Origin of the sequence: Clostridium sp. HBUAS56017 (assembly GCF_007115085.1) — a bacterium.
GTDB lineage: Bacteria > Bacillota > Clostridia > Clostridiales > Clostridiaceae > Clostridium > Clostridium cibarium.
Map to the genome: position 1 here is coordinate 51,350 of NZ_SULK01000015.1, position 57,671 is coordinate 109,020.

The 57,671-nt window shown below is 30.2% G+C and carries 57 protein-coding genes; 6 read left to right on the forward strand and 51 right to left on the reverse strand.

Annotated elements, in window-relative coordinates; genetic code table 11:
- Positions 1 to 182 precede the first annotated feature (182 nt).
- Positions 183 to 620 carry a hypothetical protein gene (locus FAY47_RS13420; protein WP_143317423.1) on the reverse strand — a complete coding sequence of 146 codons (438 nt, stop codon included), beginning with the start codon at positions 618 to 620 and terminating at the stop codon, positions 183 to 185.
- Positions 621 to 728: 108 nt separating this feature from the next.
- On the opposite strand from FAY47_RS13420, the gene yyaC reads away from it, so the two are divergent.
- Positions 729 to 1,268, forward strand: a complete 540-nt coding sequence (gene yyaC, locus FAY47_RS13425) for a spore protease YyaC (RefSeq protein ID WP_143317424.1) — start codon at positions 729 to 731, stop codon at positions 1,266 to 1,268.
- 41 nt (positions 1,269 to 1,309) lie between these two features.
- Here yyaC and mreB read toward each other — a convergent pair whose 3' ends face one another.
- The 25 genes from mreB to FAY47_RS13550 form a co-directional block, all read right to left on the reverse strand.
- The gene (mreB, locus tag FAY47_RS13430) at positions 1,310 to 2,347 is read right to left on the reverse strand and encodes a rod shape-determining protein MreB (RefSeq protein ID WP_143317425.1); all 1,038 of its coding nucleotides are present in this window, start codon (positions 2,345 to 2,347) and stop codon (positions 1,310 to 1,312) included.
- Between the two features lie 87 nt (positions 2,348 to 2,434).
- Positions 2,435 to 2,686: a sporulation transcriptional regulator SpoIIID gene (gene spoIIID / locus FAY47_RS13435; protein WP_143317426.1), complete on the reverse strand. Its 252-nt coding sequence runs from the start codon at positions 2,684 to 2,686 to the stop codon at positions 2,435 to 2,437.
- Positions 2,687 to 2,800: 114 nt separating this feature from the next.
- Positions 2,801 to 3,523 (reverse strand): M23 family metallopeptidase, encoded by a 723-nt coding sequence (locus FAY47_RS13440; RefSeq protein ID WP_143317427.1) that lies wholly within the window; start codon positions 3,521 to 3,523, stop codon positions 2,801 to 2,803.
- A gap of 173 nt (positions 3,524 to 3,696) precedes the next feature.
- Positions 3,697 to 4,719 (reverse strand): stage II sporulation protein D, encoded by a 1,023-nt coding sequence (spoIID, locus tag FAY47_RS13445; RefSeq protein ID WP_243129623.1) that lies wholly within the window; start codon positions 4,717 to 4,719, stop codon positions 3,697 to 3,699.
- Between the two features lie 147 nt (positions 4,720 to 4,866).
- Complete coding sequence (gene murA, locus FAY47_RS13450; RefSeq protein ID WP_143317429.1) at positions 4,867 to 6,126, reverse strand: UDP-N-acetylglucosamine 1-carboxyvinyltransferase; 1,260 nt, start codon at positions 6,124 to 6,126, stop codon at positions 4,867 to 4,869.
- Between the two features lie 21 nt (positions 6,127 to 6,147).
- Positions 6,148 to 6,786, reverse strand: a complete 639-nt coding sequence (locus tag FAY47_RS13455) for a hypothetical protein (RefSeq protein ID WP_143317430.1) — start codon at positions 6,784 to 6,786, stop codon at positions 6,148 to 6,150.
- Positions 6,787 to 6,917: 131 nt separating this feature from the next.
- On the reverse strand, positions 6,918 to 7,328 hold the full coding sequence (locus FAY47_RS13460) for an ATP synthase delta/epsilon chain alpha-helix domain-containing protein (RefSeq protein WP_143317431.1): 411 nt from the start codon (positions 7,326 to 7,328) through the stop codon (positions 6,918 to 6,920).
- 13 nt (positions 7,329 to 7,341) lie between these two features.
- On the reverse strand, positions 7,342 to 8,733 hold the full coding sequence (atpD, locus tag FAY47_RS13465) for a F0F1 ATP synthase subunit beta (protein WP_143317432.1): 1,392 nt from the start codon (positions 8,731 to 8,733) through the stop codon (positions 7,342 to 7,344).
- 16 nt (positions 8,734 to 8,749) lie between these two features.
- The gene (gene atpG / locus FAY47_RS13470; RefSeq protein WP_143317433.1) at positions 8,750 to 9,598 is read right to left on the reverse strand and encodes an ATP synthase F1 subunit gamma; all 849 of its coding nucleotides are present in this window, start codon (positions 9,596 to 9,598) and stop codon (positions 8,750 to 8,752) included.
- Positions 9,599 to 9,637: 39 nt separating this feature from the next.
- The gene (gene atpA / locus FAY47_RS13475; RefSeq protein ID WP_143317434.1) at positions 9,638 to 11,152 is read right to left on the reverse strand and encodes a F0F1 ATP synthase subunit alpha; all 1,515 of its coding nucleotides are present in this window, start codon (positions 11,150 to 11,152) and stop codon (positions 9,638 to 9,640) included.
- 10 nt (positions 11,153 to 11,162) lie between these two features.
- On the reverse strand, positions 11,163 to 11,702 hold the full coding sequence (locus FAY47_RS13480) for a F0F1 ATP synthase subunit delta (protein ID WP_143317435.1): 540 nt from the start codon (positions 11,700 to 11,702) through the stop codon (positions 11,163 to 11,165).
- 2 nt (positions 11,703 to 11,704) lie between these two features.
- A complete protein-coding gene (locus tag FAY47_RS13485; RefSeq protein ID WP_143317436.1) occupies positions 11,705 to 12,196 on the reverse strand; it encodes a F0F1 ATP synthase subunit B in 492 nt (163 codons plus the stop codon).
- 47 nt (positions 12,197 to 12,243) lie between these two features.
- A complete protein-coding gene (gene atpE / locus FAY47_RS13490) occupies positions 12,244 to 12,465 on the reverse strand; it encodes an ATP synthase F0 subunit C (RefSeq protein WP_143317437.1) in 222 nt (73 codons plus the stop codon).
- Between the two features lie 28 nt (positions 12,466 to 12,493).
- Positions 12,494 to 13,177, reverse strand: coding sequence for a F0F1 ATP synthase subunit A (locus FAY47_RS13495; RefSeq protein WP_143317438.1), 684 nt, complete (start codon positions 13,175 to 13,177; stop codon positions 12,494 to 12,496).
- On the reverse strand, positions 13,165 to 13,536 hold the full coding sequence (locus FAY47_RS13500; protein ID WP_143317439.1) for a hypothetical protein: 372 nt from the start codon (positions 13,534 to 13,536) through the stop codon (positions 13,165 to 13,167). Before FAY47_RS13500 ends, FAY47_RS13495 begins: the two co-directional genes overlap by 13 nt.
- Before the next feature lie 547 nt (positions 13,537 to 14,083).
- Positions 14,084 to 15,265 carry an acetyl-CoA C-acetyltransferase gene (locus tag FAY47_RS13505; protein WP_143317440.1) on the reverse strand — a complete coding sequence of 394 codons (1,182 nt, stop codon included), beginning with the start codon at positions 15,263 to 15,265 and terminating at the stop codon, positions 14,084 to 14,086.
- A gap of 119 nt (positions 15,266 to 15,384) precedes the next feature.
- Complete coding sequence (gene wecB, locus FAY47_RS13510; protein ID WP_143317489.1) at positions 15,385 to 16,482, reverse strand: UDP-N-acetylglucosamine 2-epimerase (non-hydrolyzing); 1,098 nt, start codon at positions 16,480 to 16,482, stop codon at positions 15,385 to 15,387.
- A 127-nt stretch (positions 16,483 to 16,609) separates the two neighbouring features.
- The gene (locus tag FAY47_RS13515; RefSeq protein WP_143317441.1) at positions 16,610 to 17,098 is read right to left on the reverse strand and encodes a deaminase; all 489 of its coding nucleotides are present in this window, start codon (positions 17,096 to 17,098) and stop codon (positions 16,610 to 16,612) included.
- Positions 17,099 to 17,235: 137 nt separating this feature from the next.
- A complete protein-coding gene (gene upp, locus FAY47_RS13520; protein WP_143317442.1) occupies positions 17,236 to 17,865 on the reverse strand; it encodes a uracil phosphoribosyltransferase in 630 nt (209 codons plus the stop codon).
- A 14-nt stretch (positions 17,866 to 17,879) separates the two neighbouring features.
- A complete protein-coding gene (gene rpiB, locus FAY47_RS13525) occupies positions 17,880 to 18,329 on the reverse strand; it encodes a ribose 5-phosphate isomerase B (protein ID WP_143317443.1) in 450 nt (149 codons plus the stop codon).
- Between the two features lie 313 nt (positions 18,330 to 18,642).
- On the reverse strand, positions 18,643 to 19,695 hold the full coding sequence (locus tag FAY47_RS13530; protein ID WP_143317444.1) for an L-threonylcarbamoyladenylate synthase: 1,053 nt from the start codon (positions 19,693 to 19,695) through the stop codon (positions 18,643 to 18,645).
- An 18-nt stretch (positions 19,696 to 19,713) separates the two neighbouring features.
- A complete protein-coding gene (locus FAY47_RS13535) occupies positions 19,714 to 20,298 on the reverse strand; it encodes a 60S ribosomal protein L22 (RefSeq protein WP_143317445.1) in 585 nt (194 codons plus the stop codon).
- A gap of 87 nt (positions 20,299 to 20,385) precedes the next feature.
- Positions 20,386 to 21,468, reverse strand: coding sequence for a peptide chain release factor 1 (prfA, locus tag FAY47_RS13540; RefSeq protein ID WP_143317446.1), 1,083 nt, complete (start codon positions 21,466 to 21,468; stop codon positions 20,386 to 20,388).
- A gap of 62 nt (positions 21,469 to 21,530) precedes the next feature.
- Positions 21,531 to 23,288, reverse strand: a complete 1,758-nt coding sequence (gene prmC, locus FAY47_RS13545) for a peptide chain release factor N(5)-glutamine methyltransferase (RefSeq protein ID WP_143317447.1) — start codon at positions 23,286 to 23,288, stop codon at positions 21,531 to 21,533.
- A gap of 18 nt (positions 23,289 to 23,306) precedes the next feature.
- Positions 23,307 to 23,894, reverse strand: a complete 588-nt coding sequence (locus FAY47_RS13550) for a thymidine kinase (RefSeq protein WP_143317448.1) — start codon at positions 23,892 to 23,894, stop codon at positions 23,307 to 23,309.
- A gap of 168 nt (positions 23,895 to 24,062) precedes the next feature.
- Here FAY47_RS13550 and rpmE point away from each other — a divergent pair, with 168 nt between their 5' ends.
- Together rpmE and FAY47_RS13560 are read left to right on the forward strand one after the other, a co-directional pair.
- On the forward strand, positions 24,063 to 24,275 hold the full coding sequence (gene rpmE, locus FAY47_RS13555; protein WP_090012081.1) for a 50S ribosomal protein L31: 213 nt from the start codon (positions 24,063 to 24,065) through the stop codon (positions 24,273 to 24,275).
- 123 nt (positions 24,276 to 24,398) lie between these two features.
- Complete coding sequence (locus tag FAY47_RS13560; RefSeq protein ID WP_143317449.1) at positions 24,399 to 25,508, forward strand: glycosyltransferase; 1,110 nt, start codon at positions 24,399 to 24,401, stop codon at positions 25,506 to 25,508.
- A gap of 109 nt (positions 25,509 to 25,617) precedes the next feature.
- On the opposite strand, the gene rho is transcribed toward FAY47_RS13560, so the two are convergent.
- The 14 genes from rho to motA all read right to left on the reverse strand — a co-directional run bounded on the left by rho (position 25,618) and on the right by motA (position 41,986).
- The gene (gene rho / locus FAY47_RS13565; RefSeq protein WP_143317450.1) at positions 25,618 to 27,012 is read right to left on the reverse strand and encodes a transcription termination factor Rho; all 1,395 of its coding nucleotides are present in this window, start codon (positions 27,010 to 27,012) and stop codon (positions 25,618 to 25,620) included.
- Positions 27,013 to 27,129: 117 nt separating this feature from the next.
- Positions 27,130 to 27,429 (reverse strand): hypothetical protein, encoded by a 300-nt coding sequence (locus FAY47_RS13570; RefSeq protein WP_243129624.1) that lies wholly within the window; start codon positions 27,427 to 27,429, stop codon positions 27,130 to 27,132.
- A gap of 118 nt (positions 27,430 to 27,547) precedes the next feature.
- Positions 27,548 to 27,964: a DUF1934 domain-containing protein gene (locus FAY47_RS13575; protein WP_143317451.1), complete on the reverse strand. Its 417-nt coding sequence runs from the start codon at positions 27,962 to 27,964 to the stop codon at positions 27,548 to 27,550.
- Between the two features lie 15 nt (positions 27,965 to 27,979).
- Positions 27,980 to 28,969, reverse strand: a complete 990-nt coding sequence (locus FAY47_RS13580; protein WP_143317452.1) for a tRNA 4-thiouridine(8) synthase ThiI — start codon at positions 28,967 to 28,969, stop codon at positions 27,980 to 27,982.
- Positions 28,970 to 29,060: 91 nt separating this feature from the next.
- Positions 29,061 to 29,693 (reverse strand): stage II sporulation protein R, encoded by a 633-nt coding sequence (gene spoIIR / locus FAY47_RS13585; RefSeq protein ID WP_143317453.1) that lies wholly within the window; start codon positions 29,691 to 29,693, stop codon positions 29,061 to 29,063.
- Between the two features lie 58 nt (positions 29,694 to 29,751).
- Positions 29,752 to 30,594: a 4-(cytidine 5'-diphospho)-2-C-methyl-D-erythritol kinase gene (gene ispE, locus FAY47_RS13590; protein WP_143317454.1), complete on the reverse strand. Its 843-nt coding sequence runs from the start codon at positions 30,592 to 30,594 to the stop codon at positions 29,752 to 29,754.
- Positions 30,595 to 30,768: 174 nt separating this feature from the next.
- Positions 30,769 to 33,381, reverse strand: coding sequence for a cyanophycin synthetase (gene cphA / locus FAY47_RS13595; protein WP_143317455.1), 2,613 nt, complete (start codon positions 33,379 to 33,381; stop codon positions 30,769 to 30,771).
- Positions 33,371 to 34,201 (reverse strand): cyanophycinase, encoded by an 831-nt coding sequence (locus FAY47_RS13600; RefSeq protein ID WP_143317456.1) that lies wholly within the window; start codon positions 34,199 to 34,201, stop codon positions 33,371 to 33,373. The genes cphA and FAY47_RS13600 overlap by 11 nt, the downstream gene beginning before the upstream one ends.
- A 178-nt stretch (positions 34,202 to 34,379) precedes the next feature.
- The gene (locus tag FAY47_RS13605) at positions 34,380 to 35,945 is read right to left on the reverse strand and encodes an SPOCS domain-containing protein (RefSeq protein ID WP_143317457.1); all 1,566 of its coding nucleotides are present in this window, start codon (positions 35,943 to 35,945) and stop codon (positions 34,380 to 34,382) included.
- A gap of 333 nt (positions 35,946 to 36,278) precedes the next feature.
- Positions 36,279 to 36,515: a Veg family protein gene (locus FAY47_RS13610; protein ID WP_143317458.1), complete on the reverse strand. Its 237-nt coding sequence runs from the start codon at positions 36,513 to 36,515 to the stop codon at positions 36,279 to 36,281.
- Positions 36,516 to 36,790: 275 nt separating this feature from the next.
- On the reverse strand, positions 36,791 to 38,509 hold the full coding sequence (locus FAY47_RS13615; protein ID WP_143317459.1) for a S8 family peptidase: 1,719 nt from the start codon (positions 38,507 to 38,509) through the stop codon (positions 36,791 to 36,793).
- A 16-nt stretch (positions 38,510 to 38,525) separates the two neighbouring features.
- The gene (locus FAY47_RS13620) at positions 38,526 to 40,316 is read right to left on the reverse strand and encodes a S8 family peptidase (protein WP_143317460.1); all 1,791 of its coding nucleotides are present in this window, start codon (positions 40,314 to 40,316) and stop codon (positions 38,526 to 38,528) included.
- A gap of 126 nt (positions 40,317 to 40,442) precedes the next feature.
- Positions 40,443 to 41,183: a flagellar motor protein MotB gene (locus tag FAY47_RS13625; protein ID WP_143317461.1), complete on the reverse strand. Its 741-nt coding sequence runs from the start codon at positions 41,181 to 41,183 to the stop codon at positions 40,443 to 40,445.
- Between the two features lie 17 nt (positions 41,184 to 41,200).
- Positions 41,201 to 41,986, reverse strand: coding sequence for a flagellar motor stator protein MotA (motA, locus tag FAY47_RS13630; protein ID WP_143317462.1), 786 nt, complete (start codon positions 41,984 to 41,986; stop codon positions 41,201 to 41,203).
- Positions 41,987 to 42,784: 798 nt separating this feature from the next.
- On the opposite strand from motA, the gene FAY47_RS13635 reads away from it, so the two are divergent.
- Positions 42,785 to 45,766, forward strand: coding sequence for a DEAD/DEAH box helicase (locus FAY47_RS13635; protein WP_143317463.1), 2,982 nt, complete (start codon positions 42,785 to 42,787; stop codon positions 45,764 to 45,766).
- A 91-nt stretch (positions 45,767 to 45,857) separates the two neighbouring features.
- Here FAY47_RS13635 and mutT read toward each other — a convergent pair whose 3' ends face one another.
- The 3 genes from mutT to FAY47_RS13650 all read right to left on the reverse strand — a co-directional run bounded on the left by mutT (position 45,858) and on the right by FAY47_RS13650 (position 48,388).
- Positions 45,858 to 46,250, reverse strand: coding sequence for an 8-oxo-dGTP diphosphatase MutT (gene mutT, locus FAY47_RS13640; protein ID WP_143317464.1), 393 nt, complete (start codon positions 46,248 to 46,250; stop codon positions 45,858 to 45,860).
- A 186-nt stretch (positions 46,251 to 46,436) separates the two neighbouring features.
- The gene (gene yabG / locus FAY47_RS13645) at positions 46,437 to 47,300 is read right to left on the reverse strand and encodes a sporulation peptidase YabG (protein ID WP_143317465.1); all 864 of its coding nucleotides are present in this window, start codon (positions 47,298 to 47,300) and stop codon (positions 46,437 to 46,439) included.
- Positions 47,301 to 47,392: 92 nt separating this feature from the next.
- Positions 47,393 to 48,388: a CotS family spore coat protein gene (locus FAY47_RS13650; RefSeq protein WP_143317466.1), complete on the reverse strand. Its 996-nt coding sequence runs from the start codon at positions 48,386 to 48,388 to the stop codon at positions 47,393 to 47,395.
- 104 nt (positions 48,389 to 48,492) lie between these two features.
- On the opposite strand from FAY47_RS13650, the gene FAY47_RS13655 reads away from it, so the two are divergent.
- On the forward strand, positions 48,493 to 49,611 hold the full coding sequence (locus FAY47_RS13655; protein WP_143317467.1) for a glycosyltransferase family 1 protein: 1,119 nt from the start codon (positions 48,493 to 48,495) through the stop codon (positions 49,609 to 49,611).
- A gap of 58 nt (positions 49,612 to 49,669) precedes the next feature.
- Here the strand turns inward: FAY47_RS13655 and FAY47_RS13660 are convergent, their stop codons facing one another.
- From FAY47_RS13660 to FAY47_RS13670, 3 genes are all read right to left on the reverse strand, one after another.
- Positions 49,670 to 50,707 (reverse strand): CotS family spore coat protein, encoded by a 1,038-nt coding sequence (locus FAY47_RS13660; protein ID WP_185966835.1) that lies wholly within the window; start codon positions 50,705 to 50,707, stop codon positions 49,670 to 49,672.
- 1 nt (position 50,708) lies between these two features.
- Complete coding sequence (locus FAY47_RS13665; protein WP_143317469.1) at positions 50,709 to 51,365, reverse strand: hypothetical protein; 657 nt, start codon at positions 51,363 to 51,365, stop codon at positions 50,709 to 50,711.
- 109 nt (positions 51,366 to 51,474) lie between these two features.
- Positions 51,475 to 52,476: a CotS family spore coat protein gene (locus tag FAY47_RS13670; protein ID WP_143317491.1), complete on the reverse strand. Its 1,002-nt coding sequence runs from the start codon at positions 52,474 to 52,476 to the stop codon at positions 51,475 to 51,477.
- 117 nt (positions 52,477 to 52,593) lie between these two features.
- Between FAY47_RS13670 and FAY47_RS13675 the strand changes: the two genes are divergently transcribed.
- Complete coding sequence (locus FAY47_RS13675; RefSeq protein ID WP_143317470.1) at positions 52,594 to 53,709, forward strand: glycosyltransferase family 1 protein; 1,116 nt, start codon at positions 52,594 to 52,596, stop codon at positions 53,707 to 53,709.
- Positions 53,710 to 53,802: 93 nt separating this feature from the next.
- On the opposite strand, the gene FAY47_RS13680 is transcribed toward FAY47_RS13675, so the two are convergent.
- The 5 genes from FAY47_RS13680 to FAY47_RS13700 form a co-directional block, all read right to left on the reverse strand.
- Entirely contained in the window at positions 53,803 to 54,945 is a 1,143-nt protein-coding gene (locus FAY47_RS13680; protein ID WP_143317471.1) for an ABC transporter substrate-binding protein, read from the reverse strand.
- A gap of 113 nt (positions 54,946 to 55,058) precedes the next feature.
- The gene (eutH, locus tag FAY47_RS13685) at positions 55,059 to 56,150 is read right to left on the reverse strand and encodes an ethanolamine utilization protein EutH (RefSeq protein WP_143317472.1); all 1,092 of its coding nucleotides are present in this window, start codon (positions 56,148 to 56,150) and stop codon (positions 55,059 to 55,061) included.
- 111 nt (positions 56,151 to 56,261) lie between these two features.
- Positions 56,262 to 56,672, reverse strand: coding sequence for a carboxypeptidase-like regulatory domain-containing protein (locus tag FAY47_RS13690; RefSeq protein ID WP_243129625.1), 411 nt, complete (start codon positions 56,670 to 56,672; stop codon positions 56,262 to 56,264).
- Positions 56,673 to 56,797: 125 nt separating this feature from the next.
- Positions 56,798 to 57,094, reverse strand: coding sequence for a PTS lactose/cellobiose transporter subunit IIA (locus FAY47_RS13695; RefSeq protein ID WP_143317473.1), 297 nt, complete (start codon positions 57,092 to 57,094; stop codon positions 56,798 to 56,800).
- A 69-nt stretch (positions 57,095 to 57,163) separates the two neighbouring features.
- Positions 57,164 to 57,475 (reverse strand): PTS sugar transporter subunit IIB, encoded by a 312-nt coding sequence (locus tag FAY47_RS13700; protein WP_143317474.1) that lies wholly within the window; start codon positions 57,473 to 57,475, stop codon positions 57,164 to 57,166.
- Positions 57,476 to 57,671 lie beyond the last annotated feature (196 nt).

The following is a 57,671-nucleotide window of genomic DNA, read 5'->3' on the forward strand; positions in this document are numbered from 1 at the left end:
TTATATATAACTTTTAATGTCGACACTTATTGAAAGCACTCGAACCAACAATAGTTAGTATATATTTAAAGACTGTTTATTTCAACTCTCGAATACCACCTTTTAAAGAAATTAACTCTATAATACTAACTCATAATATATTTTTCTCAATATTAATATCCAATTTACATTTTTATATCTATTCATTGTATATTTGCAAAATTAATATAAGGATCATAAATGCTCCTTATTGTTTTATAATCTTTTGATGATAATCTTTTATTTAATATTTTAAATATTTCCTCTGTCCCTCTCTCTTTATCTTCATCTTTCTCTTCTTTTCTTATCTTATCAATATCTACTTCTGACATATTTTTAATTATAGCTTGAACTTTGTTTATATTCTCTTCCGTCATACTACTTTCCATTGTTTCTTTACTCACTTTAAATATTGATTTACTCTCATTCACTTTTGTATTTAAATTGTCAATATTTACACTATTGTCTACATTATCGTTGAAAATTTCCTTTGACTTTTCTTCTACACTATAATTACTACTTCTTTTTGGCTCCCAAACCGCAATAGTATATATAGTTACTCCCAATGATATTAACATTAGCAATCTCAGTAAATTCTTCACTTTACCAACTCCTTTATTTTGATTTATTTCCACTATTTGTTTTTTTATACTTTCAAATACTATTTTACACTTCTTATTCATATATTTAGTCATAGGGGGTGTAAACGCGTGGTAAAAAGAAAAATTCATTATAAATCTGCACTGTCTTATTATGAAATTGCCGAGGGGATACGTGATTTTATAAGAGATGATTCCATAATTGTTTGTATAGGTACCGACAAATGTATAGGTGATTGTCTTGGCCCATTAGTTGGAACTATCTTAAAAGATAATCTATTTCCTCTTCCTATATATGGAACAATAGAAACTCCTATTCACGCATTAAATATTGATGATCGCTTGGAACAGATAAATAAACTTCATCCTAATGCATGTATAGTTGGCATAGATGCTTGCTTAGGTGAAACAAAATCAATAGGAGAAATTCATACAAGAGATTATGCTATTCATCCTGGTAAAGGCGTTGGCAAATCACTTCCTGATGTTGGCATGGCATCTATCATAGGTATTGTTGATACTAGTGATAACGCTGATTTTTTTTCTTCTCGCTCAATTAGATTATCATTAGTTTTAGATATGGCTAGAGTAATCTCCAAAGGAATCCTTCATGCATATTACTGGAACAAAGGTATAAATGTAATTATATAAACAAAAAGATTGGAAATATATATAATTTCCAATCTTTCATTCTATTCAAAAATTAATGTGATTTCTTGGGAGTTTTCTGAAAAATCCAACTTATCTAACAAACTTAGCATCTTTCCTGTGCCTTCTACAACACATTCAACTGAATCTTCTGCTACATATACGCTAACACCAGTTTCGAATTCAATAAGCTTATCTAGACCATCTAAAAGGGCTCCTCCACCAGTCATTAGTATACCTTTCTCCATTATGTCAGCAGCTAATTCTGGAGGACTGCTTTCTAATACAGCTTTTACGCTTTCAACAATCGTGTACGTAGATTCTTGTAAGGCTTGCCTAATTTCATCGGTCGATACTTCTATCTCGTCAGGTAATCCACTTACTAAATTTCTACCTTTCATTGTAGTGATAAGATTTCTATTTCCTTTGAAAGCAGTTGCTACATTTATTTTTAAGTCTTCTGCTGTCTTTTCTCCAATCATTATTTTATACTTTGTTCTAATGTATTTAATAATTGCTTCATCAAACCTATTTCCAGCAACCTTTATTGATTTTCTTACTACAACTCCGCCCAATGAAATGATGGCAATATCACATGTTCCACCACCTATATCAACAACCATAGCTCCATTAGGTCTTGTAACTTCAATTCCAGCTCCAACAGCTGCTGCTAATGGTTCCTCAATAATGTGAACTCTTTTGGCTCCCGAATTTCTTGTCGCGTCTATAACAGCTCTCTTCTCAACTTCAGTTGCTTGAGAAGGAATACATACTACTACATTAGGTGCTACTATATTTTTCTTTCCAACTGCCTTTTTTATGAACTCTTTTAACATCTTTTCTGTTATATCATAATCTGAGATTACCCCATCTCTCAATGGACGTACTGCGACTATATTTCCTGGTGTTCTCCCAATCATTTTTCTAGCATCTTCGCCTACAGCTAAAATCTTATTATTATTTTTATTTATAGCTACAACTGAAGGTTCTTTAAGTATTACACCTTTTCCTTTTTCATATATCAATACAGTAGCCGTACCTAAATCAATTCCTAATTCTGCTCCCCTTCTTAAAAACCACATTTATTTCACTCCTAATATCTTTTTTACAGGAAACTACAATATTTTTGCAAATTCTCCCTAAAGATAATTATATATATTTTACTATTATCATTCAATAGCTTTGTATTTTAATTTTGTTGCTTTTCCACCTCTAATATGTCGTTCAGCTTTATTTAATTCCAAAACACTATGTGTTTCTTCTGCGATTCTGGAATTTATTTTAGGTAGTCTTTCAGTCATGTCTTTATGAATGGTACTTTTACTTACTCCAAAAACTTTTGCAGTTTTTCTAATTGTAGCCTTAGAATCAATAATGTATTGAGCCACCTGTAGTACCCTTTCTTCAATGTAGTCTTTCAAAATGCTGCCTCCTTAACTAACTATATTTATAATTATGCAAGCTTTATCTGTTAAATTACTTATTAATCAGTCACTTTCTTCAAGAAAATGACTGATTAATATTATTTGCATTTATTATTGCTTACTTTTGTACGAAAAATACTTCAATGGATCAACTTGTTCATTATTTGCGTTAAATACCTGTATATTTAGGTACTCTTTATTGTAATTATCACCAAATATTTTTACTGATGTGCCAACCTTTCCTATAACTGTTCCGCCAGTTACTTTATCTCCTTGCTTAACCAATGTCTTTGAATCTAAATTACAATATTTAGTCTTCATTCCATTTGCATGTTTAATTAATATAGCTATTCCTTCTTGCACATCACCTTGCCCAACATTTTCAACTACTCCATCAGCAGCTGCTTTAACATCTGATCCAACCTTAGCTTGAACATCAATACCAGATATAGTTCTTAATTCTTTATCATTTATTTTCACTGGTTTTGGATATGTGTATCCTCTTAATAACGCTCCTTCTGTTGGATTTTTAAACTTAACATTATTATTAGTTATCACTGCTTTAGTAGCATCCTTATTTTCCTGATTTTTTTGAGTATTTTCTACTCTTTCCGCATTAGGAACTTGACTACTAACATCTTTATCTTTATCATCAACATTTAAAGTAATTTCTTGTTTTTGATCAGCAACTTCAGATTTCGATTCTGAAGTGTTTGCTTTCTTAAAAGCAATTGTTGCTACTGTAGTTACTATGCATAAGCAAATAAACAATACAACGTAAAAGCCCTCCTTTCTAAAAAAGTCTTTTACCTTTTGCTTATAGTTTTTATCCATATAAACACCTCCTTTTTGTATTATTTCCTCAAATAATAAATTAATACATTATTTACATAATTTTATTGCACCAAATTTCTACAAAATAAATAAAAAGCTATTTGAAACAATTTCTATTTCAAATAGCTCTAAAAACATTCTCTCTTCATCAATTTTTCTTATAGTTAAATCTACTAATTATTATACTTAATTTTCTCTATTTCAATTCCATTATAATAATGTTTCAATATTTCCGTGTAGCCTTTTCCTTCTTTAGCCATTACATTTGCCCCCCATTGACTCATTCCAACGCCATGTCCATATCCTTTGCAATCTATCTTTATTGAAGAACTTCCAAATTCTAAAGTAAAATTAGCAGAATTGATATTAAATATTTTTCTAAACTCCACTCCTGATATTGTTATACTATCTATCTTAATTTCTTTTACTCCTCCCCCATCAGTTCTTGATAAAATGCTAATACTAGATTTTAAGTTTTTTTCATCTAATTTGACCTTAGGATATTTTTTTTTAATTTTTGATAAAAACTCTCCATTTTTAACTTCCGTAACAGTTTCAAATTTCTTCGCTATTTCTTCTCCATGACTATCTGTTGACTTCAAATATGGAACATTATCAGCAAATACATCTTCAGAATTTTCTGTTTTTCCTGAACTAATTGCAAAAAATTGAGGATGTTTAGCTATTTCCCCTTCATAAACAAGTACTTCCTCTTTTGTAGAATTTACAGCATTAAGTATTCTATTCCAATTCTTTTCCCCTTCTGATTTTGACCAATTATTCATTCTATCTTCTTTGCTCATATATACCTGACAATGAGTAGAATTACATATTTCAGCACCATGAGCTTCTTCACATGGTGATAATCGTCTTGAAAAATAAAATGTTCTCGCAGCTACAGCCTGAGCTTTTAATGCCTCATCTCCAAAATCTGCTGGCATCTCAGCTGCTACAACTCCTGCTACATAATCTTCTAAATTAAGTTCCACTATCTGTTGTTTTTTTGTATCATACATTTTCACTTTATCTGTTCCCTTAACTTCTATTCCTTCTCCTTTTATATATTTTATAGAATGATCATCTATCTTATACTGATTTATAATATTAGGTTTAATAACAAATATTACACAAAACAACACTAAAAAGCATATTATAAACCCTGTCATTGCGAAAATAACTTTAAATTTGTTTAACATTTCCCTTATGTGCACTAACTTTCCTCCTATACGAATCATTATTTTATTTATATGCTTATTTAATGATTCATATAACTTATTTTATTTTTTGTTAAGTTCAATAAAAAAAGGTATCTATACCACCTAAAGACAGTATAGATACCTTTTTTATTTACTGATTCTTATAATATCTGCACCCAAATTTTTGAACTTTTCTTCCACATTTATATAACCACGATCTATGTGATATATATCATTTATTTCTGTTTTTCCTTCTGCTATTAACCCAGCAAGAATCATTGCTGCTCCTGCTCTTAAATCTGTAGCTTTGACTTCACATCCAGTTAGATTTTGAACACCTTCAATAAATGCTGTTCTTCCATCAATCTTTATTTTACTTCCCATCCTTGCTAATTCTGCCACATGCATAAACCTGTTTTCAAAAACAGTTTCTGTAATTATGCTAGATCCATTAATAATGCTTAATAGGCTCATCATCTGTGGTTGCATATCTGTAGGAAATCCTGGATATGGCATAGTTTTAATATCAATAGGCTTTTTATCCCCTCTACCATCAACAATTATACAATCATCTTTTTCTGTAAATATGATTCCACATTCTTTTAATTTCTCTATTAACGGTCTTAAATGTTCTTCATTAACCCCATTGATTTTGATTATACTATTTGTTATTGCTGCCGCTATCATAAATGTTCCGGCTTCAATTCTATCAAAAATAGGTTTATAGGTGATTCCTTTTAATGTTTTCACCCCATTTATAACAATTTTTCCTGTTCCAGCACCATCTATATCAGCTCCCATCGATATTAGAAAATTTGCTAAATCCCATACTTCAGGTTCTTCTGCTGCATTTTCAATTATTGTTGTTCCCTCTGCCAGTACTGATGCCATCAATATATTTTCTGTAGCTCCAACAGATGGAAAATCCAAATATATTCTATTTCCTATTAATTTCTTTGCGCTAGCCTCAACAATTCCATGACCTATATTAACATCTGCTCCTAATGCCTTAAATCCTTTTAAATGAAGATCTATAGGCCTACTACCTATATTACACCCTCCTGGTAAAGATAATTTACAATATCCAAACCTAGCAAGCATTGGTCCCATTATTAAGAATGATGCTCTCATCTTTTTTATTAATTCGCTATTTGCATCAGCTGGTATAATATTCTCTGTATTAATGGTAAGGCTGTTATTTATTTTAGAAATGTTAATATCACAATTTAATTCATTTAACAAATTACATATTACATTAACATCTTCTAACATAGGAGAATTTTGTATTATAACTTTATCAGGACATAAAATTGTTGCCACTATTATTGGTAATACTGAATTTTTTGCAGAACTTATATTTACTTCACCACTAAGTTTATTTCCACCTTTTACTATTATCTTTTCCATATTTTCCTCCATAATGAATTGTTAGTATGTTGCAAATATTACTGGTGTCCCAATAATTAAGTAAGAGCCTGTATCATAACTACTTACTGCAAAATTTACCCTTTCTCCATTATATATATAACCTGTTCCAACATAACCATTATGGATTGCTAGGGTGTTTATGTTCGTAATCTCTTGTATGTTTTTTATATTATCTATTGTCTCTTCTATATTTTTTATTTTTCCCTTTATATATTGAAAATATCTTATATGAAAAATATTTTTAGTTTGCAATTTAGTCAATTCTTTCATCAAAAATCCTAAGTTACTATCTTTATTGTAATTTATGATTTTTATTTCCACCATTGTCTTGTTATTCTCCTCCCAAATAGAGGCTTGTATATCAAAAGTGCTAGTCCTACTACTTATCTCATCTTCCATAACATTACAATTAGCATTAGCAAAATTCTTATTTATATTTTTTACTATTTTCTTAATTTCTTCCTGTTTTGAATTATTTGTGTTATACCTTGCCATGACACCATTTTGTGTAAAATCGCAAGTTTTACAAATTCTACTTTCAACGTTAATTATTCCTTCATTCTGTTTCCCATATGAATATACTGACTCACTAAAAAAGGAAAATAAGAATACTAGAATAAGGCATATTTTATTTTTCATGTATACACCCCACCTTTCTTCTTTAATTATTGTCAGCTATCTTTTTTTTATTCATTTTATTTCTATACTATAATATATAAATTTTACGCTTTTTGGTGAAAATTAATTTTTTATAACAAAAAAGAACACTCCTATCTGGAGTGCTCTTTTAAATCTATTCTTGCTAAAGCTCTTGCTAGTGCTAATTTAGCACGTTGAACATCGTATTTAGAATAATCTTTTAACCTATTTTCTGCTCTTTCTTTTGATTCTAATGCTCTATCTAAATCAATATCCTCTGGAAGCTCTGCAGCATCACAACAAAATACTAATTCATTATCCTTAACATTAACTACACCTTTTGAAGTAAATAATTCAACCTTACTTCCATCATTTCCTTCAACAACTGTAACACAAGGTATTGTACTTGTGATTATTGGAGCATGGTTATTTAAAATTTCTAAACTACTATTTACTGCTTTTGAAGCAAATCTCTTTACATCATCTTTTTCCATAACCACTTTATTAAGAGTTATTATTTTTACTTTTAAGGTTTTGGCCATAATTATCAGCCCCTTATCCTAAAGTCTTTGCCTTTTCTACGGCTTCTTCTATAGTCCCTACAAATATGAAAGCAGATTCTGGTATATCGTCATGCTTTCCTTCTAATATTTCTTTAAATCCTCTTATAGTGTCCTTTACTGATACATATTTACCTTTAATTCCAGTAAATTGTTCTCCAACTGTAAATGGTTGAGATAAGAATCTTTGTATTTTTCTAGCTCTTGTTACAACAGCTCTATCTTCTTCAGATAATTCATCCATACCAAGAATAGCAATTATATCTTGTAATTGTCTATATCTTTCAAGTATATTTTTAACTTCTGTAGCAACATTATAGTGTTCTTCACCAACAACTCTAGGATCAAGAATTCTTGAAGTTGATTCAAGTGGATCAACTGCTGGATAAATACCAAGCTCCGCTACACTTCTTGATAAAACTGTTGTTGCATCTAAGTGAGAGAAAGTTGTTGCTGGCGCTGGATCTGTAAGGTCATCAGCAGGCACGTATACAGCTTGAACTGATGTAATTGATCCATGTGTTGTTGATGTAATTCTCTCTTGTAGTGCTCCCATTTCAGTAGATAATGTTGGTTGATATCCAACAGCTGAAGGTATTCTACCAAGTAGAGCTGATACTTCTGATCCAGCTTGTGTAAATCTAAATATATTATCTATAAATAGAAGTACGTCTTGACCTTTATCTCTGAAGTATTCTGCCATTGTAAGTCCAGTTAATGCAACTCTCATTCTTGCACCTGGTGGTTCATTCATTTGTCCGAAAACTAGAGCTGTTTTTGAAATAACTCCTGAATCCTTCATTTCATGATATAAGTCATTACCTTCTCTTGATCTTTCTCCAACTCCTGTAAATACAGAAAGTCCACCATGTTCTTTTGCTATATTGTTAATTAACTCTTGAATTAATACAGTTTTACCAACACCTGCTCCACCAAATAGTCCAATTTTACCACCTTTTTGGTATGGTGCAAGTAAGTCTATAACCTTAATTCCTGTTTCAAACATTATAGGTTCAACTGATTGATCTTTAAAACTTGGAGCAGGCCTATGTATAGGATAAGTTTCTTTACTATTAACTGGTCCTTCATTATCCACAGGATTACCAAGAACATTAAATAATCTTCCTAGAACTTCTTCTCCAACTGGTACTGCAATAGGTTTTCCTGTATCTATTGCTTCCATACCTCTTCTTAATCCTTCTGTTGCTTCCATAGCTATGGCTCTAACTATGTCATCTCCCATGTGTTGTTCTACTTCTGCTACTAAAGTCTCTTCTCCCATTTTAATGTCTATAGCATTATATAGGTTAGGAAGAGAATCAGAATCAAATTTAATATCAATTACTGGTCCAATTACTTGGACAACTTTTCCATTCTTCCCAGGCATCTAAAGTACCTCCTTACTAATTTTGAGCCTCTGCTCCACTAACTATTTCAGTAATTTCTTGTGTTATAATTGATTGTCTTATTCTATTATATTTCAAATTCAAGTTTTCTAATATATCATTTGCATTGCTTGTTGCTCCATCCATTGCAGTCATTCTTGAACTTTGTTCACTGCATTTTGAACTAAGCATAAGTCTTCTTAACTTTCCTTTAAGATATACTTCTAAGGAATCTGTTAGAACTGTTTCATAATCTGGTTCAACAATTTGATCTACAGAAGTTCCTTCTAGTTTTTTAACTGGTAAAAGTAGTTCATCTTTTACTTCTTGCTTTACAGAAGATTGAAATTCTGTATAAACAATATGAACTTCTGAAACTTCCTTTGAATTATAAAGAGACAATGCTTTTTCACAAATGACTTTAACTTCCTTTGCAGTTGGAATATCAGGAATATCAACATATTCAGATACTGTTTCAAAACCAGCTCTTTTAACATAACCAATTCCTTTACTTCCAACGGTAATTACGCGAGTATTATTCATATCATTTTCAACTAAATTCTCAAGAAATGTAACTACGTTATTATTATATCCACCACATAATCCTTGATCTGAAGTCATTACTATATATAATTTTTTTTCGCTATTATTACCAGAAAAATAAGGACTTACGAAATCAGATTCAGCTGATGCTAGCGATCTAACTATTTGTTCAGCTGCTTTCATGTACTCTTCATTAGCACTTAATTCCATCCTACATCTTCTAAGCTTAGAAGTGGCAACAAGCCCCATGGCATTTGTTATTTTCTTAGTACTTTGTACTGATTTCATTCTTCTCTTTATTTCTATCAGTCCTGCTGCACCCATAAGTCCACCTCCTAAAGAATTGCATAGCTTTGTTAAAAGCTATGCCTCTTGTAAAAATATCTTTTTATAGCTAACTACGGCTTCCTCTAGTCCAGACTTAATTCCATCAGTTAATTCCTTATCATCAACAATTTGTTTTAATAAATCTCTTTGATGTGTATCCATATATTCTAAGAAGCCTTGTTCAAATTTTCTTATATCACTTACTTTAATATCAGAAAGGAAATCATTAACTGCTGCATAAAGGATAGCAATTTGCTTTTCAACATCCATTGGTTGATATTGTCCTTGTTTTAGCACTTCCATTAATCTCATACCTTTTTCAATTCTTCTCTTTGAATCCTTATCTAAGTCAGATCCAAATTGTGAGAAGGAAGCAAGTTCTCTATATTGAGCAAGTTCAAGTCTTAATGTACCAGATACTTGCTTCATAGCCTTAATTTGAGCATTACCACCAACTCTTGATACTGATATACCTGCATTAACAGCTGGTCTTACCCCTGAATTAAATAAATCAGATTCTAAGAATATTTGTCCATCTGTAATAGATATAACGTTAGTTGGTATATATGCTGTAACATCTCCAGCTTGAGTTTCAATTATTGGTAGAGCTGTTAAAGATCCTCCGCCAAGTTCTGGAGAAAGTTTTGCTGCTCTTTCTAGTAATCTTGAATGTATGTAGAATACATCTCCAGGATATGCTTCTCTTCCTGGTGGTCTCCTTAGTAATAATGACATTGTTCTATAAGCAACTGCGTGCTTAGATAAATCATCATATATAACTAATACATCCTTACCTTGATCCATAAAGTATTCACCAATACTGCATCCCGCATATGGTGCTAGGTATTGAAGTGGTGCTGAATCAGATGCTGTTGAACTTACTATTACAGTATAGTCCATTGCTCCCATTTCTGTAAGTGTATTTACTATATGTGCAACAGTTGATTGCTTTTGACCTATAGCAACATATATACATATTACATCTTTACCTTTTTGATTTATTATTGTGTCTATTCCTAAAGCTGTCTTTCCTGTTTGTCTATCTCCAATGATAAGTTCTCTTTGACCTCTACCTATTGGTATCATTGAATCAATAGCCTTAATTCCTGTTTGAATTGGTTCGTTAACAGAACTTCTTTTTATTATACTTGGAGCTGGTGTTTCTATAGCTCTATTTTCTTTAGAAGCTATAGGTCCTTTTCCATCTATAGGTTTTCCTAAAGAGTCTACTACTCTTCCTATTACTGCTTCACCTACTGGAACTTCAACTATTCTATTTGTTCTCTTAACTATGTCTCCTTCTTTAATTCCTTCTTCTGAGCCTAGTAAAACACAACCTACGTTGTCTTGCTCAAGGTTAAGAGCCATACCGTATACTTCATTTGGGAATTCTAATAATTCTCCTTGCATGCAATCGTCTAGACCATATACTCTAGCTATTCCATCACCAACTTGAATTATTGTACCAGAATCTACTGTTTCAATATGCTTTTCATATTTTTCTATTTCTTGTTTTATAATAGAAGTTATTTCTTCTGGTTTTATATTCATGGACTCACCTCTATTCTCTCTTAAGCATTAAATCTTTCATTTCGTCTAGCTTTGATTTGACAGTTCCATCTATAACATCATTTCCTACTTTTACAAAAACTCCGCCTAAGATACTTTTGTCAACTTCTGTAGTCATGATAATATTTTTATCATACTTTTCTTCAAGTTTTTTCTTCAAAGCTTCTACTTCACTCTCTAATAGTGGTACAGCTGTTTTTACTGTAGCTATAAGAGTGTTATTTTTCTCAAGATGAATTTTTTCCATCTCATTATATTTTTCTCTAATAAATGATATTCTATCTTTCTCAATAAGTATTAATAAGTAAGATAACAAATCTTTATCTATATTATCCTTAAATATATTAACAAATGTTTCCTTCTTCTTATTTGTACTTATTTGAGGATGTTTAATAACTTTACCAAACTCTTCGTTATTATCTATTAGATCACATATTTCTCTAAGGTCTCTTAGATATTCCTCAACTTTATCTTTTTCTTCAGCAATCTGATATAAGGCAAGAGCATATCTTTTATCTAAATATTCATACATATTTAATTACCTACCTTAGTGATAAAATCTTCTATTAATTGCCTTTGCTTTTCATTATCTTCAATCTTTTCTTGAAGAGCTTTAGCTGATATATCTATAGCTAAATCAACTGCTTGTTTCTTAAGTTCAAACTCAGCCTTTTCTCTTTCACGATTGATTTCTGTCTTAGCTCTTTCAATGATAGTCTTAGCTTCTTTATTGGCATCAGCTACTATTTCATCATATACCTTGCCCGCTTTATCCTTTTGAACTTCAACTATCTTGCTACCTTCTTCTTTTGCTGTCTTTAATATTCTTTCATTTTCAACAAGATATAATCTTGCTTTTTGAGAATCTTCATCAGCCTTTTCAATTTGAGAATTAATATAATCTTCTCTATCTTGGATGGCTAATTTAATTTTATCCCATAGAAAATGTTTTAATATTAATATTAATATTATAAAGTTTATAATTGTTAGAATAAGGGTAGTTGGTTCTAATCCTAATTTATCCATTTTCTTATAGCCTCCCTTCGGAGTCAATCTAAGTTAACTCTTAATTTTTATGATAATACGAACATAAGTATTAATGAAACAACTAATCCATAAATAGCTGTTGCTTCTGAAAGACCAGCTCCTAGGATAAATAAACTTTGAATCTTACCTGATGCTTCTGGTTGTCTAGCAATAGCTTCTGCTGACTTTCCAGCTGCTATACCTATACCAATACCTGCTCCAATACCTGATAATACAGCAATACCTGCTCCTATAAGTGCTAAATTCATAATTCTTCCTCCTTAAAATTCGCTTTTTTTAATGATGTTCTGCTGTAACTTTAATATTTATTACAGTCAACATTGTAAATACTAACATTTGAATCAATCCATCAAACACATCAAAATATGCATGAAGAATGACTGGTAACCCTATTCCTGCTATAAATGCTACGCCTTCTAATGCTTCATAAGCAAGATCTGTAATTATTACAGCTGCTACCATATTACCAAAAAGTCGTAGTGCTAAGGAAAAAGGTACAACAACTCTTTCCATAAGGTTTAGTGGTAACATAAATATACTAGGTGATGCTAAACCTTTTAAGAAACCTAACAAACCATTTCTTTTCAATGCATTTGCATTGATAACAACAAATGTTGATATTGCAAGACCGGCTGTTACACCTAAGCATGCTGTTGGTGGTTTAACTCCTACTAATCCTGTTAGGTTCAAAGCCACTAGAAAAACTATAAGTGTTCCTACATAAGGTATATACCCAACATAGTTTTCACCCATATTGCCTTTAACAAGATTTTCAACAGCCCTATATAAAGATTCAAGTGCTATTTGAACTTTACCAGGTTCTCTTTTTAAGTTTCTTGTTAAAAGAAAAGACACTACTGCTAAAATTAGCATTATTATCCACTGCCATATAACCTGTTTACCGATTATAGCTGTGAATCCACCAATGTCAAAAGAAAAAATAGGTTCTACTGCTTCCAACTCTTACCACTTCCCTCCTTCGATATTATACAATAGCCTAATACTATAAAATGTATCATATAGCCAACTAAATATGATATTATTAGTTCGAAATTATGTATAAATGGAAAAACACAAATGAGTATAAAAAAAATTCTAGCTATCCTAGAAATAACTAGCATAAAAGAACTTTTCCCCAACCATTTTGTTGTTTCAAACACACTTATTATAAAGTTGACCACTGATACAAATATTCCTAGTAAAAAAACTAATGCAACTTGTTGATTAAAGATCAGTCCAATAATTAAAGACATAAATAATCCACAAATCATATCATATTTTGCTACAATTGAAATAAGCTTATTCATCTCTTTACTCATCTGACAATCTTCATCCTTTCGACCTAGTAATTATATCTCCAGCTGAATTATTAAGAAAACCTTAATTATAAGCAAATCTACTTAAAAATGACCATTTTTTAAAAATAATTACCATTATTGCCTGATATCTTAAGTAAAGTTCTCCACAGTTCGTTTTGCATGAATTTGCTATCAAAAAATCATTTTTTTAAATATTCTGAAATATCATTTTTCTACAAAATATATGTGATAACATTTTCATTCTCATTATTTTATAATTTACTTAAATAACTTGTCGAAATTTTTTCATATCGTTACTTTTATTGCTTATAAATCAATTCCCTCATAATTTATGCTACAAACAATTGACACTTCTTTATAGAATTTATTCATAAAATTCACTATAAAATCACTTTAAAATCTCGTCAAATGTTTGGTTTATCTCATAAATACTAGCCTTTAAGTACTCTTTATCCTTTCCTTAAACCTAATTAATTATTCATATTACTTAATATAAAAAAGTTCAGTAATAATCAACATTATTACTGAACTTGAATTTAAAATAGTATTAAACTCTTTCTACTATAAGTGCTGTTCCCATTCCGCCACCTATACATAAAGTAGCTAACCCTCTCTTAGCATCTCTCTTTTGCATTTCATAAAGTAAAGTAGTAAGAATTCTTGCTCCTGATGCTCCAACTGGATGCCCTAAAGCAATAGCTCCACCATTAACATTTACTTTTTCCATATCAAATTTAAGATCCTTAGCAACAGCTAAACTTTGTGCAGCAAATGCTTCATTTGCTTCAATTAAATCTAAATCTTCAACAGTTAAGTTCGCAGCTTCTAAAGCTTTCTTTGTTGCATGGAATGGACCATAACCCATTATTGCAGGATCTAATCCCTTAGAACCATAAGATACTATCTTAGCTAATGGCTTAACACCTAATTCTTTAGCTTTTTCAGCGCTCATAACAACGAAAGCTGCAGCTCCATCATTAATTCCTGATGCATTACCAGCAGTAACTGTACCATCTTTAATAAATGCTGGTCTAAGTTTTGCTAAAGTTTCTGCTGTTGTCCCGAATCTTGGGAATTCATCAGTATCAAATACCTTTGGTTCACCTTTTCTTTGAGGAATAACAACTGGAACTATTTCATCCTTAAATCTTCCTTCTTTTATAGCTTTTTCAGCTTTTTGTTGAGAAGCTGCTGAGAAAGCATCTTGTTCTTCTCTAGTAAGATTCCATTCCTTAGCTATATTCTCTGCAGTAACCCCCATATGATAGTTATTAAACGCATCCCATAAAGCATCCTTAATCATTGTATCAACTAGCTTTCCGTCTCCCATTCTTTGACCCCATCTAGCTTTATCTAAAACATAAGGTGCTGCTGACATGTTTTCCATACCACCTGCAACTACTATGTCTGCATCTCCAGCTTTAATCATTTGGGCTGCTAATGCAACTGTTCTTAATCCTGAACCACATACTTTATTTATTGTCATAGCTGGAACTTCATTTGGTAGCCCTGCTTTTATAGTTGCTTGTCTCGCTACATTTTGACCAAGCCCTGCTTGAATAACATTTCCCATAACTACTTCTTCAACTAGTTCTGGTTTAATACCAGCTCTATTTACTGCTTCTTTAATAACTAGTGCTCCTAAATCTGCTGCTGGAACATCCTTTAATGATCCTCCGAATGAACCAAGTGCTGTTCTTGCTGCACTTGCAATAACTACTTCTCTCATTATTAACATCCTCCTAAATTGCAAAATTTATACTTACGTGTTCGTTAAACAATTAACATACTTTTATTATACCATTTTTTATATATTTTACAATAGGATTTTGTTAAATTTTAAACAAACTATCTAAGAAATTCTTCAACTTCTTTATCACTTAATTCAAAATATTTTAATATTGCATCTGCAATTCTTTCTGAAGCCTTACCATCTCCGTATGGATTAACAGCTTTGCTCATTTTTTCATAAGCCAATTTATTGTTTAACAACAAATTAGCCTCCTCTACAATCTTCTCTATATCTGTTCCTACTAATTTCACAGTTCCATACTCAACAGCTTCAGGTCTTTCTGTTACATCTCGAAGCACTAATACAGGTTTACCTAAATGTGGTGCTTCTTCTTGTAATCCGCCTGAATCAGTCATAACCATAAATGACTTATTCATTAAGTTATGAGTTTCTTGAGTATCTAATGGAGGTAATAGATGAATTCTATCATTACCTCCTAATTTTTCATGCACTACATCTTTTACTACAGGATTTAAATGAACAAGATATACTAATTCAACATCTTTATTTGCTTCTACTATTCTGTTTAATGATTCACAAATATTTTCTATACCTTCTCCCCAATTTTCTCTTCTATGGGCAGTTATCATAATTACTTTTTTCTTCTCAAAATCAATTTTGTTTAATTCATCATTTTCAAAAACATAATCTTCTTTTACCGTATGAAGCATAGCATCTATTACAGTATTTCCAGTTATGTATATATGGCCTTCATTTACCCCTTCTCTTAACAAGTTTTCTTTTGACCCTTTAGTCGGTGCAAAGTGTAAATCAGCCAAAGATCCTGTTAACTTTCTATTCATCTCCTCTGGAAACGGAAAGTATTTATCAAAAGTTCTAAGTCCAGCTTCCACATGCCCTACTTTAATTTGTTGATAGAATGCCGCTAGCGCTCCACCAAATGTAGTCGTAGTATCTCCATGAACTAATATCATATCTGGTTTTTCTTCTTGAAATACACTTTCCAAACCTTCTAAAACTCTATTAGTTATTCCTGTTAATGTTTGCTTACTCTTCATTATATTCAAATCATAATCTGGTGTTATACTAAAATATTCTAGTACTTGGTCAAGCATTTCCCTATGTTGAGCTGTGACACAAACCTTAGATTCAATTTCCTCACGTCTTTCTAACTCCTTTACTAAAGGCGCCATTTTAATAGCTTCTGGCCTTGTGCCAAAGATTGTCAATATCTTTTTTTTCAAAAGTACTACCTCCTAATGTTATCCTTATATATGTATGTTTTATTAAATATACACTTCTATATTAAATATTATACCATTAATATCCTAAATCAGAACTTAAAGAATCATCATCTTCAATCCAATCACAAACATTTATAATTCTGTACTCACTTTTTGTATCTCTAATTATTACTCTTTCTATTCCAGAATTTATAATAAGCCTTTTGCACATTGTACATGAATTTGCATCTTTAACTAATTCCTTAGTCTTCATCTCTCTTCCAACCAAATATAAAGTTGCCCCTATCATATCCCTACGAGAAGCGCTTATTATAGCATTAGCTTCTGAATGAACAGAACGACATAACTCATATTGTGTACCTCTAGGAACATTTAATTTTTCTCTCTTACAGAAACCCAAATCATTACAATTCTTTCTTCCTCTCGGTGCTCCTGTATATCCAGTTGAAATTATTTCATCATTCTTCACTATAATCGATCCATAATTTCTTCTGAGGCATGTTCCTCTTTCTAAGACAGTTTCTGCTATATCTAAATAATAATTTATCTTATCTCTTCTATCCATGTCATAACTCTCCTAAATCATGTATTTATATTATTATACTATCTCTTTCTAATAAATACTAGATTTCTAAGATGTACATATTTAAAGGGATTAGAAAGAATACATTATTCTTTTTAATCCCCTCAATTTTCATAAAACTATTTAGTACCAAATAGTCTGTCTCCTGCATCCCCAAGTCCAGGAACAATATATCCATTTTCATTTAATTTTTCATCTATTGATGCAATATAAATATCAACATCTGGATGAGCCTTTTGTATTGCTTCTATTCCTTCTGGAGCACCTATTAGACAAGCAAGTCTCAAATTCTTAGCTCCTCTTTTCTTTAGCATTGTTAATGCATCAATTGCTGATCCACCCGTTGCAAGCATTGGATCTACAACAATAATTTCTCTTTCAGCTATATCTTCTGGTAACTTACAGAAATATTCTACTGGTTTTAGTGTAGTTTCATCTCTATATAATCCAATATGTCCAACCTTTGCTGCTGGAACTAACTTAAGCATGCCATCAACCATTCCAAGACCTGCTCTTAATATTGGCACTATAGCTAGTTTCTTTCCTTCTAGCATCTTACATTTTGTCTTACAAATTGGAGTTTCTATTTCTACTTCTTCCATACTTAGATTTCTTGTTACCTCATAAGCTAAAAGCGTAGAAACTTCACTAACTAGGTCTCTAAATTCCTTTGATCCTGTTTCCTTATTTCTTATAAATGCAAGCTTATGTAAAACTAATGGATGATTCACTTCAACTACTTTACTCATTATGACCCCTCCGTCTATTTATTATATTTCTTTTCAATCTCTGTTATTTTATTAATTCTTTTAATGTGTCTATCGCCTTCAAATTTAGTTTCTAAAAATGTTTTAACAATATCTATTGCTAGCCCAGCACCAACTACTCTTTGCCCCATTGTTAATATATTCGCATCATTATGTTCTCTTGTAGCATGTGCGCTAAATGTATCTGAACATAAAGCAGCTCTTATTCCTGGAACTTTATTTGCTGCTATACCAATACCAATACCTGTTCCACATATTAATATACCAAATTCAAATTCCTTATTAGCTACAGCTTCTGCAACCTTTAATGAATAATCAGGATAATCACAGGATTCAGCTGAAAAAGTTCCAAAATCCTTTACTTCATATCCATTTTCTTTAAGATACTTATTTATCTCTTCTTTTAATTCATAACCACCATGGTCCGCTCCTAAAGCAATTTTCATTTTTGCACCTCCTAAAGTTACTTGATAGATACACTAGCTTATTATACGCAATAATAAAGACACCAGCTCTTTAAATTATCATCTATGAAGATAATATCATTGTTTAGTAATTTTTACTTTTAAACTACTTAACAAAATTTAAAAAGAGCAACTGCCTCACATATAATAATATAACTTGGTTTTATATACTAGTCTATTTTTATGTTTTTTTATTATGCATTTTATATCCCTATAGGGTTTAATTAAACAGTTAGCATTAAGTTCTTCTATTTTAAATTCAATATAACTAAATAGTTTTTTCATTTCTAACTCCTTAACAAATGCTTAATATATCGTATCCAGCAGCTTTCTTCAATCTGTTCATTACTGCTATCCCCACGCCTTTTTCTTCAAAGGCTTCTGAAAGTATTATATCTACTCCCATATCATCAAAACTTCTAAGTGACTCAAATAAATTTTGAGCGACATCTTCAAGTTTAGAAACACTACCTATGACTATAATTTCTCCGGCTTTATATCTATTCCTATTCTCATCTGATGATAAAATTCCTACCTTTTTCCCATCATCTATATAATTGTGTACTAATTCATTAATTTTTTCAATAGTTTTTTCTCTATCTCCTGAAACTATTTTTACTTTTGCCTTTGGTGAATAGTGTTTATATTTCATCCCAGGTGCTTTTGGCTTAAAATCCCCTGTTGGTTTTTCCATAATAGCACTATCTAATTCAATTCTATCATCTAACTGTCGCAACATCTCTAAGGTTATTCCACCTGGTCTCAAAATTACAGGAGGATTTACTGTACAATCTACTATAGTTGATTCTACTCCAACCTTACTTCTCTCTCCACCAATAATATAATCTACTTTTCCCGATAAATCTTCAACACATCTTTCAACTTCTGTTGGACTTGGTCTTCCACTTATATTAGCTGAGGGTCCTGCTATAGGAGTATTAGATAACTCAATTAATTTCAATGCTATTTCATTATCTGGCATTCTTATTCCAATACTGCTTAAATTAGCACTAGTTACATTAGGAATTATATCTTTCTTTTTTAAAATTATTGTAAGTGGGCCTGGCCAAAACCTATCGATCATGTTTTGTGCTATATCTGGAACTTCTTCCACTAGTCCACTTATATCTTTTGAAGCCACATGAACTATCAATGGATTATCTTGAGGCCTCCCTTTAGCAATAAAAATTGCTTTAACTGCCTCTTCATTTAATGCATCTGCTCCTAATCCATAAACCGTTTCTGTTGGAAATACTACAGTTTTTCCTTCTCTAATTCCATTTGCTGCTTCCTTAATGAATTTTAAATCCTGATCTATATTCTTAACTATAGCTATTTTTGTATCCAAACTTAACTCCCTCTTTCCTCATACCAATGTTTGCCCTCTAGCTATTTTTATGTTTTGTATCCCCTCTGCTGTATAAACTGCTTTTACACAATTTTTGTATATTGTGTCTAATAATATGTACTTATTTAAGCCACCTCTTCTTATTATTTGATAATAATATATTCCTTGATTATTTTCTTTGATTTTTAAATAATCCTTTGTAAGTAATGGATGCCTCTTTAAAAATGATTTCACTATTGGTTTTAATGATCTATTTTTAAAGTTTACTGACGTTACTATTATTATTTCCATATCTTCTTCAATTTTCTCAGTATGTACAAGAACCACTTTATCACAAAAAATCAAACTTTCTTTTCCAAACAATCCACCTTTTATCTTTAACCTATTGTTACTACAAAAATAAGAAAGCCTAGTACTATTTATTTTGCTTATTGCACTGAGTAGTATTAACACCTCTATAAACAACAAATAACTTAAATAAAGAGGCGTGTCTAATCCCGTCAAGAACACAGCTAATGGTAATATTATAGCTATTGATGCCATAGTAATATAAAACATCTTGTGGAATTTTTTTTCACGTTTAAGTGCTTTATATATATTCACTGTGCCTCCCCCCTTTATGATGATATCTAAATATAAATATTCAAATTTAAAGCCCTACATTTCAAATGCAAGGCTTTAGATAAAGTCTTAATCAATAGTATTTCCCATATTTTTCATCTTTTCAGCTTGATCAGCTGTGATTAATGCATTTAAAATTTCATCTATATCTCCATCTAAGAAAGTTTCTAGTTTGTATAAAGTTAACCCAATTCTATGGTCTGTAACCCTTCCTTGAGGATAGTTGTAAGTTCTTATTCTTTCACTTCTATCTCCAGTACCAACTTGACTCTTTCTATCTTCAGCTATACCTGCATTTCTTTCTGCTTCAGCTTTTTCGAAAAGCCTTGCCCTTAAAACTTTAAGTGCTTTTTCCTTATTTTTCAACTGTGATTTTTCATCTTGACATGAAACCACAAGTCCAGTAGGTATATGTGTCATTCTTACTGCTGAATCGGTAGTATTTACGCATTGTCCACCATTTCCAGAAGCCCTAAACACATCAATTTTTAAATCTTTTTCATTTATTTCTATTTCAACATCATCCACTTCTGGAAGTACTGCAACAGTTGCAGTTGATGTATGTATTCTACCACTTGATTCAGTATCTGGAACTCTCTGTACTCTATGAACACCACTTTCATACTTAAGCTTTGAGTAAGCTCCACTTCCCTTAATCATGAAAACAACTTCTTTAAATCCACCAATATCTGTTTCATTTGCACTCATAAGTTCTACAGACCATCTATTGTTTTCTGCATATCTTGTGTACATTCTGAAAAGATTTGCTGCAAATAGAGCTGCTTCTTCACCACCAGCTCCCCCTCTAATTTCCACAAAAACGTTCTTATCGTCGTTAGGATCTTTAGGTAGCAATAATATTTGAATTTCTTTTTCCAACTCTTCTTCTCTATCTGTTAAATCAGAGATTTCTTCTTGCATCATCTCTCTCATTTCTTTATCACTTTCTTCAGCTAGCATCTCTTTATTTGCTTGTAATTCTTCAATAACATTCTTGTAATCTCTATAAGCATTAACTATTACCTCAAGATCAGCATGCTCTTTACAAAGCTTTCTCCATTCATTTTGATTTGCCATAATTGAAGGATCACTAATCTTAACAGATAATTCATCGTATTTATTTTCTATAAAAGCTAATTTATCTAATAACATGATATCACTCCGTATTTCTTTTTTTCATATCTTTGTATTATATCACAAGTTATTAACCATAATCAACAAGGAAGCTTTCCCAACACAACTCTATCGTGGCCAGCTAGATCTTTTATTACTTTTATATCCTGATATCCTTCTGCTTCCATAAGTTCTTTTACACTTTCTCCTTGATCATACCCAATTTCAAATGAAAGTATTCCACCATCTAATAACACTAATTTGCTTTCTTCGATTATTCTCCTATAGAATACAAGGCCATCATCACCTCCACTTAAAGCTGTATGAGGTTCATATTCTTTAACATCTTCCATTAAATTGTTTATATCCTCATCTTTAATATAAGGCGGATTTGATACTATAATATGATATCTCTTCCCATTCTTAATTGCCTCACCAAGTAAATCACTCTTTATAAAATCAACTCTATCCTCTAGTCCATTTCTTTCAATGTTCTTTTTGGTTACCTTTTCCGGGATATCATAATAATCTATTGAATCTACCTTTATGTTTTTCCTATAATGAGCAAGTGAAATTCCTATAGCTCCACTTCCCGAACATAAATCACATACCATAATATTATCTTCTTCATCTATAAGTTTTAATACCTCTTCCACCAATACTTCCGTATCACTTCTTGGTATTAATACACCTTCTTCTATATAAAAATCTAATCCCATAAAATCACATTCTCCAAGAATATATTTTATTGGCATCTTCTCTTTTCTCATATTTATTAATTTTATAAATTCTTTTTTATCTTCATTCTTTACTTTTTCATCTTTATTAGTCATTAGGTAAATTTTATCTTTACTTATAACTTTCCCTAAAAGGAGTTGGGAATCTAACCTTGCAGTATCAATTTTCACTTCCGACAAAATTCTACTACCTGTATTAATCAATTCACCTATGTTTTTTTCTTCTTCTTCCAATCCTTCTGCAGCCATTAAAGATGCTATCGCTACTTCAATTTGTTCTCCATCTGGTTCCCTAGTTGTTAACTTTTGAAGCTGTAGCCCCGGATATGCAATGATTTTTGCCATAATACTATCACTTTTCCCAAGCCATTTAATTACTTCATAAGTTATTCCTGAAATAATTGGAATTAAGATTATCCTTAAAACCAATCTTTCTAAGAAACTCCCCCATCCAGTAAATGAAATTATAAATACACTTACAAACATAATTAAAAACAAAAAGTTAGTACCACACCTTGGATGAAATCTTGAAAATTGTCTTACATTTTCAACTGTTAATGGTTTTTCTGATTCATAACAGAATATTGTCTTATGTTCAGCTCCATGATATTGAAAAACTCTATAAATATCATCAAGTTTACTTATTCCCCATATATAAAGTATAAGTATAATTATTCTTATCATAGCCTCTATTAAGTTTAAACCTACTGGTGAAAACCCATATTCTCCAAAGAGAGTTGCAGCTGCTGTAGGTATACCAACAAATAATCCTACCGCTATTATAAAAGCAAACACCATGGTAATTCCTATAATTACATCATTAGCTTTTTCTCCAAACTTTCCTCTAAGCCAATCTTCAAACTTTGAAGGTTCTGTATCCTCAAACAAAGATGCAGAATAGTTTAAAGAATTAATTCCTATTCTTAGCGAATCTATCAATACAAATATCCCTCTTACTAAAGGGATATTTAACATTTTATATCTTTTCGTAATAGGTACAACTTTTTGAAAATCTATAACTATTTCCCCATCTTCTTTTCTTACAGCTGTTGCCAGTCCTTTAGTGCCTCTCATCATAACTCCCTCGATAACAGCCTGACCGCCTACATCACTTTTTTTCATTCACTCATCCCTTCCAAATTATTCTTCTTGTTTATACTTATAGTAACATTTACCACACAACGATTCATACTCCACATTATCTATATTATCTATAGCTACTTGTTCTCCAGCAAACACAAACTTATTATTTATTTTTCGCGCATTCAATATAGCCTTGCTTCCACATTTACAAATAGTTTTCATCTCTTCTATACTATGAGCTAATAATAGTAATCTTGTACTTCCTTCAAATCCTTCCATAAGAAAGTCTGTCCTTAATCCATAGCATATTACAGGAATATTTAATTTTACTGCTATTTCAAACAATTGATCTATTTGATATTCTTTAAAAAACTGAACTTCATCAACTAATATGCAATCTAAGTTTTCTGCTTTTTTTAATTCCTCTTGAATCATTTCAAAAATATTATCTTCACGTTTTATCAACATGTCTACTTTTCTAGTAACTCCTAGCCTTGAAACAAGCTTATTTCCACCCTTTTTATCTGTAGCTGGTTTTAAAAGTATAACCTTCAATCCTCTTTCTTCATAATTATACGCAACCTGCATAAGATGTGTAGATTTGCCCGAATTCATAGCTCCATATCTAAAGTATAGTTTACTCATTTATTTTTCTCTCTCCTTAAAGTCTTATTACCCATGATTATAGCATTATAACAATATCTAAAAAAGTGTTTTTTCTTTTTGAATTTCTTGACTGGAAATAGGTGCTATGATATACTCTAGTAGTTATAAAGAAGTATACAAAGTATACTATCGAAAGAGGTGAATTAAATGAGAGAAGGCATACATCCTGAATACCATCACGACGCAGTGGTTAAGTGTGCATGTGGAAATACTTTTACAACTGGTTCTGTTAAAGAAGAACTAAAAGTAGAAATATGCTCTAAATGCCACCCATTCTTCACTGGTAAGCAAAAAATCATGGACGTCGGCGGTAGAGTTGATAAGTTCAATAAGAGATTTAACCTTAACCAAGGTAAGTAAGAATAAATGGGAAAGACTTAGTCTTTCCCATTTTCTTTATCTAAATTATAAAAATTTTAGATTAAAAATTAAAATAGTGTTAAACTATACTATATATTATTTTAATAGAAGTGAGTGGATTGAATGAAAAAAGTTTTAATCTTGACTACCTCAACAGGCCAAGGTCATAACCAAGCTGCCAATTCATTAATTGAAGCTTTAACCGATGCAGGCTTTGAGTGTGTTAAACACGATTTTTTGGCTAGTGATAATAAATTCATAAACAAAATCGTAGTTTGGAGTTATGAATTTTTTGCCGCAAAAATTCCGCATATTTATGGATTCTTCTATAAATTAACCGATAATAAATACATAAATAATTTAAGTAGCATTTTCTTTTCAAGTGTTAGATGGAAAATATCAAAATTTATAGAAAACGAAAAACCAGATTTAATAATTGGAACTCATCCTTTTACAGTTAACATAATTACAAAATTAAAAGTTAAAGGAATGTCGATTCCTTTCATTGCTGTAGTTACTGATTTTAAAGCTCATTACACCTATATTAGCCCTTTAGTTGATGCATATGTTACAGGAAGTAAAAATACTAAGGACTTTTTAATATCTGTAGGTATCAAACCCGAAATAATCTATCCTATTGGGATACCGATTAAAGAAAGTTTCTTTGAAAAAGATATAAATATTCCTTCTATAAAAGATGATGAATATTTTAGTCTCTTGCTAATGAGCGGTAGCATGGGTCTTACGAGTATCTCATATGTTTTAGATGAACTACTAAAAAATGAACATAAACTTAGAATAACTGTAGTTTGCGGTAATAATGAAAATTTAAGAAAATCTTTATTGAAAAAATGTGAAAACGGTTATCCAAATAAGAAAATTCATATTTTCGGTTTCTCAAATGATATAGCATCATTTATGGAATACTCTGACATAATAATTTCTAAACCTGGCGGACTTACAGTTACTGAGGCAATAATTAAAAACTTACCTCTTATAATACCATTTGTAATTCCTGGTCAAGAAAAAGATAATGCTGATTTTCTAGCATCCAATGGTTATGCATATTATGTCCATGATATTAAATCTATTAACTCCATAGTTGATAAAATTATTGAAAATCCAGAACTTTTAAGTGAAATGAAAAAAAACTTAAAAGATCTTTCTTCAACCTATTCTAGCAAAGCTATAATAGATATATCCAATAATCTTATAAATACGAATGGCAAATAACACCTTAAATTATATTAACTATAAAAAAGCAGTAAATAGCTTATCTAATGCAAGCTATTTACTGCTTTTGTCTTATATTTCTAATAAGTAATTATTTAAATATTATAGATTATTTTCTACCTATATTCGTTTTTTCAAATGTTCTTACAAACTCAACATTATTTTTAGTTTTATGAAGCATATTGATAAGATTTTCAGTTATATTTTCTATATTACCATCTCTATACATTGTCTTTCTAATTGAATATGATACTTCTTTTTCCTCATCTGAAAGCAATAAATCTTCTTTTCTTGTTCCTGATTTATAAATATCGATGGCTGGGAAAATTCTTCTTTCTTGAAGTTTTCTATCTAGGTGCACTTCCATGTTCCCAGTTCCCTTAAATTCCTCAAATATCATATCATCCATTCTTGATCCAGTTTCAACAAGGGCAGTTGCAAGTATTGTTAAACTTCCGCCTTCTTCTATATTTCTAGCTGCTCCAAAGAATTTTTTAGGCATTATTAAAGCTCCTGGATCTAACCCTCCTGAAAGAGTTCTTCCTGTAGGAGTAATTGTTAAATTATATGCTCTAGACAATCTTGTTAAACTATCTAATAATATAACAACATCCTTGCCTTGTTCTACTATTCTTTTAGCTCTCTCTAATACTATTTGAGAAACTTTTGCATGATTTTGTGGTTCTTCATCAAATGTAGAATAGATAACTTCTCCTGCAATGCTTCTTTGCATATCAGTTACTTCTTCTGGTCTTTCATCAATTAGTAGTACGATTAAAACTACTTCTGGATGATTTTTAGTTATACTCTGTGCTACCTTCTTAAGTAATGTAGTTTTTCCAGCTTTAGGTGGAGCTACAATTAATCCTCTCTGTCCTTTTCCAATTGGACAAATTATATCCATTAATCTAGATGAAAGGTCAGAAGAATTATTTGTTTCAAGTTTTAACCTTTCTGTAGGATATATTGGAACAAGATTTTCAAAAGCTTTTCTTCCTATAGCTTTCTCCGGACTCTCTCCATTTACTCTTTCTACAAAAAGTAATGCTTTAAATTTCTCCCCCTCTTTAGCCTCTCTAACCTTACCTACAACTTCATCTCCAGTTTTAAGATTAAATCTTCTAATTTGAGAAGGTGATACATATATATCTTCGCTACTCGTTAAATAATTTTTACACCTTAAAAATCCAAAGTTATTGTTTTCAAGAATCTCTAAAATTCCCCTAGTGCTATTGGAATCATTTATCATAGCCTTTAACTGTTCTTTTTTTTCAGCAGTTTTTTCTACCGGCCTTGCTGTTTCACTAATTCTATTATTTGATGGTTTAGGAGCTATTTTTTCCCTAAGAACTACTCCATCTTTTTCTATACTATTTGATTTTTTCGAAACTATCTCTTCAATTAATTCATTCTTCTTAAATTTTGATATATTTTTTATACCTAACTCCTTAGCAATTTCCTTTAATTCTGCTAAGGTCATTTCTTCATATTTTTCCTTTGTCAAAATGACACCTCCAAAAACTTTTATATTTCTAAACAATGAAAATATAAATCGAATGCATTTGAAATGAAACTAGACATGTGTTTTCATGACTTCTGTTATAATTATAGCTTTAATTGTTTATTTTAACAAGCTTTCTTCTATCTCGAAAAACTTGTCTCTAAATTCTTTATTAATTAACAACTTCTCTTCTGCTTTCTTTATATTATTGAAAATACTCTTTTTACTCTTATAATTGAGGATGCACATTAAAGTTTTTTCATCCATACATTTATATTTCTTTAATAATAACAAAAGAAGATATTTATTCTCTTTTTCTCTTAAAAGCAATATAAAATTTTCTTCATCAATTCCATAATACAGAGAAATAGTTCTTAATATCTTTAAATACCTGTCTCCAAGCATATTCCCTGATACCACCTTTGCCTTAAATATTTCTATATTAAAAGTATTTCCACATAATATAATATATAAACCTCATAAATAATTAATAAGAAAAAAAACTATCAACGATAGATTCATTGATAGTTACTTATCTTTACTGAGTTCTTATTTTTAATGATAAACTAGTATCCAAAGGCAGTTGTCCTGCAACTCCTAAAGAATAATCAATCTTTAATTCTCCTCCATCCTCATTCATGTCAACAGTAAGTTCTTTTGTATTAATGCTTATCTCTAACATTCCATAAGGAGTTTGATACATAGAAACTGAAGGTTCCGCTTTATTAAACTGCATCTTTGTTGTTGTTGTACCTTCTCTTTCTAAAATAACTTCTTTATCTTGTATTGTTAATGTAGTTGTTGTCCCATCCATACCAGATATTTCTGTCTCTTCATAAACAGCTTTATATCCATTATCTAATTTTATATATTTACCTGGTGAAACTACTTCAATAACATCACCATCATCCATACTTGCATTGCTAATTATACTGATAATAGCTTTTTTATCCATAATATCCTCCTATGACTACTTACCTTGAATCAAATATTCATTAATTTCTTCATCTGTAGCTGGTTTTATATCAAATATATCTTTAAATTCCGTTCCAAATTTTCCTGATTTAATAGTAACCACATCTGCATCTTTTCCTTTGCTATATCTAGCAGTTATTCTAGCTGCTATTATTGCATCTTCCTCCGATGCTTGTCCTTGGATTACTCCTAATGCACCCATATGACTTGAAGGTAAAAATACTGTATCTTCTTTATTAAGAGCTTTCTTAATAATTTCACCCTCTTCTCCTGTTCTTGAAACTATGATTTTTGTCCCTGATTTAGTTAAAAAATGTCTTCCAAATCTTAATAAATATATTTCTTTTGCTGTTAAATCACCGTTCCTATCTAGAGCTTCTTTAAGACGTACCGAATAATTTGGCTCTGTTAGCTTACATCCTCCTGCTGGTGATGGATAATCTGTAATATTCCATTTCTCAGCTAATTCCATTTGTGCTTTTCTACTTCTTCCAGATATATCAAGTAACTTATTTCTATCAACAAGTCCTGAAAGTTCCATTTCTGTAGGTTCTAAATTTAAAGCACATAATGGTCTTAAAATTTTATCACTAAAACCAGATTCATTCTTTACAGTATTTAGTGCTTGTTTATTCTGAGACATAGGTCTTTGGTTTAGCACTTCTCCTGTAAGAATAAAATCAGCGTCAAATTTCTTTAATAATTCTCCAGAATACCTCATCATCATAGCATGACAATCTATACAAGGATTCATATTTTTGCCTCTACCATGCTTAGGATTCTTCACCATTTCAAAATGTTCTACTGAAAAATCTATAACTTCAAGTCTTATTCCAATTTGTTTGCACATTCTCTTAGCATTATCTTCACCAAAGAAATAAGATTTAAAACATATTCCTATAACCTCTATATTTTGATCTTTTATAAGCTTTGCTGCCAAAGTACTATCCAATCCCCCTGACATCATAGCCAATGCTCTAGTCATATCTTTACCTCCAAATATTCTTGCGTTATATTTTATAGTTTATGGTTTTTATTATTATTAATCAAGTAGAAATTTATAATAACATTGGATTTTAACTGAAAATATCTTTGAAAACTTCTACAATTTTAAACTTAACCTTAGGACTTTCTTCCCCCTTAGTATTCTTGCTCTTGTCTATCTCTTGATCCAATTCTTCCTTGCTCTTTTCTTCTTCTACGTTTCCTTTTGTTACATCTATAAAGCAAAGTGGCGGAAACATTACACACCACCAGTTTTGACCTTGTCCATTCCCAATTATAACTCTAAAAGCTTCATAATTACCTTGAGGAAGTGTTATATTCCCATAAGACTTTTCCGGAAAATTCTCATGTGATAATTCTACCTTTACTGGATATGAATAACCATTATTCTTAATTACTCTTAGCGCAATACTTCTAACATCATCTTCTTTTGATTTTATTATATTTCTAGACTCATCTAAAGATTTTGATTGTTTTAAATAAGGGTATAAATAATTTATAACTTCATCTCTAACCTTTAATTTTAAGCTTTGGTCCGCATCTGTATCACTATTTGCTATAACATGAAACCTTATTAATATATCTTTCACATCATCATAATTATATATGTTATTTTTCTGTATATTCGGAATGCTTGTACACCCAATAAACAAAACATTTATTAATAATATAATAACCATTAGAAATCTTATATTTTTGCTCATAAAAAAACCTCCTTGTATAGTAAGATTATTACCACAAGAAGATTTTCTATTCACAAAATTAAATTGTTCTAGTTAAAAATATATCATCATACTTATTTTTCATCTCATCATAGCACTTTAAAGCAACTTGCATATCATCAAAAAATGCAAATACTGTAGGTCCACTGCCACTCATCATTGAACCAACAGCTCCTCTGGCTACTAAGTTCTCTTTAATATTATATATCATCTTATGTTTTCTTACTGTAACATTCTCTAATAAATTTTTCATATTACTTGCCACATAATACAAATCATTCTCTTCCATCTTTTTTATAAGACTTTCCGTATTAGGATGAATCCTTGCTTTATTGATATCAAAAATCTTATAAACCTCTTTCGTCGATACTCCAAAAGGTGGTTTTATTAAAATTAGTATATGATCTTTAAATGACTTTAACGTAGTTATTTTCTCCCCAATTCCTTCACATAATGCAGTACCACCTTTTATACAATAAGGAACATCTGCTCCTAATTTAACTCCTAAATCCATTAATTCCGTCTCTGACGCATTTATGTTAAACATTTTATTTAACATTTTCAAAACTGTAGCACAATCTGCACTTCCACCAGCTAATCCAGCTGCTACTGGTATATTCTTTACTATATCAATAAATACTCCTGATTTTATTTCATAAGTTTCAAGGAATAATTTCGCTGCCTTATATGCAAGATTTCTTTCATCTGTAGGTATAAAAGGTTTGTTGCATTTTATTTTTATACCACTAGATATCTTTTCTATTCTTATTTCATCATATAGCTCAATATTTTGCATTATCATTTTTAATAGATGATACCCATCTTCTCTTTTCCCTACTATATCTAAAGATATATTAATCTTTGCATATGCTTTCCCCTTCATGTAATTCTATCCTTTCCACATCATTTATTATATTATTCATAATTTTAGCATAGCCCTACTAATTAATAAAGGATGAGTATAAAAATACATAAAAAAGATTTGCTTTTGTTCTATTTGTAAAAAAAGTATCAAAAACAGAAATTTATAGTTTCTATTTTTGATACTCACCTCGCATTACAAACTTGCTATATTTAACCCTTCATTAATGTTATTATATTCTTTTATCTTTTCTAATAAAGGCTCTAACTTCTCATAAAATACAATTACATAATCGCCTGGTTTACCAAACTTAATAGCTTCTTCGAAAGCTTCAACTTCATTTAAACAAATTTTATAGCTCTCACTTTTCCCTTTTATTACACCTTTTTCTAAAACAGCTGCAATTTCTCCTTCTCTTCTTCCTCTTCTATCCAGGTCTTCTTTAATAATTATTCTATCCATAGCTTTTGAGCACATATAACCTATGGATTCAGCCATTTTATCATCTCTATCACCTGGTATACCTATGACTCCAATAATCTTCTCTTTCTTTATCTTAGAAAAACAATTTAATACCGCTCTATACCCTTCTATATTATGTCCATAATCCAATATTATTTTAACCCCATTAATATCAAAAATATTGAACCTTCCTGAATTGCATTTTTCATCTAATTCAAAAGTCTTAAACCCATTAGAAATCATACAATAATCTATTCTCATTCCAACGAGTATTCCACATGCCGCCATTGCATTTTCTATATTGAATTCTAAAATTCCTCCTAATGTAATAGGTATATTATCAATATCTAAAATTTTATACTTTTTTCTATCATTTGTTACATATAATGTATTATCATCTATATAAACAGCAATTCCTCCATTTTCAATATTATTAACTATATAATCATTCTTCTTATCCTTCGAAAAGAATATTTTCTTAGCTTTTATTCTGTCTAATATACTAATACTCCATTTATCATCAGCATTAATCACTACATAGCCATCTTTTTTAACTTCTTCTGCAACTAGTGATTTAACTTTTGCTAACTCTTCCATAGAATTAACTTCATCTATTCCTATATGATCTTCCGTAATATTGGTTATTGCTGCAACATCAGCTAAGTCATATGCTAACCCTTTTCTTATTAATCCTCCCCTAGCAGTCTCTAATACAGCTACTTCTACATCTTTATTAAGGAGAACCGATTTTGCACTATAATAACCAGTATCATCTCCTTTATCTATACACTCACCATCTATATATATACCATCAGTACAAGTCATTCCTACCTTATGACCCATGGATCTTAATACATGAGATACTAGCCTAGTAGTTGTGGTTTTGCCATTAGTTCCTGTTATTGATACTACCGGAATGTTTGTTGGATTACCATTATACTGTAATTTCAATATAGCTTCTCCAACATCTCTACTCTTACCTTTGCAAGGATACATATGCATTCTTATTCCTGGAGCTGCATTTACTTCCATAACTACTCCATTTGTATAAATAGATTTACTTATGTCAGAAGCTTTTATATCTATTCCACAGATATCTAATCCAATAGCTTTTGCAACCTTTGTACAAACTTTCTTATTCTCCTCAGATATCTCATCAGTGCAGTCAATTGCCATTCCTCCTGTAGATAAATTGGCCTTTTCTCTTAAGCTTATCTTATCTCCTTTTTTAGGAATAGTATTTAATGATAACCCTTGGTTATCTAAAAAATTTATTAAATCATTATCTATTTTAACCTTTGTCAAAGGTTTTTCATGATCAAAGCCTCTACTTGAATTTTCATTTAATTCTCTAATTAACTCTTTTAAATTATTCTTTCCATCACCTATAACGAAAGGAGGTATTCTTAAAGCTACAGCAACTACTTCATAATTTACAACACAAACCCTATAATCATTTCCTGTTATATACTTCTCAATGATTATATTAGAGTATTTACTTTTCATGCTGTTAAATTCTTTTACTAGTTCCTTTTCACTTTTTATATTGAGTACAACCCCTTCGCCCTTATTACCATACCTTGGCTTCAAAACTAATGGATATCCTATCTTTTCCCCTGCTCGTAAAAGGTCTATTATATTACACACTTCCCTACCTTCTGGCACAGGAATATTTTGACCTATAAGCAATTGTTTAGTTAACTCTTTATCTGAAGCTATATCTGCTGCAACGCAACTAGTCTTATTTCCTATTGTAGCTTCTATAATTCTTCCTTGCTTTCCATAACCTATCTGGTAAAATCCATTGTCGCCAATAGGAAATACTGGCATTCCATATCTTTCTGCAGCATCTTTTATCCCCTTTGTACTTGGACCTATTGATTCTTTACATAGAACCTCTTCTAATATTTTCATTCTTCTATCTAAATTTAGTTCTTCTTCATCAATTAATGAATTTATAATATCCACAGCTAATCTAGCTGTCTCTATAGCAAAATGCTCGTATTCATATTCGAAAATAATATAATATAAATCCCCCTGCTTCTCCCTAGCTTTTCCATAACATACGTCTACACCAAAAAAATTTTGTATTGCTATAATTATATGCTCACAAATATGAGCCAAATATGTCCCTTCTTCAAGCCTTTTAACAAAGCCACCTTCTTCATCTATTCCACACCTGTGTTTTTTTAGTTCTGGAATCATACTAACTAATCTAGAATTAAAATCCTTGATATCTTTACTTGGTATTTCACAATATCCACATAAATCAACATCTAGTCTAATACACTTTCTATGAGAGTATATGTTTCTACCTCTAAACACTGTTTGTTTTTCAATTTTCATTTTTCGACTTTTCCTCCTCAAAAGGTAACTTTCTTATAAGATCAAATTTATTTCCCTCTTTTAATACATGTAGCCTAACATTGAATATACTAAGGACTTCATCTGAATGTTGCTCAGATACATTTGTATAAGAAATTTGGCTTCCATCTACAAAATATACAGCCCCAACTCCTGCAACTTCTGCAATTCCATCTGCATTTACAATAATTGCTGTATTTTCATCTATTCCAACCCCTAACACCTGAGGATTTTGAGCTACGCCTGTTAACAATCTTCCTATTCTCCCTCTTTGGGCAAAATGTTGATCTATAATGACATTCTCTATAAATCCTATTCCAGGCGACATCTTTAAAGCGCATTTTCTAGGAGCTTCTTCTTCAACTCCCTCTACAACCATGGTATCACTCATTACTGAAGCTCCTGCTGATGTTCCAACTATGTACTTTCCTTTTTTACCAGCCTCTTTAAGAGCATCATATACTGGTGATCCCCCAATTAAACTAGTAATTCTAAGTTGATCTCCTCCCGTAAAAAATATAAGAGATGCTTTTTCTATTAATTTACTATTTCCTTCAATAAAAGCATCATCTCTAACACTAATATCTAAAATTTCTATATTCTTAACGCCTAATTCACCAAATACCTTTCTATACTTTGTTGCAGCTTCTTTTGGATATTCTGTAGCTACAGTTGCTACTAGTAATATATCATTCTCCTTATCTAAGCATTCACATACTTTTTTTAATATCTCTTTTCTCCCTTCTTTATCTTCTGCTCCACCAATTATGATTAAATTTCCATTTAGTTCTACATTTTTCATCTAACCACCTCAAATCATTCATTTTCTATTGTTTCCAAAGAAATTCTCAATTATTCATTTCTCAAATTCTTCAATAATAAAAAAAGTTTGCCAAATATCTATTTATATTTGACAAACTTTACCATTTATATTACTTAAAATATTAAGCTTTAATGAAGCTCTATAATCTTATGAACTATTAGTTAAAAACAGCTCTTCCAGGTATGATTAATTTTTCTCCTACCGCTATATTATCAGGATTCTCTATCTGATTCATATTAATCAATTCTTCTACTGTGCAATTATACTTTTTAGCCAAATTCCATAACGTGTCATCATTGCCCACTATATATATAGTTATACTTGCATTCTTTTTAGGAGGTTCCCCTTCTAATTCCATTACATCAGAAATAAATTCCTTTGCTTTTTCATAAAATACTGTTGCAGTAATTGATATAGTTCCTTTAAATGCTATAGTATTCGCCTCTAAGCTTGCTTCTTCATTTTCTAAAGAACTTTTTACTATGGACTTCATTCCTTCTTTAGCACCAAGCATATCTATTATTGAAGTAAAGGGAATATCTGCTGACACTTCACTAAATCCAACTTCTTCATCTGCTGCTCTATACATGATATTTGCTCTTATAATCCCTTCTATTGTTATTCTATCATCAGATATTTTTTTATCAGTAATAATTAAGTTTCCAGATGCCGCTATTATACGCTCTGGTTTTATATCCCCTTCTTTTAAGTATATATTATCTTTTATTATACTATCATTAGTTTGAGTTCCAAGAATTGCTCCTATTTCATAGCTATCTTTTCTCAATTCAATAGGAAATTTTGGTGAATAAGCATCTTTAATAATATCAATATTCTCATCAGAAAATACTTTTATTTTTGCTCCAATCAAAAATTCTGAATTAATTATTCTAGATTCCCCTAAATCATCTTCTTCAATAGCTATATCGCTGTTTTTAATTTCATATGTCACTGAAGGAATCATATCTATAGAAATGCCCACTATCTCTTCTTCTTTTGAAATATAAACATCATCTTCTAAACTAATAATTTCATTAGTTTCATCACCTAAATAAAGAATATTTAGTTTACAATAGCATCCTAAATAAACCTTATCTTCTCCAATCTTAGCTTCTCTTTTATGAAGCCTCATAGAACTTTTTAGTATTTTGCCAATCTGTGGTTTATCCATACCAACTCTTAACATTGATTTCCCAATAAGTTCTGTTTCTTTATTAGCTACAAGTCTATTAATTGATTCTGTTTGCTTTAATACCTCAACACCTTCACTAGCTTCAATATTCTTTACAAAATCAAATTCTGTACTCTTATACACCTCCCAATTTAACCCAACCACTCCTTCGATTGCTATCTTTCTTTCATTCATGATTTTTGCATCAATATGTTCTACCTTGCAATCTACTTCACACACTATTTTATGTTCATCCTCACCAAGGTCTAATGAGTTCGTAAACTTTTCATTATATATTACTGAGTTTACTACCATATTATCGTCTCTAGGAATATACAACGCATTGTATTCTAATCTCCCTTCAATCACAACCTTGCTTCCAATAATCTCTTTGCTAGTGATTAAAGGTCTTGCTTCCACTGATAAAATTGCTTGAACATCTGGATGGGTATCTGGAATTAAATACTCATCTCTTAAAATAGCAGTCGAACTATTTTCATGTAATAATTGTTGAAACTGTAAACTTTCTTTTACTATATCTATCCTTGACATCTTTACCTCCTATAAAATTCCTACTATTAAATATATAGCATCGCCTACAAGAATATTACAGATGATTGAGGTAATATATCATATTTTTTTTCATTTTCTCCTATAATCCGTTGTTATTTTCCACTCGTGATATATTTTTAAAACTTTTTTCACAAAACATGTTGACAAAGTAATTAATTTGTCGTATCATTAATCTTGGTTATTGACCATATAACCTCTCATAAATTCTCAATACCCTTTTATACCATAGTTGAAAGATGGAACCCACCATCTTTCTTTTTTTATACTTATTTTTAGAAATAAAAAAACTTCGATAATATCGAAGTTTTATATTTAACTAGGAAAAACTAGCTGTACTGTCTTTGTCAAAACATCTGAATAACTATATGTCACTGTCCTTTGGGTGTCACTTTCTAATCTAATTACAAAAATACTAGGGTACGCACTTTCTAATACTCCATCATTAACAAGAATCTTTTTGCGTCCACCATTAGCCTTCAATGTAACCTTATCTCCTATATGTCTTTCAATATCTTTCTTAATGGTAGCAATTGTTTTTATCTTCTCCATTACAACACCCTCTTTCCTTATTTTATTGTATCTTAACAGAGCCTTTATGTCAAGTAAATTAATTATTTTATCACTTATTACTTATACTTGTCAATAGAATTTGTTAATAATATAATTTTTTCTACTTTAATATTGTTAGTATTTTTTATTATTTTTATTCAATAAAGATGTTTTTTTATTATAAGAAAATAAAAGAGAATGAAATTATTTTAAATCTCACTCTCAAAATTCTTCCAATATCTTAAATTGAATTTTAAATTTATATTACAAAACTATCAAACCATATTTTGAAACATTTTAAGTATATCTAAAATTCCATATCCCCACTGTGCATTAGGGTATATATCTCCTTCTCTTTGAAAAGTTCCCTTTGCAATATAGGCTTTAACAGTTTGAGTATATATATATGGATCATTTCCATCAATTATTCCCCACTGAAGTAACATAGCACATGCACCTGCTACTACAGCAGCTGCTACGCTAGTCCCACTTACTACAGCTGTTTGATTATTTTGAGCCGTTGTCAAAGCGTTTAAACCTCCAGCTGCAACATCTACTATTTCAAAATCATATATAAAAGCTCTTCCAGAGAAAGTTAGAAAATTATTATTATTTTGATCATACGCTCCTGCAGTAATAACATAATCTGAATCACTAGGATTAGTTAATGTTCCATATGGATCTGTCAAATTAAATCTAGTCCCTCCAACAGTTATTCCTGATTGAGGTATCCACGCATTGAATCGACCATTTAATAATGTTCTTGGCACTAACCTAAATCTCCATATTCCTGGTTGTAAGTTGTACATTCTTATTCTTATCAACTCATCACCAGTAGTTTCCTCTGGCAGATAATAATTAACTCTTACTGAAGTTTTCTCAAATACAAACGTATATCTTTCCGTCGCATTTATCTTAGCTGGCAGCACTCCAGTATTTTCTCCAGAAGGAGAAATTATATCTAAAGAAAATACATTAGGCAAATCAGCCCAAATCTCCACCCATATATCCTTTTGCTTAGGTGATACTACTAACTCAATCAATGCTAAATCACTAACTTGCGATATTATACCTGAAGTGTGAGTCCCATTTCCCCCTTGATTCCCTGTTCCGCAAACTACCACAACACCGCTATTACTTGAAATTGAATCTAAAAACTCTTCTAATATTCCACCACCTTTATGATTTCCAAAATTACTTCCAAGAGGAAAATATATAACCATAGGTTTATTGGTCATTAGAGCATACTCATATAGAAATTCTAACGAAGAAAAAATTGACGTTATATTAAATACAGGTGTTTCAACATAAAACCGATTTTTAAACCCAGCATCCTCCATAAGCTTTACAACCACAAAATTACAATCAGGAACAACACCTCTTAAATTCGGATTCTTTCCTATTCCTCCAATTATTCCAGCCATATTAGTTCCATGTCCAATTTCGTCTTTACTAGGCACAACATCATAAGCCGATCTACCAGCTCTATATTCTCTTATAGCAGCATTTATTTCATCTCTAGAATATGTAGTTCCATAGGGAACTGTTATTAAAGTATTTTCTTTATCTGACATTATAGTCTGATCCCAAATATATTCAATTCTTGTCTCTCCGTTTAAATCCATAAATTCCTCGTTTAAGTAATCAATACCTGTATCAATAATTCCTATATTAACCCCTTTTCCAGTTAAATTTAATGGTGAATCCAATTGCAAAAAACTAGCTCTAGAAGCTTCAACAGGAGATATTTGTTGAAGGGTATACATTTCTGCAGGCTTAACATAAACAATAGCTGATAAATTAGGACTAGTAATATCTATCTCTGTATTTTCTTTGGGAGCTAAGAGTATAGCATATCTATCATTAATTAAAGTAACATAATATTTTTCTTGTTGCAGAATTTCATTTTCTAAATCACCTTGATACTGAACAATATATTGATAATAATTCGGATCTCTAAACAACGTCTCTGAAAATTCACTACTCTTTTTCATTTAAATCCTCCACATCTTATCTTGGAATCCTTATAAATAGTCTATTATAATAATATTCAAAAAACTCTTCATTCTGTACATTATTTCTTCTAAATGTTCTGCTAATAATATCAAAAGTTCTCAGCAAATCAAAACTTCCATATCCAACATCTCTACTTGGATACCTATATACAGCATTGCTCCTATCAGCCCCATAAATTAAATAACTTCTAATCTTTGTTGAATACATCGTCAAATCATTTTTTTCCACTATTCCCCATTGCAGCAAAAGAGCACATGATCCTGCCACTACTGCTGCAGCTACTGAACTACCACTTTCTGTAACAATCCCTCCACCTACCTTTGTAGTTAAAATACCTACTCCTGTTGTTATTATATCCGGGTTTATTAAATCATTACTATTAAACCCTTTACCAGATGAAGCCACCAATGCATTATTAACTCCAAAATAGGCTACTGTAACTACTTTCCTAGCTGTAGATGGAATAGTTAATGTTATATATGGATCTGACTCTAAAAAATTAGTGTCTGGAGGTAGAGTTTTTACTGGAGGTAACCAAATATCAAATCTACCGCTACTTATATACTCGCCTCTTAATTGAATCTGCCATATTCCTGGTTTTATAGACTCAAGAACTACATTAATAACTTCATGACCTGTATAATGCTCAGGAGAAAAATATTTAACTGTTAATCTAGTATCAGTAAAAACATATTTAATTTGTTGCACTTTCTTTGTAGAAGCTTCAATAAACTTCGATGACTCTCCTGTTGGTGAAATTATATTAGCAGACGCTCTATTAGGTTTTTTCACCCATATATCAAATGCAAAATATGCAATTTCTCTCGGAATTCTTAGTTGGACTATTGCAATATCCCCAACAGCCCTTATAACTCCAGATGCATGTCCTCCTGATGCGCCCTCATTTCCAACTCCAATCACAGTGACAATCCCTCTTAAACTTCCAATTGATGTTATATATCTTGAAATAAGGTTATTTCCATCATGACTTCCTTCTGTAGTCCCAACTCCAATATATATGACCATAGGTTTTTTCGTTCTTATAGAGTAGTTTTTCAAATAATCTATAGCCCCCAAAACTTCTGCTGCATTATAAACTGGCGTATACTCAATTCTATTTGATTGCAATCTATTTTTAAAATTGATGGACTCAAAAAGTTTAACTATTACAAACTCGCAATTATGTGCAACCCCTTGAAATTCTCCATTATACCCTCTAGCTCCAATAATTCCAGCCATTTTAGTTCCATGCCCTATTTCATCTTTAGACGGAACTATTTGGTATGGGTCTTGATTGTTTTTAGATGCTTGGATAGCATTATTTATTTGTTCCCTAGAAAAAGTTTTTCCAATATATACTGATGTATCTGTTGTATCTTGAATTGATTGATCCCATATACTTTCAATCCTTGTAGTTCCATCTTCCTTAATAAATTCTTGATTTAGATAATCTATGCCTGTATCAACCATTCCAACAAGAACCCCTGTACCAGCTAAATTTAAATATGGATTTATTTTAATGTTATTTATATTATCAACATTAGATGGAGAAATATCTTGCAACACATACATGCTTCTAGGATCAATGAATATAATAGAAGGTACATCCTTTATAAGTTCATCTAAATGCTCATAGGAAACACTTACAATCCCTATATTTTCAGTTATAATATCTCCGCAAGCATATGGAACTTTTGCTATCTCTTCTTTAAAATCCCCTCTATATTCAACTAAGAAGTTTGGTGAATCTATATAGTATAGATTACAATTCTTTAAGTTAGGCACTTCAATCTCCTACATTAGTATTCCATATTAAGTAATATTTCTAACAATACTTAAATATTCATCAAATCCATAAGTAAAAATGAGATAACCCTTAAGATTAAAATCTTAAGGGTTATCTCATTATTTTTATTTTCCTGATGGATACTTACGAACAATAGAAATTTCAACTCTTCTATTTTTAGCTCTACCATCTTCTGTTGAATTATCATACTTAGGTTTATATTCAGCGTAGGCTTGGACAGTTACCTTGTTAGCATGTACACCTCCTGCTGAAACCATAAAATTCATTACATTTACAGCACGCATCGAACTCAAATCCCAATTTGAACGATATTTACTATTACTAATAGGTACATTATCTGTATGTCCTACAACTTTTATTTCATTATCTAAATTCTTAATCATATCAGAAATTTTTAAAAGTAACGGGGATACTCCTCCAACTACTTCAGCATCTCCTGAGTTGAAGAGTACAATATCCTGTATAGCAATTTCCAATCCATCACTATTCAATTCTGCTTTAACCTTATCAGAATATCCTTCCTTAGCAATTTCTTCATCTATTTTCTTTTTAATTTCAGTCATTCTTTGTTCTTCAGTTTGAGCATTGGTAAGTGCCTCATCTTGACTAGCTTCCCCTGATTCCATATCACCAGTTGCTTCTGTTCCAGTACCTTCTAATACTCCATTACTTCCTGCAAAAACTTCATTAAATGATTGTCCTGCAGCCTTCATCTTTTCTTGGTCAACTTTACTCATTGCAAACATTACAATAAATAGGGCTAATAGAAGTACTAACATGTCAGAGTAAGGAATAAGCCATGTTTCATCCATATGCTCTTCATGGTGTTCTTTTTTCTTCCTCATTGCTAATCTTCCTTTCTTTAAACCCCACCGTTACTATTCTCAAGTTCTTTTCTATCCTTTGGTTCTAGCATACTTGTAAGTTTTGTTTCTATATTTTTTGGATTTGCACCTGATTGAATGCTTAAAATTCCCTCAAGCATAATATTCATATTTGCTATTTCTACTGCTGATTTTCTTTTTAATCTTGATCCAAATGGATGGAATATAACATATCCAAAGAAAATACCGTAAAGAGTTGCAACGAAAGCTGCTGCTATCATATGCGCAAGTTTTTCTGTATCACTTAAATCTCCAAGTGCACCTATAAGACCAACAACAGCTCCTAGAACTCCAAGTGTTGGCGCTGCTGACCCTGCTGTTGTAAAAATTGTAGCTCCTGCACGATGTCTTTCTTCCATGCTATCAATTTCTGTCTCTAAAACTTCTCTTATATATTCTGGCTCTACACCATCTACAACCATCTCTAGACCTTTTTTCATAAACTTATTGTCCATTCCTTGTACTGTACTTTCTAGTGATAGTAATCCATTCTTTCTAGTATTTTGAGACATTTCAACCAATTGTTTTATAATCTCAACTGGGCTCTCATCTTGCTTTTCTTTAAAAAGAACTCCAAATATCTTAGGTATGTTAAGAAACTCCTTCCTCGGAAAGGAATTCATTACAGCCATCAATGTACCTATAAGTATTATTATCGCAGCTGCTGGGTTTAATAACACTGCTACATTTGCACCTTTTACAATCATTCCTACAACTATTGTAACAGCACCACCCAAAACACCTATAACTAAAAAAATATCCACAACCTATACCCCCTGTATACTCTTTTTGTATGCAAAATTGGAAAAAATAAATATTTCACATTTTTTATAAAAGAAAATAGTGAATCTAATTTTCTATTTACTAAATAATTATCGCCTGAATAATCGTATACTTTAGGATAATATATTTAATTTTACAATATAAAAAAATAAAAATTGACTATTTTTTTATTTATCTAACTATATTAAGATATAATAAGACAAATATCCCACATTTTTTCATTTTCTATTTTATATATATCCTTTTATTTTTCATCACATTTTGCAATATTCTATAATCTATATAATACCATAATATTTGCCAATATAAAACCACAGTATATAAATAGTTTCGACAGAAATATTTACATAGTACCAATAATCAACCTGTAATCCTATTCATAAAAAGTTTCTCTTTTTTCCAATTATCAACATGTTTTTTAGTAAAGTAAGAATATCCATTGTTCATAGCAGTCATTCTTAAATATTTACAATGCTATCAATACCTCTTTTACAATAAACATTTCTAGGCTTAGTTTTTTACTGACCTATAAACTAGAAAAAACTGTACTTTAATCTCAAGCACAACTTTTCAATATAGAAAATTAATCAAATATTACGTATATATGCTATAATATTAATCAACCTGAGCTTATATAGAATTTAAGTTTTAGTTGAACTCATTATAATAACATACTCAACTAAAGTATTTATAGAATAAGATTTAAGTAACTAAAAATATTGGCAACATAAATGGATTGTATATATATTTAAATAATTAAATTTTTAAGGAAGGTTCCCATGAAAAATTTTACTGAAATAAATAATAAAAACGCTTTAGAATTTACCATAAAAAACAAAGCAATAGATGCAACTAATTCTGATGATCAATATAAAATTGCAAATGATATTTTGAAAGCTAATGAAACGGGTTTGATAAATAATTTGGTAGACTCAAATTTAGCCCTTAGACCTAAACTTCTTATTAATGACTACAGCAAAGGCAGCAAAGTTTTAAGTGATCTTGTTTCAGAACTTTCAAAATGCAATGAATTTATTATATCTGTAGCTTTTATTACAAGTAGCGGTGTAATTCCTCTTTTAGAGACTTTGAAAACATTAAAAAGTAAAGGAATTAAAGGTAGAATATTAACTACAGATTATTTAAACTTTAGTGAACCAAAGGCACTCAAAAAGATTTTAGAGTTTTCTAACATCAGTATAAAAATGTATTGCAAAGATAACTTTCATACAAAAGGGTACATTTTTAGATATAGTGATCATTACAAACTTATTATTGGTAGTTCCAATTTAACTCAAACAGCATTAACTAAAAACAAAGAGTGGAACATGAAAGTATCTTCTTTAGAGGAAGGTTCATTAACAGAAGAGGTATTAAATGAATTTGAAGCTATGTGGGCTGAAGCTGACGACCTTACTTTAGGCTGGCTTGAAACTTATGAGGATATATATTTAAAGCAAAGAGAATCTTTTAGAAAAAGTAGTGTTCCACGAATTTCTCAATATACATTAAAACCAAATAAGATGCAAGTAGCTGCCATTCAAGCTTTAGATAATATAAGAGAAAATGGGAAAACAAAAGCATTGTTAATTTCAGCTACTGGTACAGGTAAAACTTATTTATCAGCTTTTGATGTTAGAAACTTTAACCCAAATAAAGCATTATTTATTGTACATAGGGAACAAATTGCTAAACAAGCTATTAATAGCTATAAAAATGTTTTTGGTGATACTAAAAGCATGGGAATTCTTTCTGGTAATTCAAAAGATATAAATAAAAACTTTATCTTTTCAACAATACAGACTTTATCAAAAGATGAAGTGTTATTAAGCTTTCAGAAAGATGAATTTGACTACATTATTATAGACGAAGTTCATAGGGCAGGGGCTATAAGCTATCAAAAAATTGCAAACTACTTTGAACCAAAATTTTTACTAGGAATGACAGCTACTCCAGAAAGAACTGATGATTTTGATATTTTTAAAATGTTTGATCATAATATAGCATATGAAATTCGTCTTCAACAGGCTTTAGAAGAAGACTTACTTTGTCCTTTCCACTACTTTGGAATTACTGACATATCTATAGATGGCAATACATTAGATGATAACACTGATTTTAAACATTTAGTGGATGATCAAAGAGTTAATCACATTCTTGATAAAATTAATTTCTATGGCTATTGTGGAAATAAGGTTAACGGGTTAATATTCTGTAGCAATAAAAAAGAAGCTAAAGAATTATCCAATAAATTTAATGAACGTGGCCTTCGAACTTTAGCATTAACAGGCGAGAATACTCAAGAAGAACGTGATGACGCTATTTCGCGTTTAGAGCAAGATGAAAATATCAATAGTTTAGATTATATTTTTACAGTTGATATTTTTAATGAAGGTGTAGACATCCCTGCTGTTAATCAAGTCGTTATGCTTAGACCTACTAAATCAGCTATAATTTTCATACAACAATTAGGACGTGGTCTAAGAAAATTCAATAATAAAGAATATGTTGTTATTATTGATTTTGTCGGAAATTACAATAATAATTTTCTAATTCCAATTGCACTTTCAGGTGATAAATCTTATAACAAAGATAATGTAAGAAAATATGTAATGGAGGGAAATCGAATAATACCTGGCTGCTCTACTGTAAATTTTGATGAAATTACTAAGAAGCGTATTTTTGAGTCTATTGATAACGCTAATTTTAATGATATTAAGCTAATTAAAGAAAGCTATAATAGTTTGAAACAAAAATTAGGCAGAATCCCAACATTAAAAGATTTTGATTTATATGATTCTATTGATCCAATAAGAATTTTTGATAATAACAGCTTAAGTTCATATCATAAATTCTTAACAAAGTATGAAAAAGAATATAATATAAAGCTTACTCCTGTCCAAGAATTATTCATTGAATTTATTTCAAAGAAACTCGCCTCTGGAAAGCGAGTTCATGAATTAGAATTACTTAAATGTGCAATAAATCATAAAATTGATTTAATTACGAGATTAAAGCAGATTTTAAAAGAGCAATATGATATAAAATTTAAGAATAGTACAGAAACTTCTGTAGTTAATGTTCTTACAAATCAGTTTGCTAGTGGAACTGGTAAAGAAACCTATAAGGACTGTATTTTCCTAGAAAAATATAACGAAGATTATAAAATATCGAATGTATTTATGGAAAACTTAAAATGTCAAGAATTTAAAGATATCGTTGTGGAATTAATTGAATTTGGTATATATAGATACAAAAGATTTTATAGCAACCGTTATATGGATACAAGCTTTCAATTATATCAAAAGTATAATTATGAAGATGTTTGTAGATTGTTAGAATGGGAAAAAAATCAGGTTGCTACTAACATTGGAGGTTACAAGTTTAATAAAGAAACAAAAACTTACCCAGTATTTATTAATTATCATAAATCTAAAGATATTAGCGATACCATAAAATACGAAGATAGATTTGAATCTTCTTCTATGTTAATAGGAATATCTAAACAACCAAGAAAAGTAGACTCCCCTGATATCTTACAAATGTACAATGCTGAAAAAGATGGAGTTGAAATGAGTTTATTTGTTAGAAAAAACAAAGAAGACAAGACGTCAAAGGAATTTTATTTTTTAGGAAAAATCAAAGCTATAGGGACCCCCATTCCTATTACTATGAAAAATACAAACAAATCAGCTGTAGAGATAAATTATCAATTATCTACACCTGTTAGAGAAGATCTTTTTGATTACTTTATTTCATAAATCTATCTAAATATAATAAGGCAAGGCATGTTCCTATAAAATGAACATGCCTATCATAATAATACAAAATAAAATATTATATTATTATTTACTATCTTCCTTCATATGCCTTAAGTTTTTCAACAACTAATATATCTGCTGGTACCCAATTAAGATTGTCAAGTTTCTCTATTGTTGTCCATTTAACACTATTATGTGCATTCAAATGCAACTCTCCGCCACTTATGTCACATATAAAGCAATGCATTGTAAGATGAAAATTTGAATAATCATAATCAATCGTTGTTAAATAACTAGTAATTTGAATATCTAGTTCTAGCTCCTCTTTTATCTCACGAATAAGTGCTTCTTCTCTTGTTTCTCCAGCTTCAACTTTTCCCCCTGGAAATTCCCACATATTTTCAAACTCACCATAGCCTCGACGAGTGGTAAATACTTCATTGTCTTTTTTTATTATTGCAGCAACTACTTCTATTGTTTTCACAGGTATCCCTCCCAATATCTATATATTGTATCATAACGTAATATAAAAATACATGTTTACAGTAAACAAGATTGAATCAACTAGTGTTTGATTAAGTTTGCTAAGTCCATTTGTTAGAAGTTATACATAAATAACAAAAAGGAGCTTGCTACTATTGCGACAGCTCCTTTCAAAGTTATATTTTTATTATAAATACGAAGATCTCGGATATCCCTCCCTATATTTACCTCTAGTTTGAAGTCCTCCAATCCCCTTAATTCCTGTTATTGTATTTTCAATTACTTCGGTAATTGATATTACCTGATCTATTCTCGTATATGCTATCTTTTCACAAATAAAAACTGGATCTAAACAATGTATAAGAACTCTACTAGGACTTGATGCAAAATTGGCTCCAGCATCTAACATGCACTCATAGCAGCTTTGACAAGCTCCAGCAAAAATAACTAACTCATCATAACTTGCATTATAATCCCTCAAAGCTTTAACTGCATCCATATAATATCTTGAATTTCTATAACACCTTAAATCCAGATAATCAGTTGAATCCTTCATAACACCATCATGACCTGTAAGAACTACTATATCTGGCTTAATTTCCTTTACTAAATCTACTATTACAGCTGGCTGTTCTCTTTCAGGTATTGCTCTTCCAATGGCATCTAAGGATAACTGTTTGTACACTTTCAAGCATGTTTCCATATATTCACTGTCTCCATCTACATGAAGTATCTTTCCTGGCCTTCCAAACATCATCTCCTTATTGGGTACAATTTTTGATGGTTTATTGACCCTAGTTAGAACATCTCCCCTTAAATAAATTGCATTTTCAATTGCCTTTTTTACCCTACTGTTTAAAATTTTCTCCTGCTCACCAACATAATCATCACTTACTTCCTCTAAGTCATCCTCAATTGAATCGGCAATTATTCTTATACTAATCCCCTTTAATATATAAACTAATTTATCATCATCTTTTTTTATATCTATTATTTTAAAGGTAATATCTTTATCATAGGACTTTCTAACAACCAAATCACCAAGTTTCATAAACGCCCCTCAAATATAAGTATTTCTACTTACTTTATATGATTTACAATAAAAAGGTGTTCCTAGGTCACTACCTAAGAAACACCTCTTTATTACAAATTATATTCTTCTTTAAATTCTCCTAGTAATTCTAGGAACTTCTCTTGCTCATTTATTATACCTTGTAATTTAGAAGCAAAAGTGCCTTGTCCCCAATTAACTTCATTATAATAATACCTATTGGCAAGTCTCCAGTATCTTTGTGGAAATTGAAGATAAGCATATAAAACTTTCATTTCATCACCATCTAAAGGCGATATTGAATTATAAGATTCTAATATAGCCTTTGCAAAATTTATATCCCAATCTACCCTTTTAAGTACCTTTATCATAAAATTCGATATGTCAAAAGTCCTAACTTCCCTTTTGCAATAATCAAAGTCTATTATACGAACACCTTCATCATTTAATATTATATTATGGTAGGTATAATCGTGGTGACAAAAGCCCTTGTCCTTTTCTGCTATAGCACAAAGATCATAATACGAAGAATTCTCTAGAGTTTCAAGACCCTTTCTTCCTATTTCCTTATAGAATTCCATAGATTTTAGATATAACATATCAAAATCACTCTTCACACTTTTCTTTCTTATCATGTCCCTCATTTTGTCTAAGGACTTAATTCTTTTTGCCATTAAATGTGGCCATCTTCCTAAATCACTTTTTAATTTTGAATTATCAGGTGGATCGTAGCCCTTGGATGCTTCATGCATTGTTGCTAAAGTCTTTGCTGCTGTTTTCACTTCTTCTATATTATGAAAGTCGCATTCTCTTCCCTCTAACCATTCAGAAAGAGTGTATAGATCTTCATTTACCAATGCATATGGTTCACCCTCTATATTTAAAAAATATCTATCAACCTTATCAAAGCCATTCTTAATTAAATGCTCTTTTGCACCGTAAACGAATAATAGCTTTTGAGGTCCATAGTTAATTTTCTTTAGGCAACGTTCCCCCTTGTTTGTCTTAAGGTAATAAACTCCTTTATTTGCCTTAAGAACTTCAATCTTAATGTCAAACTGCCTCTCAATTTCAAATTCCCTCATCATAGTCCTCACCTCCTTTATATTTATATGTGGTCTTTATTTCTTTTATTAACAAAAGTTAAGGTAATTTAATATAATAAACAGAGAGTACTAGGAAAGGATACATCATGAAAATTGGCATAGATGGCAGAGCGGCTAAATGGTACAGGGGAACTGGTATCGGAACTTATACACATGAACTTATTTCAAGTTTAAATGAAGTTGATTGCTATAACGATTATCTTATTTTTTTGCCAGAAGGTTCTTCCTTAAATAACTTAAATGAAAATTTTAAGATAGAATCAGTTAAATCTAATTTAAAAGATAACTTTTGGGATGAAGTACGTGTTCCAAACATTCTTGATAATCAAAATATGGAACTTTATCACGTTCCTCAAAATGGTGTTGGACTTTCACAAAATATAAATTGCTTTAAGGCCATTACGTTACACGATATAATTCCTTTAAAAATGCCTGAAACTGTAAGTGACAAATATCTTAGAATTTTTAACAATGAATTACCGAAACTATTATCAGATTGTGAAGGTATTATAACTGTATCTGAATTTTCCAAACAAGATATTGCTCATGAATTTAATTTTCCTGAAGAGAAAATATATGTAACACATCTCGCTGCTGAAAATATATATAAACCTATGAGCAAATGTAAATGTAAGCGAATTATAAAAGAAAAATATTCTATTGAAGATGATTTTATTCTTTATGTTGGTGGTTTTAGTCCTAGAAAAAATATAATTGGATTGATAGAGGCTTTTTCTATAATTCCAGAAAATAATAGAAAGAATGTTAAGTTAGTTATTACAGGCAAAAAAGGGCTTTCATATCCTAAGTATAAAAAAAGAGCTGAGGACTTAAATATAAATAATGATGTTATATTTACTGACTTTATACCCTTAGAGGATTTGCCTATATTCTATAACGGGGCTGAAGTTCTAGTTTATCCATCTTTTTATGAGGGATTTGGACTTCCCCCTCTTGAAGCTATGGCTTGTGGAACTCCTGTAATAGCTTCAAATGTTACTTCCCTTCCAGAAGTATGCTACGATTCAGCGCTATTAATAAATCCTCATAACGTTAATGATCTAAGCTATGCTATTGAGAAAGTTTTAAATGATAGCCTACTAATGTTAACCATGGTTAAAAAGGGGTTAATGCGAAGTATAAACTTTTCTTGGCATAATACTGCCATTAAGACAGTAAACGCCTATAACTCCATGTTAAGCTAACAAATAAAATAACTTCTTAACTCTTTTAATCTAATAGAGTTAAGAAGTTATAAGTCAGCTAATCAAGCTTATCTTTAAAAATTTCTTTATATTTACTTAAAAATCCTCGCCTGAACTCTTCGTTAATTAATTTCATTTTTAGTCTATTTATAAATACTTCTTCTTCCCAGCTCTTCTGTTTTTGATAATAATCTTTTCCAATAGTATATATATCCCTAGGAAATAGCAATAATATATATATATATTTGTATTCTTCTTTATCTAATGTTGCAACACTATCATAAGCTTTAATAACATCTGCAGCCTTATTAAAATCAAAAGCAGCATCTTTTATCCCTTTAAGGATCAAATCAGATATATCCATTATTCTTAAGTCTATTGAGCAATAGTCGAAATCAATTAAGTACATTTTCTCATTAGAGAAAAGGAAATTATGTTCTGCTAAATCATTATGACATACAACTATATTTTTCATATTTTCTCTATATAAACTGTACCCACTTAATGTAATTAGTTCAATTGCTTTCTCCATATCGCTAATGCACTCATCTATATAATCATCATATAGACAATCAAATTCATTTTTAAACTTGTAACTCTTTATTAATTCTTTAATTTTTTTTATATCTGCTAAAGCTTCCTTATATTTTTTAACAACACTTTTCTCTAGATTAACATGCAAATCAAACTCACCTAATGTTTTTCTAGATGCTATATGCATGTTTGCAAGAGTTTTAGCACACATGTTTAATTCTATTGGATTTGTAAATGTCGCCTCTCTCCCTGGAATAAGATCCATTACAATGTAATTATCTCCATCCCATTCCTTGTATTTCTTACCACTTTTAAAACTATTATATGAAATGATATATGGAAAATTTTTTTGAATGCACTCAATACATTTGTTAATAAATTCTATCCTATCAACTCCATAATCTACCTTTTTTAAAATCTTATTTCCTTTTTCTGTTTTCAATATATAAACTTTTCTTAAAGGGGTTATATCTACAACCTTTATTCCTAACTCTTGAAAAAAACTGGAACTTAATTCATAAGTAGATAAATATCTTTTTTCTGGATATCTAAGTTTATTCATTCTAATCCCCCTTTTTAATATTCTTAATTTCATAAACTAACGTAGATTTTATGCTCTCTAAATACTTATCAGGTGAAACATTTCTTTTTCCTTGACTATATCTATACCATTGTTTCAGACTATCACTGGGCACACGTAATAATATTTTTATATATTCTTTGCTGACATTTGTAAGTCTTGCAAGATTCACAAATTCATCTATATAATAGTCTTCTCTTAATAAATTTTGCTTTTTCTTTGCCCTTTTTAAATATTCGTAAATATCTTCTTCCCTAAGGTTATAACTTACATTTCTTAGACTTCCTATTTCAATTTTTTTATCTTCTTTTAAATTTTCTTCTCCTACCTTTCCCAAACATATTTCATTTTCCTTCATACTTCTTTTTATAATGTTTAAATAATCAATTTCATTAATTAACCTAATACTCTCTTCTCCTTGAATTAATATTTTTTCACCAGTTTCTAATAAGAACTTATCCATAAAATTTAAATTTTTTTTCTTTTCTCTCTTTCTCAAATCGATTCTTAGTTTACACATGTGTACCTTTATGCTCTCTAATCTTTTCCCTACCCTACTATTAATTCTTGTTATTCCATCACCATAGTATCTGCTCATAATACAGTCTACCTTATTGATTAATACTATTTGATTTAACATTTTTTCCTCACTTATACTTATCTCCTCTTTAAAGTATCCTCCTTTCACAAGGATATTTTGCTCTAACAAATATTCTTGTAGAGTTAAATTATTTATGATAATCACTCCTTTATGAGAAAAATTCCTCAATAAATGCTTCTCTCTCTTCTCTATCCTCTATATATCTAGTAAGCCTATTTAAAAAGAATTCATCTTCCCAAGGTTGCTGCTCCCAATATTTTTGTATTCCTATTTGCCAAAAACTTTGAGGAAAGTTTATAAAATATTTCATTAACTTCATCTCATCTTGAGAAATTCTTTTTACCTTAGAATAACTATTAACAATTATTTCTGCATTTTTGTTATTCCATTTTCCATTTTTCATAGCCCTTATTAACAATGATGCTAAATCATGTAGATGAGTATCCATAATACAATAATCAAAATCAATTATATATATGTCTCCTTTTTCACTAAAAAGTATATTATGGTATGCATAATCATGATGACAAAAACCTCTTTTAAGTACTTCCCTTTCCATAAGTTCTATATAATTTGAATCTTTTAATCCCCTTATACACTTATCTGCCCTGTCAACCTCTTCATCTATGCAACTCTTGTACAATAAATCAAAATTAGATTTATACGCTTTTTGATTTATCCTTTTTTCAAAATCTCTTATTTCTTCTTTTCTAGTATTAAATACATCAATCCAAGAAAACCATCCTATCCTTGGCTTCATATCCTTAGTTACTGAAAATCCTTCACTACATTCATGTAATTCTGCTAGTTTTTCTGAAACTTTTGCAAGTTCTATATCATCATCAAAATTACTTTCCCTGGCTGGTATCCATTCAGTTAAGTATGCATAATATCCTAAAAATTCAATGTAGTATTCTCCATCTTTAGTCTTTAATATATCTGGTATTTTGCTAAACCCTCGTTTTTGCAAATACAAAATTGCAGACAATATAAAATAAAAATGAGAGAACTGATATTTTATAATTTTTATACAATATCTTCCCTCTTCAGCATCTATTTTATAAGTATTTTTTACCTGTTCTATAGATTTAATATTTAAATTATATTTCTCTTTTATTAAATTTTTAATTATTTTTTCCCCCAATTGTATCACCTCAAAATTAGTTCTTTTTATTATATGTTTAAAATCTTTTTTATGTGAACTTTTTATTCACAATTTGAATTAATTTATAGTATTTTATTATATATAATTTTTTTGAGGTGTTTTATGAAACTTGGAATAGACTCAAGAAGCATTAATCTCCATTCTGGATCTGGAATAGGAACTTATACTAAAAACTTAGTTTTGAATTTGTTAGATATAGATAAAGAAGATAATTTTAATCTAATTTGGACTGGTAACGAACTAGAGGAATACAATAAAAGTAATGTTACAATTACACATTTATCTGGTCGCTATAGTGGATTTTACGAAGCATGTTATATTCCTCACCTACTGCAAAATAAAGGTATAGATTTGTATCATATACCTCAAAATGGTATTGGATTTCCTTTCGATTGCAACCTTAATGTTGTTGTAACTATACATGATTTAATTCCATTTATAATGCCCGAAACAGTAGGAATAGGCTACTTAACCAAATTTCTTAAAGATATGCCTAATATAATAGAATCCTCTAAGGGAATACTCACTGTATCAGAATACTCAAAAAAAGATATTTTAAGATTCTTCCCTAGCTTTCCTGAAGAAAAAATTTTTGTTACCCCACTTGCTACTAACCATATTTTTAAACCAATTTCAAAAAATTATTGCAAGAAATATTTAAAAGAAAATTACAATATAGAAGATCCATATATCTTTTATGTCGGAGGATTCAGTAAAAGAAAAAATGTTAAAGAGCTTATCACTTCATTCTCTGCAATAAAAAATGAATTGAAAGTACATCATAAATTAGTAATTGCAGGCTCATTACGTGATGAAGGAGAATTATTAAAATCTACAGTCCACTCCTTAGGCCTTCAGGATAAAATTATTTTTACCGGTTATCTACCTGATGAATTACTTCCTATATTTTATAGTGGTGCTGAAGCATTTGTTTATCCTTCTTTATATGAAGGGTTTGGACTCCCACCTTTAGAAGCTATGAGCTGTAAAACTCCTGTTATTACTTCTAATTTAACTTCTATTCCTGAAGTTACATCTGATTCAGCCATTTTAATTAATCCATCCAATTCTGATGAACTGCAATATAATTTAATAAAATTGCTAAACGATGAGTCATTAAAGGAAGAATTAAAAGAAAAAGGGCATAAAAAAAGCCTTGAATTTTCTTGGATTAAAACTGCCGAGAAAACTCTTCAAGCTTATAAATCTCTAATTTAATGAAAAAATAATTACTCACTTCTATATTATTAAAAGATGAGAATATACGAAAACTTTATCTCATACATTCTCATCTTTTTATTTAATATATATCTAATTATAATAATTTCTTATTTTAAAATACAAATCATAATCATCTAAAGTTGGTGCCTTTCTACTTATATTATCCATAACTACGATAGGGTTTTTACCTATAAAATTATTAATAGAACCTTCTATTGACTTATTTTCGTAAGCTGATAAAAAACTTAAAAAGAAATTTCCGTTCAAAATATATTCAGATTTACTTTTTGTATTAGTAGATAAATACTCAATAAACTTTTTTGTTAATTTCTGATTCTTATCATTTTTATCTAAAACTACTAAATTATCTCCTTCTCCTAAATAAAATCTATTACTTCCTTTACTTTTGGCTGGAACATTATTAGAAGTCCACTGACAATTTTCACTTATTTCCTTTAGTTCTCTCATTCCATTTATAGATGATATCCTTGCAACAAATTGCCCTTCTCTATTTTTATTTAATATATTATCATTAGTTAATTCTGCTATTCTTTTATCTACATTACTTTTTATTTCTTCTTCATTATCTGTTAATTCCATCTCTTGCATAATTAGTAATGATACTAAATCACAATAGTCTTGACCTACAGCATTAAGGACATTTATTTTTCCTCCACTCTTTGCATATATATCCTTCCCCATATTAATAAGATCTTCCCAAGTAACTATATTTTCATATGTATACCCATAAGTTTTAAGCATATCTTCTCTTAAATACATTACCAAAGGTCTAGAAGTAAATGGAATTCCTATAACTTTCCCATCTTCTTTTACTTCTGATATCCTTCCTTTAGTATAATTTTTAGTATAATCTTCAATAATACTTTCATCTTGCTTTTCAGGTATAACATTCTGGTATTTTTCTCTTATTTCTCTAATATATTTGCTATTTAATTGTGCTACATCTGGTAAAGTTCCGCCTTCTATAGCAGCTTTAAATTTTTCGTTAAGATTATCTGAATAGATTTGAACAACATCCACTTTAGTTCTACTATTTAACTCCATAAATTCCTGAGCAGATTTATTTAAATATTCGAAAGTACTACTATCTGCCCAAACAGTTATATTCCCTTTAACTACATCATCCTTTTTTCCTTCAACTACATTTACTACAAGAAGTGAAAAAATACAGATTAATATTATTGATATAGCATATTTTATTTTACTTTTCAAAAACAATCACCTCAAATACCTTGTTTATGCTTAAGTAGCATTTTAATCAGTATTTCATATACTTAGTATATATTATATCATATATACATTTTTTAGTTATTCACTTAAATGAATTATATTCGCTTCTTTCTAATGTTTTCTTCTCTATGCAATAAAAATATTGCAAAAGCAATTGCTAATATACCTGATATTAATTTCGTAAATACATAAATATTAATCATATCAGGCTCAACTCCAGCTACATATCCTAATTGTCCTCCAAGCACATATGCTCCAGAAACTGAGAAAGCGCTGCACACTATCTTACCTTTATAATCTAATTTTTCAAAATTGGAAAACACTATAATTGCAGTTGCTAATGATCCAATAAGAACAGTAATATTCTTACTACTCATATTTAATCTTTTCTCTAAGAAGCTTAATTGCTTCTTTAAAGCTCTTTGTATAAATTCAAGCATTACATAAGCTCCACCCAAGAATATAGCAATTTTGCCAACTATTAATATAGTATCTTTTAATGGCATCATATCGTTTAAAATTTCATAGGATGAAATAGAATAAACTCCCTGTAGAGCTAACCCAACTATACTTATTAACAAAATAATTTTCCCGAAAATAGAAAATATTTTAATACACAAGGAAGACTTGTACATTATTCCTAAAGATAATGCTACTGAAAGTATAATTATTGGGGTAAGATTAAATATCAAAGTCAATATATCTATTCTTAATAGTAATCCTCCACAAAAAAGACCAATTGGAATTGTAATTACCCCACATACAATTCCTTTAGATAATGCTTCCATAGATTCTTTTTTTATAACACCTAATGCAAAAGGAATTGTAAAACTAAGAGTACATCCTAGTATTGATGCCATTAGAATTCCTGAAAACTCAACAAACTTATCTGTTGTTGAAATATCTATTGCCATATTGTATGCTCCCATATCGACAGCTATAAGACTTGACGTAAAAATGGATGGATCTAATCCAATGTTTTTTAAAATTGGAACTACTGCACTTTGTAACCCTTTAACGAATAAAGGCGTAATAGACAATATGCCTATCATTGATAAAGCTAAGGATCCCATAGTCTTTATTCCATCTTCGAAATATTGTCCATACTTGAATCTGTTGTTAAAAAAGTAATCTACAACCCCAATGACAAAGAAAAATGTAACTATGTATAATAAAATATTCCCCATATAAATCATCACCTTATCCTCATAATCATTATTAACTATAATAGTATATAACACAGCTTAAATAATAAAAAGCCCTTTTCCAAGGGCTTTTTTAATTTTTCGACTGAAATTTTAACAATCACAATTATCAAAATCACTATATTTTTCTTTGCTCTTTGGCTGACATGGTGGACAATTCTTAACTCCTATACATTTTCCTTCATAACAATCAACATCTAATGGTAGACATTTTATTTTAATAGTATCTTTATAAACTTTAAGCATATATTTCACATTTGGACATAAAGGTCCTAATAAAAATTGACCATATTGATCTGTAAATGTGTGAGTTAATGGATAAGGTAATTTACACCCATCTACAACTTGAAGTAACTTAACAACAGCATCAGCTACTGGATTTCCATTAGCATCTAAAACTGTACCATGAATAACCGCTCTTTTCTCTACTGGTAATTTAATAATAGCTTCAATCTGTTGATTTTCTTTTGGACATACTGTGCAAACAGCAACTTTCCCGCTCATAACTTTACCTCCATTGTTCATTATACTTTATATTATGCATGTCCCAAAAAATTGTGCTATTATTTCAGATTAATATTTAAACATAATAAAAAAGCTGTCCAAACATATTTGAACAGCTTTTTTCACTATAGCCTAGCGTAAATTTCTACTAATTCTTTTGCTAAATCTTTAAGAGTCATAGAAGTCATGAAATGGTCTTGTGCATGTACCATTAATAAAGTCATCTCTATTTTTTCTCCCCCAGCCTCAGCTTGAATTAAGCTTGTTTGCATATTATGTGCTTCACCTAGTTCTTCATCAGCTTTTGCTATTAATCCCTTAGCTTCTTCCAAATTCCCCTCTTTTGCAGCTACAATAGCTTCCATTGCATAACTTCTAGCTTCTCCACTGTGAATGATTAACGTCATTATCTTTTCTTCCATTATAAATCTCCCTTTCAAATGTGTAGTATATTTAAATTTACCCTTCCCATAAACCCCATGATAAAGTATCTATTTATTTTTTGCCATTTCTAAAGCTTTAGCTAAAACTTTAGGTCCGTTCATTGTTCCATAATCAACTGTAGGAATAACATCTACAGGTATTCCCATTGGTTCATATTTTTCTTTCATCTTCTTCAATAAGAATCTAACTTGTGGTCCTAATAATAATACATCCATCTCACTTTCGTGATTTTTAACATCAGCTTCACTCATAGCCTGAATTGAAGTTTCAACCCCTTGTGCTTTTGCCGCTGCCTGCATCTTTGTAACTAATAAACTTGTTGACATTCCTGCTGAACAACATAAAATAATCTTTGTCATAATGTTTCCTCCTTGAAATATTTATTTAAAATATTAATTTGCTTTTGCACTATATTATTAAGCAATAATCATGCCAACTTATTAACTAAAACTTTTATTAATAAATTAAGGCTCAAGTTACATATTTACTATACTTCATCACATTGTAAAAATAAAAAGACTGTGTAATTTTATTACACAGTCTTCTTGCACACTT

Bases quoted from the DNA above. Each gene is read 5' to 3' on its own strand.
- mreB (WP_143317425.1), bottom strand. From the start codon at position 2,347: ATGTGGTTTTTAAGAAGGGGAGCAGAATTAGGAATTGATTTAGGTACG.
- FAY47_RS13440 (WP_143317427.1), bottom strand. From the start codon at position 3,523: ATGGATAAAAACTATAAGCAAAAGGTAAAAGACTTTTTTAGAAAGGAG.
- spoIID (WP_243129623.1), bottom strand. From the start codon at position 4,719: ATGTTAAACAAATTTAAAGTTATTTTCGCAATGACAGGGTTTATAATA.
- murA (WP_143317429.1), bottom strand. From the start codon at position 6,126: ATGGAAAAGATAATAGTAAAAGGTGGAAATAAACTTAGTGGTGAAGTA.
- FAY47_RS13455 (WP_143317430.1), bottom strand. From the start codon at position 6,786: ATGAAAAATAAAATATGCCTTATTCTAGTATTCTTATTTTCCTTTTTT.
- FAY47_RS13460 (WP_143317431.1), bottom strand. From the start codon at position 7,328: ATGGCCAAAACCTTAAAAGTAAAAATAATAACTCTTAATAAAGTGGTT.
- atpD (WP_143317432.1), bottom strand. From the start codon at position 8,733: ATGCCTGGGAAGAATGGAAAAGTTGTCCAAGTAATTGGACCAGTAATT.
- atpG (WP_143317433.1), bottom strand. From the start codon at position 9,598: ATGGGTGCAGCAGGACTGATAGAAATAAAGAGAAGAATGAAATCAGTA.
- atpA (WP_143317434.1), bottom strand. From the start codon at position 11,152: ATGAATATAAAACCAGAAGAAATAACTTCTATTATAAAACAAGAAATA.
- FAY47_RS13480 (WP_143317435.1), bottom strand. From the start codon at position 11,702: ATGTATGAATATTTAGATAAAAGATATGCTCTTGCCTTATATCAGATT.
- FAY47_RS13485 (WP_143317436.1), bottom strand. From the start codon at position 12,196: ATGGATAAATTAGGATTAGAACCAACTACCCTTATTCTAACAATTATA.
- atpE (WP_143317437.1), bottom strand. From the start codon at position 12,465: ATGAATTTAGCACTTATAGGAGCAGGTATTGCTGTATTATCAGGTATT.
- FAY47_RS13500 (WP_143317439.1), bottom strand. From the start codon at position 13,536: ATGAGTAAAGAGATGAATAAGCTTATTTCAATTGTAGCAAAATATGAT.
- FAY47_RS13505 (WP_143317440.1), bottom strand. From the start codon at position 15,265: ATGAGAGAAGTAGTTATTGCAAGTGCAGCAAGAACAGCACTTGGTTCA.
- wecB (WP_143317489.1), bottom strand. From the start codon at position 16,482: ATGGCGCCTTTAGTAAAGGAGTTAGAAAGACGTGAGGAAATTGAATCT.
- FAY47_RS13515 (WP_143317441.1), bottom strand. From the start codon at position 17,098: ATGGATAGAAGAGATAAGATAAATTATTATTTAGATATAGCAGAAACT.
- upp (WP_143317442.1), bottom strand. From the start codon at position 17,865: ATGAGTAAAGTAGTTGAAGTGAATCATCCATTAGTTTTACATAAGCTT.
- rpiB (WP_143317443.1), bottom strand. From the start codon at position 18,329: ATGAAAATTGCTTTAGGAGCGGACCATGGTGGTTATGAATTAAAAGAA.
- prfA (WP_143317446.1), bottom strand. From the start codon at position 21,468: ATGTTATTAGATAAATTAGCTTTTATAGAAAATAAATACGATGAATTA.
- prmC (WP_143317447.1), bottom strand. From the start codon at position 23,288: ATGAAAAAAAGTGATGTAGGCGGTCAGGCTGTTATCGAGGGAGTTATG.
- FAY47_RS13550 (WP_143317448.1), bottom strand. From the start codon at position 23,894: ATGAGTAAACTATACTTTAGATATGGAGCTATGAATTCGGGCAAATCT.
- rpmE (WP_090012081.1), top strand. From the start codon at position 24,063: ATGAGAGAAGGCATACATCCTGAATACCATCACGACGCAGTGGTTAAG.
- FAY47_RS13560 (WP_143317449.1), top strand. From the start codon at position 24,399: ATGAAAAAAGTTTTAATCTTGACTACCTCAACAGGCCAAGGTCATAAC.
- FAY47_RS13575 (WP_143317451.1), bottom strand. From the start codon at position 27,964: ATGGATAAAAAAGCTATTATCAGTATAATTAGCAATGCAAGTATGGAT.
- FAY47_RS13580 (WP_143317452.1), bottom strand. From the start codon at position 28,969: ATGACTAGAGCATTGGCTATGATGTCAGGGGGATTGGATAGTACTTTG.
- spoIIR (WP_143317453.1), bottom strand. From the start codon at position 29,693: ATGAGCAAAAATATAAGATTTCTAATGGTTATTATATTATTAATAAAT.
- ispE (WP_143317454.1), bottom strand. From the start codon at position 30,594: ATGAAGGGGAAAGCATATGCAAAGATTAATATATCTTTAGATATAGTA.
- cphA (WP_143317455.1), bottom strand. From the start codon at position 33,381: ATGAAAATTGAAAAACAAACAGTGTTTAGAGGTAGAAACATATACTCT.
- FAY47_RS13600 (WP_143317456.1), bottom strand. From the start codon at position 34,201: ATGAAAAATGTAGAACTAAATGGAAATTTAATCATAATTGGTGGAGCA.
- FAY47_RS13605 (WP_143317457.1), bottom strand. From the start codon at position 35,945: ATGTCAAGGATAGATATAGTAAAAGAAAGTTTACAGTTTCAACAATTA.
- FAY47_RS13610 (WP_143317458.1), bottom strand. From the start codon at position 36,515: ATGGAGAAGATAAAAACAATTGCTACCATTAAGAAAGATATTGAAAGA.
- FAY47_RS13615 (WP_143317459.1), bottom strand. From the start codon at position 38,509: ATGAAAAAGAGTAGTGAATTTTCAGAGACGTTGTTTAGAGATCCGAAT.
- FAY47_RS13625 (WP_143317461.1), bottom strand. From the start codon at position 41,183: ATGAGGAAGAAAAAAGAACACCATGAAGAGCATATGGATGAAACATGG.
- FAY47_RS13635 (WP_143317463.1), top strand. From the start codon at position 42,785: ATGAAAAATTTTACTGAAATAAATAATAAAAACGCTTTAGAATTTACC.
- yabG (WP_143317465.1), bottom strand. From the start codon at position 47,300: ATGAAACTTGGTGATTTGGTTGTTAGAAAGTCCTATGATAAAGATATT.
- FAY47_RS13650 (WP_143317466.1), bottom strand. From the start codon at position 48,388: ATGATGAGGGAATTTGAAATTGAGAGGCAGTTTGACATTAAGATTGAA.
- FAY47_RS13655 (WP_143317467.1), top strand. From the start codon at position 48,493: ATGAAAATTGGCATAGATGGCAGAGCGGCTAAATGGTACAGGGGAACT.
- FAY47_RS13660 (WP_185966835.1), bottom strand. From the start codon at position 50,707: ATGAATAAACTTAGATATCCAGAAAAAAGATATTTATCTACTTATGAA.
- FAY47_RS13665 (WP_143317469.1), bottom strand. From the start codon at position 51,365: ATGTTAAATCAAATAGTATTAATCAATAAGGTAGACTGTATTATGAGC.
- FAY47_RS13675 (WP_143317470.1), top strand. From the start codon at position 52,594: ATGAAACTTGGAATAGACTCAAGAAGCATTAATCTCCATTCTGGATCT.
- eutH (WP_143317472.1), bottom strand. From the start codon at position 56,150: ATGGGGAATATTTTATTATACATAGTTACATTTTTCTTTGTCATTGGG.
- FAY47_RS13690 (WP_243129625.1), bottom strand. From the start codon at position 56,672: ATGAGCGGGAAAGTTGCTGTTTGCACAGTATGTCCAAAAGAAAATCAA.
- FAY47_RS13695 (WP_143317473.1), bottom strand. From the start codon at position 57,094: ATGGAAGAAAAGATAATGACGTTAATCATTCACAGTGGAGAAGCTAGA.
- FAY47_RS13700 (WP_143317474.1), bottom strand. From the start codon at position 57,475: ATGACAAAGATTATTTTATGTTGTTCAGCAGGAATGTCAACAAGTTTA.